This window comes from Bacillus sp. SRL543 (assembly GCF_984799205.1).
This window is the reverse complement of sequence record NZ_OZ481794.1, coordinates 3,631,710-3,689,380: the sequence shown is the minus strand read 5'-3', so window position 1 is coordinate 3,689,380 and position 57,671 is coordinate 3,631,710. Positions and strand designations below refer to the sequence as shown.

Below are 57,671 nucleotides of genomic sequence, written 5' to 3'. Positions count from 1 at the left end.
CATTTGCAGACAGCGCAAATCGAAAGATGCCCCCGGCACAGCCGTTATCTGAATGAAGCGAACAGCACCTTTTTTGAAAGGCAGCTGTTAATAAGGGTGGTACCGCGAATCCAAAACCTCGTCCCTTAACAGGGAGGGGTTTTTTATTTTGCCTAAAAATACCGCTGATAAGTAAAAAGGAGGAAAAAAGATGCAAGACCGTTTAAAAGAATTGCAGCAGGAAGCTTTAACTTCAGTTGAAAAAGCTGAGAACCTGAAAGAGCTCAATGATATCCGCGTATCTTATCTTGGCAAAAAAGGCCCGATTACTGAAGTCCTGAAAGGGATGGGCAAATTATCGGCCGAAGAGCGCCCGAAAATGGGGGCGCTGGCAAACGAAGTGCGCGACAGCATTTCTTCGGCCATTGAAGTAAAGCAGGAAAAACTTGAGATGGCAGCCGTTGAACAAAAGCTGGCTGAAGAGACCATTGATATCACCCTTCCGGGAAGTCCTGTCAAAACCGGGACTCATCATGCTCTGACAAAAATCGTGGAAGAAATTGAAGATCTGTTCATCGGGATGGGTTATACAGTAGCAGAGGGCTATGAAGTGGAAAGCGATTATTATAATTTTGAAGCGCTGAACCTGCCGAAGGGACATCCGGCCAGGGATATGCAGGATTCTTTCTATATAACGGAGGAAACACTTCTCCGCACTCATACTTCTCCTGTCCAGGCACGTACAATGGAGGCCAATGAAGGAAAAGGGCCCGTCAAGATCATCTGCCCGGGCAAAGTATACCGGCGCGATAACGATGATGCGACCCACTCCCATCAGTTCATGCAGATTGAAGGGCTGGTTGTGGCCGAGGGGATCAGCATGGCGGATCTAAAAGGCACACTTGAAGTCTTTGCTAAAAAGATGTTCGGCGATGAACGGGAAATCCGTCTCCGCCCGAGTTTCTTCCCGTTCACAGAGCCTTCAGTTGAAGTGGATATTTCCTGTAAAATCTGCGGCGGGAAAGGCTGCAGTGTCTGCAAGGGCACCGGCTGGATCGAAGTGCTTGGTGCAGGCATGGTCCACCCGCATGTGCTTGAGATGGCAGGCTATGATCCGAAGAAATATACCGGCTTTGCATTCGGCATGGGTGTGGAGCGGATTGCAATGCTGAAATATGGCATAGATGATATCCGCCATTTTTATACAAATGACATTCGTTTCTTGAAACAATTTTCAGTACAGGAATAGGAGGACTGCTTTATGTTGGTTTCATATAAATGGCTGCAGGAATATGTAGATCTATCCGGCATCTCCGCAGCAGAATTGGCAGAAAAGATTACTAAGAGCGGAATAGAAGTTGAAGGCATCGAAACATTGAACGAAGGCATTAAAGGGGTAGTTGTCGGCCACGTGCTGGAACGCGAGCAGCACCCGAATGCCGACAAGCTGAATAAATGCCTTGTAGATACAGGGGGAGAAGAGCCTGTACAAATCATCTGCGGTGCGCCGAATGTGGATAAAGGCCAGAAGGTTGCCGTTGCAACAGTAGGCGCTGTCCTGCCGGGCAACTTCAAGATCAAGCGGGCAAAGCTGCGCGGTGAAGAATCAAACGGCATGATCTGTTCTCTTCAGGAGCTTGGAATCGAGAGCAAGCTTGTGGCCAAGGAATTCTCTGAAGGCATCTTTGTTTTCCCGAATGATGCGGAAGTGGGCCGGGATGCGCTTGAAATGCTGAACAGGGACGACCATATCCTTGAACTTGGCCTCACACCGAACCGTGCAGACTGCCTGAGCATGCTCGGCGTTGCTTATGAGGTTGCAGCCATCCTGAGAAGAGAAGTGAAGCTTCCATCACCGCAGGCAGCAGAATCAGCTGAAAAAGCTTCTGACTATATTACTGTTAATGTTGAAGCCAAGGAAGACAATCCGCTTTATGTGGCAAAAGTCATTAAAAACGTGAAAGTCGGGCCTTCGCCGCTATGGATGCAGACGAGGCTGATGGCAGAGGGCATCAGACCGCATAATAATGTGGTTGATATCACGAACTACGTTCTGCTTGAATACGGCCAGCCGCTCCACGCTTTTGACTACGGACGCCTTGGCTCTAAAGAAATATTGGTACGCCGTGCGAATGAAGGTGAAACCATTGTCACACTGGATGATGCAGAAAGGAAGCTTTCCACAGATCATCTTGTCATTACAAATGGAAGTGAGCCTGTAGCGCTTGCAGGTGTAATGGGCGGCGCAAACTCCGAGGTGCAGTCAGATACAACGACAGTCCTTCTTGAATCTGCGTATTTCACAGCAGGGACGATCCGCAAAGCGTCAAAGGATCATGGCCTGAGAAGCGAAGCCAGCACCCGCTATGAGAAGGGAGTAGACCCTAACCGTGTCCGTGCTGCTGCAGAAAGAGCGGCTGAACTGATGGAGAAGTATGCATCAGGCGAAGTTCTTGAAGGAGCCGTTGAAGCTGATTATCTTACACTTGAGCCAGCTGTCATCTCCATCTCGCTGGAAAAGATCAACAGGGTCCTCGGAACTGAACTGGCAATGGGAGAAGTAGAAGATATCTTTGCCCGCCTTCAGTTTGAAGCATCTGCTGACAATGGTTCCATTACCGTAACAGTCCCAAGCCGCCGCGGTGATATTACGATCGGGGAAGACTTGGTTGAAGAAGTGGCAAGATTGTATGGCTATGATAACCTTCCTGTTACATTGCCTTCCGGCGAATCGACTCCTGGAAGCCTGACGGACTATCAGAAGAAACGCCGCATTGTCCGCCGCTACCTGGAAGGTGCCGGTTTATACCAGGCAGTGACCTATGCTTTGACCAGCGAAAAGAAAGCAGGCCAATATGCGATTGAAAGCCGCGAACCGATCAAGCTGGCAATGCCGATGAGTGAAGACCGCAGCATCCTGCGCCAAAGCATCGTTCCGCAGCTGCTGGAGGTATTGAAGTACAACACAGCCCGCCAGAATGACAGCCTCGCCGTATATGAGACAGGTTCCGTATTTCTATCCAATGGCAGTGAGAGTCTTCCAGAGGAGCGCGAGCATCTCGCAGCGGCCATCACTGGCCTTTGGCACTCCCACCCTTGGCAGGGAGAGAAAAAGCCGGTCGATTTCTTCGTGTTAAAAGGAATTGCGGAAGGCTTGTTTGCCCGCCTCGGCCTTGAAGGAAAAGTTGAATACCAGCGTGCCGCAATCGACGGCATGCACCCGGGCAGAACGGCTGAAATCGTCCTTTCCGGCAAGAAAATCGGTTTTATTGGGGGAGTCCATCCAACAGTCGAGAAGGATCTTGACCTGAAGGAAACCTATGTATTTGAGCTTTCCCTCAAGGATGTGCTTGAAGAAGAAACTGCGCCGCTTCAATATCAAGCGATTCCGCGCTACCCGTCCATTACAAGAGATATCGCCCTTGTGATTGATTCTGAAAAAGAAGCAGGAGAGCTGGATCGCATCATCAAGGAAGCTGGCGGAAGCCTTCTGAAGGAAGTCGCAGTGTTCGATCTGTATGAAGGAGACAGAATGGAGGCTGGCAAAAAGTCGCTTGCATTCTCTCTGAAATATTTTGATCCGGAGAAAACACTGACAGATGAAGATATTGCCAAAGCCCATGAAAAGGTGCTTGAAGCAGTTAAAGAAAAAGCCGGGGCAGTATTGCGCGGTTAATATGAAAGGCAGCCGCCAGGCTGCCTTTTGTATGGATAAATTGAATTTGCAGGAAGTTGCTAGTGTAAATGGGGCTTTTGATATCCGTTCCAGGCACTTCGCTTTCCGCGGGGCGACGCTGAGCCTCCTCCCGCTGCGCGCTGCGGGGTCTCAGCATTGCCGCTGCGATCCCGCAGGAGTCTGCGTGCCTTGCACTCCAATCAACAGGGTTCTTAAAATTAGTTGGGCAAGTTTGCAGGACTAATAAATGGGGCTGTTGATTTCCGTTCCAGGCACTTCGCTTTCCGCGGGGCGACGCTGAGCCTCCTCCCGCTGCGCGCTGCGGGGTCTCAGCATTGCCGCTGCAATCCCGCAGGAGTCCGCGTGCCTTGCACTCCAATCAACAGGGTTCTTAAAATTAATTGGGCAAGTTTGCAGGACCAATTAATGAGGCTGTTGATATTAATTACAGGCACTTCGCTTTCCGGGGCGATTTTGAGCTTCCTCATGCTTCGTGCTGAGGGGTCTTAGTATTGCCGCTGCAATCTTGCAGGAGTCTGCATACATTGCACTTAAAAGACGCAACGTTTAAAAGGGGCACGGAAGAATTTTTTCCGTACCCCTTTTGTTTGCAAATTGAATCAGCTATAGGCTTTCTTTTAGATCTATGTCTATATACCCGCAATCCGCGAAGCCTTCTCTGTATTAGCGAAATGCAATTTTACAAAATCAGGCAGAACTTGCCGGCCTTTAGCCTTGATCAGCCTTGCAGCTGCTTTATCGACCTGGGCCCCGGCCCCTTTTGGCAGGGTAAATCCGGCTTCTTCACTGAGCTTGTCGAAATACCGGAGGAAGGCATAGCGGGCCAGTATGGAAGCAGCAGCGACCGAAAGATGGATTCCCTCAGCCTTTGTGCTGAAAAAGACATCTTCCCTTTGGATCACAGACTGCCCTTTCAGGTAATTATAATACACATTTTCTTGGGCAAACTGGTCAATCAGAATGGCTTCAGGCTTTTCGGGGGCCATCTTTTTCAGTACGTTTCCGATTGCCTGATTATGCAGGAGGGCTTTAATTTTCCCCTGGGACATGCCAGACTGCTGAAGCTGGTTGTATTTGCTGTTTTTAAGGGTCAGCAGGCTGTACGGCACAACCTCTTTTATTTCCTTGGCAATTCTGATTATCTGTTCGTCTTTTAGATTTTTTGAGTCCTTTACGCCCAGCTCCTTCAGCAGGGGGAGGTTTTCTTTCTTGGCATAGGCGGCAACTACCGTAATCGGTCCGAAATAATCGCCTGTCCCGACTTCATCTGAGCCGATGACTGACAGTTTTTCAAAGAAAGGAGGAAGGTGGGAACCTTGAGGGCTTTTAGCTGGAGCATCCTTTTTTTCAGCGGGGGTCCCCCACTTTGCTGCTTCAGCGGTGCTGCCTGCTCCCTGGAAAAGTACCTTTCCGGATTTATATGCAGTTATGCTGCAGTTTGCCGTTTTGGCGGCAAAAATGCCTCCCTGGGGTGTTTTCCCAGTCAGATTCGGCTTATAGTAAGCTTTCATTTCTTCGATTTCCGAGGGACGTTTCTGAAGTACAACATGGCTCATCTCTACCACTCCTAAAAGAAATATATATATGTATAAACAAAACTATACAGATCAAAATTGAATCCGCAGATTAACCCGGCATCAGTCCTCCTGCAAATGGCTGTCCGGTCTTTAAAACAGCAGCATTCCCCTTGATGCGGCTTAATTTGACAGGCTTTGACTTCCCACTCTTTTACGTTCATGTTATCATATAGATTAGGATTTGGAAGGAATGGGGGCATTAGCGTTGTCAGATACGCAGAAAAACCGCACAAGTGTTGATATTTATGGACAGCAGTATGTCATCGTCGGCCAGGAAAGCTCAGGCCATATCCGGCTTGTCGCTTCGATGGTTGATGAAAAGATGCGCGAAATAAGCTCCATGAATCCTTCACTTGACAGCAGCAAGCTTGCCGTCCTGACGGCAGTCAATGCCGTTAATGATTATATTAAGATATTAGACCGCCTTGAACGGCTTGAAGATGAATTAAAAAGAGTAAAGGACTGAACAGGGTCATGTTGGATCTCGCTATTTTGGTAATACTTATATTTGGATTTTTTATGGGATTAAAAAGGGGTTTTATCCTTCAGCTCATCCATCTAGCAGGCTTCATCGTTGCTTTTATCGCAGCTAATATGTACTACGATGATCTCGCTCCAAAGCTGAACCTCTGGGTGCCCTACCCGAATTTTGGAAGCGATTCTTCCCTTCAGCTGTTTTTCGACAATGCCAATATGGAGGATGCCTATTATCGCGCCATTGCTTTTGTCGTGATTTTTTTTGCTGTGAGAATCATTCTGCAGATCATCGGCAGCATGCTGGATTTTGTATCTTCACTGCCAGTGCTGAAGCAGCTTAATGTCTGGGCAGGCGGACTGCTCGGTTTTGCTGAAGTCTATCTTATCATTTTTATCTTATTATACATAGGAGCACTGCTGCCTGTGGAAGCAGTCCAGCAGCCAATCAGTGATTCAGGCACGGCAAAGTTCATCATAAACCATACACCTGCACTTTCGCAGCAGCTTAAGGAAATGTGGATTGAATATAAGGCTGCATAACTTCTCTTAGCGCAGAGGAGTTTTCTTTTTATAAAGCTGCATGAGTGTTCACAGTTGATTTTGGGCTCATGTATGTCAAACTCTGTTTCACATGCCATTCAGCTGTGCTGAAAGAGCTCAAAACAGTAATGTTTAACACATGGTTTTAAAAAATCATGATAGAAGGCTATGTTTGCTATTATACTTATATGCTCTCCTGGATGTAATGGGAGAATAATCGCTGTTTCAGGGTAAGGATAAGCAGAGAGAATGTTCTAAAGGCAGGTGCAGAAAATGAACCCGAATAAAAAAGATGTGGTAAGACTATTGGAGACAATAGCAGTATATATGGAATTGAAGGGTGAAAACCCGTTCAAGGTTGCGGCATTCCGGAAGGCTGCAGGAGCCCTGGAAGCAAATGATGACAAGTTTTCAGAAATAAAGGATTTTACCAAGCTTTCCGGAATCGGCAAAGGGACGGCAGCGGTCATCGAGGAATATATCGAAGAAGGAACATCAGCCGTGCTGAAGGAGCTGCAGGAAGAAGTGCCTGCGGGCCTTATCCCGCTGCTCCAGCTCCCGGGCCTTGGCGGCAAGAAGATAGCAAAGCTCTATAAGGAGCTTGGGGTAGAGGATGCTGAAGACCTTGAGCAGGCGTGCAGGGACAGCAGAGTTCAGGCGCTTGCAGGCTTCGGAAAGAAAACAGAGGAAAAAATCCTTGAAGCGCTGGCCAATGCCGGCAAAAGGCCGGACCGCCTCCCTGCTGCCTTTATGCTTCCGATTGCAGAGGATATTGAAGCAAGGCTTGCAGGGGTGGAATCGATCATCAGGTTCTCCAGGGCAGGGAGCCTGCGCAGGATGCGGGAAACAGTCAAGGACCTGGATTTTATCATAGCTTCCGATGATCCTTCAGCAGTGAAAGAAGCCCTGCTCAATCTTCCAGGCATCAAGGATGTCATTGCTGCAGGCGATACAAAGGTCTCGCTGACATTTGATCATCAGTATGATGTGTCTGCTGATTTCCGGATCGTCTCACAGGATGAATTTGCGACAGCGCTTCATCATTTTACCGGCTCTAAGGACCATAATGTGCGGATGCGTCAGCTGGCAAAGGAACGCGGAGAAAAAATAAGCGAGTATGGTGTTGAGAATGCTGAAACGGGTGAAACTCTTACTTTTAAGGATGAAGAAGCCTTTTATGCGCATTTCGGCCTTCCTTTCATTCCTCCGGAAATCCGCGAGGACGGCCGTGAGGTAGAAGATTTTAAGGCAGGCATGGCGCTCATTTCCCTGGAAGATATAAAGGGAGATCTTCATATGCACTCCACCTGGAGCGACGGTGCCCACACCATTGAAGAAATGGCAGAGGCATGCCGCAAAAGAGGCTATCAATATTTGGCCATCACTGATCATTCCCAGTACCTGAAGGTGGCGAATGGCCTGACGCCGGAGAGATTGCGCAAGCAGATGGAAGAAATAAGGATCCTGAATGAAAAGTATGATGATATAACGATCCTATCAGGGATTGAGATGGATATCCTTCCGGATGGAACACTTGATTTCGATGATGAGCTGCTGGCAGAAGTGGATGTGGTCATCGCCTCGATCCATTCGTCTTTCAGCCAGCCTAAGGAAAAAATAATGGACCGTCTGAAGACGGCCCTGATGAACGGCCATGTGGATATCATCGCCCACCCGACCGGCAGGCTGATCGGCCGGAGGGAAGGCTATCAGGTGGACATGGAGATGCTGATCGAGCTTGCCAGGGAGACAAATACTGCCCTGGAGCTGAACGCCAACCCCAACCGGCTTGATCTGGCCGCAGAGCACCTAAGGAAGGCACAGGAGGCGGGAGTGAAGCTTGTCATCAATACAGATGCGCATAAGCTTGATACTCTCATCCATATGGAAATCGGTGCTGCAGCAGGGAGAAAGGCATGGCTGAGGAAGGAAAATGTGATAAATGCTTACAGTATGGAAGAACTTCTTTCCTTCCTTAAACGAAATGATTGAGTGATCCCTTTGGCGAAGGCGGAGAATCAATAGCCGTGCCTGGGGCTTATATAGAGAAGGATTAGGACTAGAAAGAAAAAGGGAGGAATTACTCCATGGATTCACGGGTGCTTAAAGTGCTTGAGTTTAATAAAGTCAGGGAGCAGCTGCTTGAGCATGTTTCATCTTCGCTGGGGCGGAGAAAAGCAGAAATGCTCCTTCCTTCTGCCGATTACGAAGAAGTGGTGCGGCTGCAGGAGGAAACAGATGAAGCGGTTAAAGTGCTGCGGATAAAAGGCAATATTCCGCTTGGGGGCATATTTGATATCCGTCCCCATGTGAAACGATCAGTGATAGGAGGCATGCTGAGCCCTCAGGAACTGGTGCAGATCGCAAGCACCATCCATGCAAGCAGACAGCTGAAGCGCTTTGTTGATGATTTTTCAAACGAAGAATCTGAGCTGCCGATCCTGACTGAGTATATGGACAGGGTGATTGTGCTGGCTGAGCTTGAAGAGGCCATCCGCATGGCAGTCGATGAAAACGGCGAAATGCTGGATAGTGCGAGCGATGCCCTCCGGTCCATCCGGACACAGCTCCGCACAAGGGAGTCCCGGGTGCGTGAGCGGCTGGAGAGCATGATCCGCTCTTCCAATGCGGCGAAAATGCTGTCAGATGCCATTATCACCATCCGGAATGACCGCTTTGTTATCCCGGTCAAACAGGAATACCGCGGCCATTACGGGGGAATCATCCACGACCAGAGCTCATCAGGGCAGACGCTGTTCATTGAGCCGCAGGCAATCGTGCAGCTGAACAATGAGCTGCAGAGCATCAGGGTGAAGGAACAGCAGGAAATTGAACGCATACTGGTCGAACTGTCCGGGCGTGCAGCGGCATTTCAGCCGGAGCTCGATATTATCGTTGAGGTCCTGGCAGAGGTTGACTTTATGTTTGCAAAGGGAAGGTACAGCAGGAGGCTGAAAGCATCCAAGCCGGAAGTGAATAATGAGCGCAGGATCAACCTGTTCAAGGCAAGGCATCCGCTTTTGCCGATAGATGAAGCGGTTGCTAACGATATTTCCCTTGGCAAGGATTACACGACCATTGTGATTACAGGACCGAATACCGGGGGAAAGACTGTAACGCTTAAGACTGTGGGATTGTGTACCCTCATGGCCCAGGCAGGCCTGCAGATTCCTGCTCTGGATGGATCAGAGGTGTCTGTATTCGGGGCTGTCTATGCCGATATCGGGGATGAGCAGTCCATTGAGCAGAGCTTGAGTACATTCTCTTCCCATATGGTCAATATTGTGGATATTTTAGCCAGGGCAGATTTCGAAAGCCTCGTCCTTTTCGATGAGCTCGGGGCAGGGACAGATCCGCAGGAAGGGGCAGCCCTTGCCATATCAATCCTTGATGAGGTATACAAAAGGGGCAGCCGTGTCATTGCGACCACCCATTATCCTGAATTGAAGGCATATGGCTATAACAGGGAAGGAGTTATCAATGCAAGTGTCGAATTCGATATTGAGACGCTCAGCCCTACTTATAAGCTCCTGATCGGGGTGCCGGGACGGAGCAACGCCTTTGAAATCTCAAGGCGCCTTGGCCTCGGCAATTCAGTCATCGAATCTGCACGCTCCCATGTGAGCGAGGACAGCAGCCAGATTGAGAATATGATTGCATCTCTTGAAGACAGCAGGCGCCAGGCGGAAAAAGAGCTGGAAGAGGCCCACGAGCTGCTGCGCGGTGCTGATATGCTCCATAAGGACATGCAGAAACAGATGATGGAGTATTATGAGCAGAAGGATGAAATGCAGGAAAAGGCTGCTGCCAAAGCGGCTGACATAATAGAGAAAGCTAAATCGGAAGCAGAAGAGATCATCCGGGATCTCAGAAAGATGCGCATCGAAAAGCATGCTGAAGTGAAAGAGCATGAGCTGATCGACGCCCGGAAGAAGCTGGATGATGCTGCGCCGAAAATTAGCAAAAGCAAAAAAGAGGCCAGGAAGGCTGACAAGCATGATTTTGCTGCAGGGGATGAAGTGAAGGTGCTTACCTTCGGCCAAAAAGGGCTGCTGCTTGAAAAAGCTTCAGATGATGAATGGCAGGTCCAGATCGGCATCCTGAAAATGAAGGTAAAAGAGCGGGATCTGGAATTCATTAAAAGTCCAAAGCCGAAGGAGACCAAGGCGATGGCAATTGTAAAAGGCAGGGATTCACAGGTGGGCCTTGAGCTGGACCTGCGCGGCGAGCGGTATGAGGATGCGCTGATCAGAGTAGAGAAATATATTGATGATGCGCTCTTGTCCAATTATCCCCGTGTCTCGATCATCCATGGAAAAGGGACAGGGGCCCTGCGCCAGGGCGTGCAGGAATACTTGAAGAACCACCGGTCTGTAAAGCGGATCCGCTTCGGGGAAGCGGGTGAGGGCGGATCAGGGGTAACCGTGGTGGAGTTCAAATGATGGGGAGAGTCTGAATGAACGGTTTTTGGGAAAATGAGTATATCCAGACAGCAGCTTATTACAGTGTCGTCATTTTGTGCATGATTGTGTTTTTAGCTATCTTTGAGCTTGTCACTAAATATAAAAACTGGGAAGAAATCAAAAATGGCAATATTGCTGTAGCCATGGCAACAGGGGGGAAGATATTCGGGATCGCCAACATCTTCAGGCATTCCATCTCCCAGCATGATTCACTTTTCACCATGGTCGGCTGGGGGGTCTTTGGCTTTTTCCTTTTGCTGACAGGCTATTTCATTTATGAATTCCTGACCCCGAAGTTCAGGATCGATGAAGAAATCGAAAAGAATAACAAGGCGGTCGGATTCATTTCCATGATCATCTCAATCGGATTGTCATACGTCATCGGGGCAGGCATCTAACAGGGAGCGGGAGTACTGTGGAAAAATTGGCGAAAATTCTGCTGGTGCTTTGCGGACTATTCATAGTCATCGGAGCCGTGTATATATTTTTCATCGCATAGATATAAAACCGCCGGGATATGGCGGGAGAAACTGCAGGCAAACCCGCACAGCCGGGTATGCCTGCAGTTTTTTTATTTTTTAAGAACGAAACAGCAGGTCCTTTGGCTCATACAGATTGTCATGATTATTCCCTTATACTATAATGAATGTGAACAGTTAGAATGTTCTAACAAATTATTTTGAAGGAGGGAAAAAAATGACAGAAGAAAGGCCTTGGCTTCAAAGCTATCCGGAAGATATCCCCCCGACTTTGACATACACAGACGAACCGGTACAGGAGTATTTAAAAAGAGCGGCAGAGGAATTCCCATCTAAAAGCGCCATTCACTTTATGGGCAGGGAGTTTAAGTTTAAGGAGGTGTATGAGCAGGCGCTCAAGCTTGCATCCTATCTCCAGGGGCTTGGCATCGAAAAAGGGGACAGAGTGGCCATCATGCTTCCCAACACTCCGCAGTCGGTCATCAGCTACTATGGCATCCTGATGGCGGGCGGGGTGGTAGTCCAGACCAATCCGCTTTATATGGAAAGAGAAATTGAGTACCAGATGAAGGATTCCGGAGCGAAAGCCATTATAACACTTGATATTCTGTTTCCGCGTGTTTCAAAGGCTGTCCCAAAAACAGGGATCGAACATATTATTGTAACCGCTGTCAAAGATGCGCTGCCATTCCCGAAGAACCTGGCCTACCCATACATCCAGAAAAAGCAATATGGCATCGTAGTCAATGTAAAGCATGAAGGAAATAATCATTTGCTGAAGGAAATATTGAAGCGTCCAATCGGCCGCCTTAAGGAGTACAGCTTCGACTACGAAGAGGATATCGCCCTTTTGCAATATACAGGCGGAACCACAGGATTTCCGAAAGGGGTCATGCTTACCCACAGGAATCTTGTCAGCAATGCTTCCATGTGCCAGGCCTGGCTCTACAAATGCCGCCGCGGGGAAGAAATTGTTCTCGGCCTGCTGCCGTTTTTTCATGTGTACGGGATGACCACCGTGATGATCCTTTCCATCATGCAGGCGTATAAAATGGTCCTTCTTCCGAAATTTGATGCCGAGACAACCTTGAAAACCATTCAAAAGCAAAAGCCAACCCTGTTTCCAGGAGCGCCAACCATCTATATAGGGCTTCTCAACCATCCGGATCTTCAGAAATATGACCTGTCATCGATTGATTCCTGCATCAGCGGCTCGGCTCCCCTGCCGGTTGAAGTACAGCAGCGTTTTGAGGAAGTGACGGGAGGCAAGCTTGTTGAAGGCTACGGGCTGACAGAATCTTCTCCGGTCACCCATTCAAACTATTTATGGGATCGTCCCCGCGTCAAAGGAAGCATAGGTGTTCCATGGCCTGATACAGATGCTGCCGTATTCTCCATGGAAAATGGCGAAAAGCTGCCTCCCGGGGAAGTGGGGGAAATAGCAGTAAAGGGCCCTCAGGTTATGAAAGGCTACTGGAACCGTCCGGAGGATACGGCCCAGACTTTAAAGGACGGCTGGCTCCTTACAGGGGATCTTGGGTATATGGATGAATCAGGCTATTTCTATGTTGTGGACCGCAAAAAAGATATGATCATTGCCGGCGGCTTCAATATTTACCCGCGTGAAATAGAAGAAGTCATCTATGAACATCCGGGCGTACAGGAAGTTGTCGCTGCAGGGATTCCTGACCCATACAGGGGGGAAACGGTCAAAGCCTATATAGTCATGAAAGAGGGGCATGAGGCAACCGAAGAGGAATTGAATGAGTTTGCCCGGAAGCATCTGGCTGCCTACAAGGTTCCAAGGATCTATGAATTCAGGAGTGAGCTTCCGAAAACAGCCGTCGGGAAAATACTGCGCCGGGCGCTTGTAGAAGAAGAGAAAAAGAAATTGGAAGAAGAACAGAAAAAGCAAGCCTGATTCTTTTCAAAATAGCGGATAATAGAGTAAAGTATAAACAAACAGATTCAGATCCTTCTTGAGGCCGGACCTCCATTCGGACTCTTTATTTTGAAAAATAGAGCTTGTCCGCCGCAGCGCCCATAAGAAAATTTATCATGACAAATTCTTGACAACTTTTGCTTGTAATACTATTATAAAATTATGAATGATGATTCATTCATTTTAGCACAAAGGAACAATCTGCATGACAGCATTATCCCTTTCTTTGCGCTTTTTGATAAATTGAACGGGGGAAAAATGTTGAAGAAGAATAAACCTAAATATATGCAAATCATTGAAGCTGCTGTAGTGGTTATAGCAGAAAACGGCTACCACCAGGCCCAGGTTTCGAAAATTGCGAGGCAGGCCGGGGTGGCTGACGGGACGATATACTTATATTTTAAGAATAAGGAAGATATCCTGATCTCCCTTTTTGAAGAAAAAATGGGATCTTTTGTTGAAAAAATCGAACAGAATATTGCAGGAAATGATTCAGCCACAGAGAAGTTATTAATGATGGTCGAAAATCACTTCAAGCTTTTATCTGAAGATCACCACCTGGCCATTGTCACCCAGCTTGAATTAAGGCAGTCCAATAAAGATCTGCGCTTAAAAATCAATGACGTGCTGAAAGGTTATTTGAAGGCGATCGATCAGATACTTGCATCAGGAATTGAAACAGGGGAATTTTCACCCTCGCTTGATATCAGGCTGGCCAGGCAGATGATTTTCGGCACAATAGACGAAACCGTAACAACCTGGGTCATGAATGACCAAAAGTACAGCCTGACTGATCTGGCCCCTGCTGTCCATAAACTGCTTGTGCACGGCTGTTCCAGCCGCTAGTGCAGGCAGACTCTGATATAAGAGTAAACCGACGATTATAGGAGGGTAAACATGGAGTATTTAACTTGGTCACACCAGGATATGGTTGCCGAAATTGCAATCAGCCGGCCTCCTGCAAATGCGCTTTCTTCCGGCCTGCTGAAAGAGCTTTCCAGTGTATTGGATGAAATCGAAGAAACAGACGGGGTCCGGGTGGTCCTCATCCACGGGGAAGGCCGCTTCTTCTCAGCGGGCGCTGACATCAAAGAATTTACAGAAATAGAGTCCAGCGGCGACTTTTCTAAACTGGGCAAGTCCGGCCAGGATCTGTTTGAAAGGATGGAATCATTTCCTAAGCCGATCATTGCAGCTATCCACGGAGCGGCGCTCGGAGGGGGGCTTGAGCTTGCCATGGGCTGTCATTTCAGGCTTGTTTCCGAAACAGCCAAGCTGGGCCTTCCAGAGCTGCAGCTTGGCCTTGTACCGGGCTTTGCCGGCACACAGCGGCTGCCAAGGCTGGTAGGGTCTGCGCTGGCAGCGGAAATGCTGTTCACAAGTGATCCGATCACAGGCATCCAGGCAGTCCAGTATGGCTTGGCCAACCACGCATTCCCGGAAGAAGAGCTGCTGGAGAATGCGTTTAAAATGGCAAAGAAAATTGCCAGGAAGAGCCCGGTCGCGCTGAAAGCGGCCATTGAGCTTCTCAGCTATTCCAAGCATGCTGAATTTTATAATGGGGTGGAAAAAGAAGCTGAACTCTTCGGAAAAGTATTTGCTTCTGAAGATGGGCAGGAAGGGATCTCTGCTTTCATTGAAAAAAGAGAGCCTGATTTCAAAGGAAAATAAGTGCTGTAAAAGAGTATTTCCCTCAGCTTCATGGCTGGGGATTTACTACACCCTGAATTTTCCCAATCTTTTAAACTCATTATCTTTTCAAAAATGTAAACGCACACAATTATTCAATTCATCTAACCTATCAATTTGGGAGGGAACATAATGAACATTTATGTATTATTGAAAAGAACCTTTGATACTGAGGAAAAAATCTCCATTTCAGGCGGCCAGATCAATGAAGACGGCGCAGAATTCATCATTAATCCGTACGATGAGTATGCCGTCGAGGAAGCCATCCAGGTAAGGGATGAGCATGGCGGTGAAGTCACGGTCATTTCCGTAGGAACGGAGGAAGCTGAAAAGCAGCTGCGCACTGCACTTGCGATGGGAGCTGATAAAGCGGTCCTGATCAATACGGAAGATGATGTGGAAGCAGGCGACCAGTTCACAACAGCCAAGATTCTGTCCGAATACTTAAAAGGCAAAGAAGCCGATTTGATCCTCGCAGGAAATGTGGCCATTGACGGGGGCTCAGGCCAGGTCGGGCCGCGTGTCGCAGAACTGCTGGACATCCCTTATATCACAACCATCACCAAACTGGACATCAGCGGAACAACAGCAACGATCGTCCGCGATGTTGAGGGTGATTCCGAAGTGATTGAAACGAGCCTGCCGCTTCTGGCTACAGCCCAGCAAGGCTTGAATGAACCTAGATATCCTTCTCTTCCGGGAATCATGAAGGCCAAGAAGAAGCCGCTTGAGGAGCTTGAACTGGATGATCTTGACCTTGAAGAAGACGATGTAGAGGCAAAGACAAAGACGATCGAAATATATCTTCCTCCGAAGAAGGAAGCCGGTAAAGTGCTGGAGGGTGACCTTGAAGACCAGGTCAAAGAGCTTGTCAGCCTTCTTCACACTGAAGCGAAAGTCATTTAATTCATTGATACAGAATAAATACTCAGGAGGTACACAAAATGGCTAGAAAAGTATTGGTATTGGGCGAAGTCAGGGACGGATCACTGCGAAATGTGTCGTTCGAAGCAATTGCAGCTGCCAAAACTGCATCTGAAGGAGGAGAGGTTGTCGGCGTTCTGATCGGGGATTCAGTCAGCTCATTGGGAGCAGAGCTGATCCAGTACGGAGCAGACAGGGTTGTCACTGTGGAGGATGAGAAGCTGAAGCAATATAGTTCAGACGGCTTTTCACAGGCGTTGCTGGCTGTCGTGGATTCGGAAAATCCGGAAGGGATTGTGTTCGGCCATACGGCGCTCGGGAAAGACCTGTCGCCGCGGATCGCAGCAAAGCTTGAATCCGGCCTTATCTCTGATGCAGTCAGCATCGAAGAAAGCGGCGGAAATATTGTATTCACACGCCCGATCTATTCAGGAAAGGCTTTTGAAAAGAAGATCATCACAGACGGGCTGATCTTTGCAACGATCAGGCCAAACAATATCGCGCCGCTTGAAAAGGATGAGTCACGCACTGGGGATACAGCTTCACTTTCTGTTGAAATCAAAGACCTGCGTACAATCATTAAAGAAGTGGTAAGAAAAGCATCAGAAGGGGTAGACCTTTCTGAAGCGAAAGTAATCGTAGCAGGAGGACGGGGAGTCAAGAGTGAGGACGGCTTCGGGCCGTTGAAGGAGCTTGCGGATCTTCTAGGAGGAGCGGTAGGAGCTTCCCGCGGTGCCTGTGATGCAGAGTATTGCGATTATTCCCTTCAAATCGGCCAGACCGGAAAAGTAGTTACGCCAGATCTTTATATCGCATGCGGCATCTCCGGAGCCATCCAGCATTTAGCCGGGATGTCCAACTCAAAAGTAATTGTAGCCATCAATAAAGACCCGGAAGCCAATATCTTCAAAGTGGCTGATTATGGTATCGTCGGAGACTTATTTGAAGTACTCCCGCTGCTGACAGAGGAATTCAGGAAAGTTGTTGTAAACGCATAATGAGGAGAGCGGCACCAGCCGCTCTTTCTCTTTTTGCACCTGGTTTGATTCAGGGGCAAAATCATGAATATATCAGCGTTAAAAGGGTATATTACGGACGAAACAGATAATTAGCTTCGGCAGGGAAACGGTGATATACTGTCATTAGAATTCGAGCTGGCGGTTTTGATCCGGGAGCCAGGCAAAGATAGGCTGCCCGGTAAAACTGTATTGTTCAATCTGAATCCAGACGGGACTTCCCGGCAAACTCTATACTTTTTAGGAGGCATATATTATGGCAATTACAAATGCGACTGATCAAACTTTTGCAACAGAAACTGGCTCAGGCCTGGTTCTTGCTGACTTCTGGGCACCATGGTGCGGACCATGCAAGATGATTGCGCCAGTGCTTGAAGAGCTTGACAGCGAAATGAGCGACAAAGTGAAAATCGTAAAGATCGATGTAGATGAAAACCAGGAAACAGCAGGCAAGTTCGGTGTAATGAGCATTCCTACACTGCTGGTTCTTAAAGACGGCGAAGTCGTTGACAAAGTTGTCGGCTTCCAGCCAAAAGAAGCTCTTTCCGAACTTCTTTCAAAACACGCGTAAGCCATACAGATGGCCCCGGTTCTAAGAGCCGGGGTTTTGTTATGTATCATCCTGCCTTATGTCTCTGTTGCCGGGGATCAGATGCCTTGAATGAATATGTTGACGTGATCCAATGGAGTTTCTATAATAGTAATCTTGCCCTCATTTCTTTTTTTTGCTTTTTTCCTTCAGTTTTTTTTATTAAAATGGAAGGGCAACATTTTAATAATACTGCAGCGCATTGCGTGTATATAGATTGACTTTGCCCCGGGGGTGAATACATGAATGAAAGAATTAAGAATAAGCTGATGCTGCTGCCGGATCAGCCTGGCTGCTACCTTATGAAGGACAGGCAGGAAACCGTGATCTATGTTGGGAAGGCGAAGGTGCTGAAAAATCGTGTCCGCTCCTACTTCACCGGTTCGCATGACGGCAAAACGCTCCGCCTTGTAAATGAAATAGAAGATTTTGAATATATTGTTACATCATCGGATATGGAAGCCCTTATCCTTGAAATGAACCTGATCAAAAAATATGACCCAAAATACAATGTCATGCTGAAGGATGACAAAAGCTACCCGTTCATCAAGCTGACAGCTGAACGCCATCCAAGGCTGATCACAACCCGGAATGTCAAGAAAGACAAAGGGAAGTACTTTGGGCCATATCCGAATGTCCAGGCGGCAAATGAAACGAAAAAGCTGCTTGACCGGATCTATCCGCTTAGAAAGTGTACCACCCTCCCTGACAGGGTGTGCCTTTACTATCATATGGGCCAGTGCCTGGCGCCATGCGTTAAGCCTGTCAGCGAAAAGCAGTACAAAGATATTGTCGATGAGATTGCACGGTTTTTGAACGGCGGCTACAAAGACATCAAGAAAGAGCTTACGGTGAAAATGACGGCTGCAGCAGAGGAACTGGATTTTGAGAGGGCGAAGGAACTGAGGGACCAGATTGCCCATATTGAAGCGACAATGGAAAAACAGAAAATGACATCGACCGATTTTACTGACCGTGATGTATTCGGCTTTGCCGTTGATAAAGGCTGGATGTGCGTCCAGGTCTTCTTTATCAGGCAGGGTAAGCTGATTGAAAGAGATGTTTCGCTGTTCCCGGTGTACGGAGAGCCGGAGGAAGAAATGCTCACATTCATGGGCCAGTTCTATACAAAGGCAAACCACTTCAAGCCGCGTGAAATCCTGGTGCCGGATTCTATCAACGAAGAAATGGCAGAAAAGCTCCTGGAAGTTAAGGTGCTCAAACCGCAGCGCGGCCAAAAGAAAGATCTTGTCAAGCTTGCTGGGAAAAATGCCGGGATCGCCCTTCAGGAGAAGTTCTCCCTCATAGAAAGGGATGAGGAAAGGACCATCAAAGCGGTTGAAAATCTTGGCCGGCAGCTGGGCATTTATACGCCGCACCGGATTGAAGCCTTTGATAATTCGAATATCCAGGGAACGGACCCGGTTTCCGCCATGATCGTATTCATTGACGGCAAGCCGGAAAAGCGTGAATACAGAAAATATAAGATCAAGACAGTCAAGGGACCGGATGATTATGAATCCATGCGCGAGGCTGTCAGGAGGCGGTACACCAGGGTGCTGAAAGAAGGTCTGCCCATTCCGGATCTTATTATTGTCGACGGCGGGAAAGGCCATATTGAATCCGTAAGGGATGTGCTTGAAAATGAGCTGGGGCTTGATATCCCGATATCCGGCCTTGCCAAGGATGAGAAGCACAAGACTTCCCAGCTTTTATATGGAAATCCGCTGGAGATCATTCCGCTTGAGCGGAACAGCCAGGAGTTTTATCTGCTGCAGCGGATCCAGGATGAGGTTCACCGATTTGCCATCACCTTCCACCGCCAGCTCCGGGGAAAAAGCGCCTTCCAATCACTATTGGATGACATTCCGGGAATTGGGGAAAAGAGGAAGAAGCTGCTATTGAAAACCTTCGGATCCGTGAAAAAAATGAAGGAAGCCGGATTGGATGAATTCACAGCTGTCGGAATTCCAGCGAATGTCGCTCAGGAATTAAAGAATAAATTATCTGAATAGCATTGATATCAAAAAAGGGCTATGTTATAATGGTCTCAACTTTATAGCAATATCACTTTATAGCATTAAAGTGAAGGTAGAGGTGCAAACTTCATCAGTAAAAGCTTAGAGAAAGATGAGTTTCTATGAAAAGCTTTGAAAGGGAATGTTTGCCGAAGAAAAGAAAGTCTCATTTCTTTCTTTTCTGGTCCTGTATTGAATAAATACCGGATTGTCAAGACAGTGCCGTCTTGGAGAGCTATCTCACTGTGTGGGCATATTATATATGTATTCTAAACACAGCAATGAGATGGTCATTCTCATTGCTTTTTTGTGTTCAAATAAGCAATGGATGGCCTCTCTTTTAAATGTCAGGCGGCCGGAAACACGATATCCAGATGAAAGAAGGAGAAACGATGGGATTAATTGTCCAGAAATTCGGAGGGACTTCTGTTGGCAGCACAGAAAGAATCTTGAATGCAGCAGAGCGCGCAATTGAAGAAAAAAATAGAGGCAACGATGTGGTTGTCGTTGTATCTGCAATGGGTAAAACGACTGACCAGCTTGTCGGCCTGGCCAGGGAAATTTCAGCTGCGCCAAGCAAGCGTGAAATGGATATGCTCCTGACTACAGGGGAGCAGGTGACAATCAGCCTTTTTAGCATGGCTTTGAATGAGAAGGGCTATGAAAGCATCTCCTTCACTGGCTGGCAGGCGGGGGTAGAGACGGAGGCTGTGCATGGGAACGCAAGGATTGTACATATCGATCCGGAGAAAATCCAGAACCAGCTTAATCAAGGCAGGATCGTCGTTGTTGCCGGCTTCCAGGGAGTAACTGAGGACGGGAGCATAAGCACGCTGGGACGCGGGGGATCGGATACAACTGCAGTGGCGCTGGCAGCAGCGCTTAAAGCGGATAAGTGCGATATTTATACAGATGTGACAGGAGTTTATACGACTGATCCGCGCTATGTAAAAGGAGCGAGGAAGCTGCAGTCCGTTTCCTATGATGAAATGCTGGAGCTTGCGAATCTCGGGGCAGGGGTGCTTCACCCGAGGGCAGTTGAATTTGCCAAAAACTATGAAGTGCCGCTTGAAGTAAGATCAAGCACTGAAAGGGAAAGAGGAACGATCATTGAGGAGGAGCCAACAATGGAAGAAAATTTAGTTGTACGGGGAGTAGCATTTGAAAATGCGATTACTAAGATAGCAATCCTTGGGCTGGAGGACACCCTGAAGGGCCTGTCGACTGTCTTCACGACGCTTGCTGCCCATCATATCAATGTAGATATCATCATTCAGAGCGTGGCCGAAGGGCAGACAGGAAGCCTGTCTTTCTCAATTAAAAATGATGATTTGGAAGAGACGCTAAAAGTGCTGGAAAATAATCGGGATACACTGAAATATGACCGGATCGAATCAGAATCAGGACTTGCAAAAGTGTCTATCGTCGGTTCGGGCATGGTGTCGAATCCTGGGGTGGCAGCAGAGATGTTTGAGGTGCTTTCTTCAAATGGGATTCAGGTCAAGATGGTCAGCACTTCTGAGATCAAGGTATCGACCGTCATCGGTGACAGCTTTATGGTTAAAGCGGTGGAAGCCCTCCACGAAGCGTTCGAACTGTCAGGCACCCCGGCGAGGAGCCTTTAAATCAAAAAGATGGCAGATGCGCAGGGCTGCATCCAAGAAGAATTCTCTTCCCGGGTGCGGGCCCCGCATCATGCCATCTCTTCTTTTGTGCTGCTTCAGCGGTCCTTCCCTTAGAGCGGGCTGATGCGGTCTCTTTTATCCCACTTTACTGTGAAAAGGACAAGGCCGCCCCTTTTTTTGGGATGTTCAAAGGCTTCTGACAGCAGTTCCTTTTGAGATTCCAGCTGCTGTGCAAGAAAACCGGCTTCGAGCTGGAAGGTGCAGTCCGGGTTTTCCTTAAAGCGCCTGGCAAAAAGCGGGCTGGAAAGCTGGAGCTCCACTTCGCTCCTTTTTTCTTCTTTTACAGCAAGATTTCCCCAGCCGGCGCTTTCAAAAAATTCAATGACTGCTTCCATTGTTTGGAGCGGGTATTTCCTGGCCAGCCTTTTGCCGGCCCAATATAGGATTTCGGCTGCATCCTTGCCCAGCATATCTGAAAGAACGTCTTCCCTTATCAATTCATAGCCGAAAGCAGGGACGGTTTCCGGCCCGTGCCCGGCCTTTGTTTCTGCGGATGTCATATTGCTCAATCGTCTCCCCTCTTTCTATGATTCTATTATATACAATCCGGATAAGAATAAAGCACAGATTCAAGAAAAAACAGCTCAAGACCTATAAGAAAAAAATGCTATTTCAATATATTCTCCTATACATGCGGAATCATAGCCAGAGAGTGGATTTTCGTTCTTTATATAATATCAATATATTTTAAAAATTTTATTTATATCATATATTTTATGTATCCGTTTTCTTGACGCTCTATTCCGATGGGAGTAAAATGGACATGTTACTTAATTGTAAGAAAATGAATAATTACATTTTCTCGATGGTGGAAAGGCCCTATTTTCCAGAAATAATATTTTCATAGAAAAAGCCTTTGCATCATTTCTTTAAAATTCAGGGGGGGTAAATCAATGGCAGGTAATCGGGAGTTTTTTAATCGCAGACTGCATTCATTACTTGGAGTCATTCCAGTTGGGCTGTTTCTTGTTCAGCATCTTGTAGTGAACCATTTTGCAACTGGAGGAGAAGAATCGTTTAACAAGGCAGCGCACTTTATGGAGCAGCTTCCATTCAGATATGTCTTAGAAACTGTAGTCATCTTCCTACCATTGCTGTTCCACGCGATCTATGGCCTTTATATTGCTTTTACTGCTAAGAATAATGCTAGCAGATTCGGATTCTTCCGTAACTGGATGTTCCTTCTCCAGCGCGTTTCCGGTGTAGTGACGCTTGTTTTCATTACGTGGCATGTGTGGGAGACCAGGGTTGCTGCCGCTTTCGGTGCAGATGTAAACTTCCAGATGATGGAGAATATCCTGTCGAATCCGTTTATGTTCTGGTTCTACATTGTCGGCGTTATTTCTACAATATTCCACTTTGCAAACGGTTTGTGGTCTTTTGCAGTAAGCTGGGGAATCACCGTTACTCCTCGCTCACAGCTGATTTCCACTTATGTTACAATCGCAATATTCATCGCCCTTTCCATTGTTGGGATCCGCGCGATCACGGCATTTGTTTAAGAGATTCAGAGTTTTCAGCTCCGCGGTCCAAAATGTTTATGTGCTTAAATAATATAATTTTCAGCGCAGCGCATGGGAAAATGCGCTCAGGCTTAGTTTGAAATAGAGCTGTACTAGTATTAAGGGAGTGAGCCATGATGAGTAAAGGAAAAGTAATCGTTGTCGGCGGCGGACTGGCCGGCTTGATGGCAACAATTAAAGTAGCAGAATCAGGGACTCCGGTTGAATTGTTTTCTCTGGTCCCGGTTAAACGTTCTCACTCTGTTTGTGCCCAGGGCGGTATTAATGGAGCGGTCAACACAAAGGGTGAAGGAGATTCACCTTGGGAGCATTTCGATGACACGGTTTACGGGGGAGATTTCCTTGCCAATCAGCCGCCTGTAAAGGCCATGACTGAAGCAGCGCCTGGAATCATCCATCTATTGGACCGTATGGGTGTCATGTTCAACCGTACACCGGAAGGACTGCTGGACTTCAGGCGTTTCGGCGGAACCCAGCATCACCGGACAGCATTTGCGGGGGCCACGACCGGCCAGCAGCTTTTGTATGCATTGGATGAGCAGGTGCGCCGCCATGAGGTAGCAGGCCTTGTAACAAAATATGAAGGCTGGGAGTTCCTCGGCTCTGTAGTCGATGATGAAGGCATCTGCCGCGGGGTAATTGCTCAAAATCTCACATCAATGGAGATTAAATCCTTCTCAGGGGATGCCGTTATCATGGCAACCGGAGGCCCTGGCATCATTTTCGGAAAATCAACCAACTCTGTCATTAACACAGGCTCTGCTGCATCAATCGTTTATCAGCAGGGAGCTTATTATGCAAACGGTGAATTCATCCAGATCCACCCGACAGCCATCCCAGGGGATGACAAGCTGCGCCTGATGAGCGAATCGGCGCGCGGTGAGGGCGGCCGTGTATGGACTTATAAAGATGGAAAGCCATGGTACTTCCTGGAGGAGAAATATCCTGCCTACGGAAACCTGGTGCCGCGTGATATTGCAACACGTGAAATCTTCGATGTCTGCGTGAATCAGAAGCTGGGCATCAACGGCGAGAACATGGTTTATCTTGACCTTTCCCATAAAGATCCTAAAGAGCTTGACATCAAGCTTGGCGGAATCATTGAAATCTATGAAAAGTTCATGGGGGATGACCCTCGCAAGGTCCCTATGAAAATCTTCCCTGCCGTACACTATTCTATGGGCGGACTGTGGGTCGATTATGATCAGATGACGAATATCCCAGGCTTATTTGCCGCAGGGGAATGCGATTATTCCCAGCATGGTGCAAACCGCCTCGGCGCCAACTCCCTTCTGTCTGCCATCTACGGCGGCATGGTTGCCGGACCGAAAGCGCTCGAGTATATCGCTGGCCTTGAAAAGAGTGCAGCCGATGTTTCCTCTTCCGTTTTCGACCGTTTTGTCAAACAGGAAGAAGAAAAATGGAGCAGCATCATGTCCCTTGATGGAACAGAGAATGCATATGTTCTCCATAAAGAGCTTGGCGAGTGGATGACAGATAATGTAACAGTTGTCCGCCATAATGATAAGCTGTTAAAAACAGATGAAAAAATCGTAGAATTGCTTGAACGCTATAAAAAAATCAATATCAATGATACGGCAAAATGGAGCAACCAGGGAGCTGTCTTCACACGCCAGCTTCAAAACATGCTTCAGCTTGCCAGGGTCATCACCATTGGTGCCTATAACCGGAATGAAAGCCGTGGAGCGCACTATAAGCCGGAATTCCCTGACCGCAATGATGATGAGTTCCTGAAAACGACTATGGCTAAATTCGCTGGTCCTGATTCAGCGCCTCAATTCCATTATGAGGAAGTTGATACAGGCCTGATCACGCCTCGTAAACGTGATTACACTAAGAAAAAAGGGGGAAAATAAACGATGTCTGAAAACAAAACAGTTACGTTTCAAATCACCCGGCAGGACTCGCCTGATTCAGCCCCTTATCAGGAAGAGTTCAAACTGGCCTACCGCCCTAATATGAACGTTATCTCAGCACTGATGGAAATCCGCCGCAATCCGGTCAATTCCAAAGGGGAAAGCACAACGCCGATCGCATGGGACATGAACTGTCTTGAAGAAGTATGCGGAGCCTGCTCAATGATCATCAACGGCAAGCCGCGCCAATCTTGTACAGCGCTTGTCGACAAGCTGGAGCAGCCGATCAGGCTTGAGCCGATGCGCACATTCCCTGTCGTCCGCGACCTCCAGGTGGATAGGAGCCGCATGTTCGACTCCCTGAAGAAGGTGAAAGCATGGATTCCGATTGACGGGACATATGACCTTGGACCTGGACCGCGCATGCCTGAGAAGAAGCGCCAATGGGCCTATGAGCTGTCCAAGTGCATGACTTGCGGCGTCTGCCTCGAAGCCTGCCCGAATGTGAACAGCAAAGCCGATTTCATCGGTCCTGCCCCGTTATCTCAGGTGCGCTTGTTCAACGCCCATCCGACTGGTGAAATGAATAAATCCGAGCGCCTGGAGCAGATCATGGGCGATGGCGGACTGGCGAACTGCGGAAATTCCCAGAACTGCGTTCAGTCCTGCCCGAAAGGCATCCCTTTGACAACTTCAATCGCAGCATTGAACCGGGATACCACAATCCAGTCATTCAGAAGCTTCTTCGGAAGCGACCAGGCTTAATAGAACAGGCCCCCTTTCACGCTGAAAGGGGGTTTTTGTGCATATAGTATTTTCAAATGCGTCTAAAGAAATTATAATGATATAAAACGACTGAATGTTCATTCATTATTGGAGGCAGCGTCATGAGTAAAATGAATTATGTTGATGATTTTGCGGCTTGGGAGGAAAGTTTTGCGTTTTCCCATCCAGTCAAAGTCCGTTTTTCGGAAACAGATATGTTTGGCCATTTGAATAACACCGTTCCCTTCACGTATTTTGAGGAAGCAAGGATAGAATTCTTCAAGAGCATCGGCTTCATGCAGGAATGGCTGAAGCCTGAGAACGGAACAATCCCTGTTGTGGCCGATCTGCAGTGCGATTTTCTGAAGCAGGTATTTTTCGATGAAAGCCTCAGCATATATGTAAAGGCAGAAAGCATTGGGCGGTCGTCCGCGGATCTGCATTATATGGCTAAACGGAAAGATGGCGCAGTCTGCTTTGCGGGCAGAGGGACAATCGTGCAGATATCCAGGAAAACAGGCAAAGGCATACCTTGGACAGAGGAAATGAGGAATCTTCTTTCAGCCGGAAAAACCATCCACGCTTAAGCTCTGGAACAGGTTCATTCACACCTGCTCCTTTGGCGCATATAATTTGGGGAGCAGGTGTATGGAGCATGAATCATGAATCATGTGGCTGTATGGCGCGGATATCCAATTAGACCAGGCAATAGCCCTTTTTAAAAAAATAATCACTCCTTCCAGGAAATGCAGTCACTCCGCCAGTACAGATTACATATGATATGGTGACTAAATATATACCCATCCCGCGGTTCATAGCTGGCGAAGGCAAGGAGGGTTACAATACTTGAAGGAGAACGAATATACTCACAAGCCGTTACTCACCAAACGTGAAAGAGAAGTATTCGAGTTATTAGTTCAAGACAAGACAACGAAAGAAATCGCTGGTGAACTATTTATCAGCGAGAAAACGGTTCGCAACCATATTTCAAATGCTATGCAAAAGCTTGGCGTTAAGGGGCGTTCTCAAGCCGTTGTAGAGCTCCTTCGAATGGGAGAGCTAGAACTTTGATTATGGCCGGCAATCTTGCATAAGGTTGCCGGTTATTATATTTAAGGGGACCGGTTTGCAGGACAGAGAGTGCCGGGCGGGGACGTGAAGCCTGCTGAATTGACGGATTTTCTTGCATTGCCTGGATTTCCATCTTGAAAATTAGATGAAAAAAGTAGACAATAAAGCAAAGAGCTGCAATCTTTCCGCCTGCATACAGACTGGAAATGCAAAAATGGGAGTTGTATGGGATGACGCATGGAAAAAATAAAGACATAAACGAAACGATTGATATTGTTGCAGATATCGAGAAAGATCTTCGATACATATCCGGCATCATTAAGCAAAAAGGCCGGGAAATCTTAAGCAATTATACAATTACGCCCCCTCAGTTTGTTGCCCTGCAGTGGCTGCATGAGGAAGGGGACATGACAATCGGCGAGCTTTCTAATAAAATGTATTTAGCCTTCAGTACAACGACAGATCTTGTGGACAGAATGGAAAAGAATGAGCTTGTCCAAAGAGTGAAGGACCCGAATGACAGGCGGGTCGTCCGCATCCATCTGCTGCCGGAGGGAGAGCGGATCATCGAAGAAGTTATCGTCAAGAGGCAGATTTACTTGCGTGAGGTTCTCAAGAATTTCTCCAAGGATGAGGTAACGGTACTGAAGGACAACTTAACGCAATTACACCAAGATATGCGCGAAAAATGAGGCGGTATGTTTGAAGCAACCAATAGGGATCATCGATTCTGGGGTCGGCGGCCTGACAGTGGCGAAAGAAGTCATGAGGCAGCTGCCTAATGAGAATATCGTTTATTTGGGAGATACTGCCCGCTGCCCCTACGGTCCGAGGACGGCTGAAGAAGTAAGGCGGTTTACATGGCAGATGACTGAGTTTTTATTGACCCGGGATATCAAAATGCTTGTGATTGCCTGCAATACGGCAACCGCGGTCGTGCTTGAGGAAATACAGGATAAGCTCCCTATCCCTGTCCTCGGGGTGATTTATCCTGGGGCAAGGACGGCTATAAAGGTATCCGAAAGCAATAAGATCGGAATCATCGGCACGGAAGGTACGGTTAACAGCAAAGCATATGAAAAGGCACTTAAGCAAATTAACCGGAAGGTATGTGTGAAACCTCTGGCCTGCCCGAAATTTGTACCGCTTGTGGAAAGCGGGGAATACGGGAGTGCGGTAGCCAAGAAAATTGTCGCTGAAACCTTAAAGCCTTTAAGGAACAAAGATCTTGATACACTGATCCTTGGGTGCACGCACTATCCGCTGCTTGAGCCTTTGATTAAGAATGTCATGGGGCCGGGTGTGAAAGTGATCAGCTCGGGTGAAGAAACCGCAAGGGAAGTCAGTACCATACTGGACTACAGGGGTTTGCTCAATAAAAGTGCGGACGAGCCTGTCCATAAATATTTTGCGACAGGATCCATAAGCATTTTTACAAAGATTGCGGGCCAATGGCTGCAAAAACCCATTGACCATATTGAAAAAATAAAGCTGGAAGCATAGCCTCCTTTTTGGGGGCTTTTGCTGTTCATGTTTTTTAAAAGTTAATAGCAGAAATAAAGCATAAGGCTTCCGATAATGGTACAATTCTAGTATCTCTAAAAGAAAAAGGTGATGATATTGATAGAACAAGCGGAAAAGCTGTTAAAGCAATATTTCGGCTATTCCACCTTCCGTAATGGCCAAAAGGAAATCATCCAGAATGTAATGGATGGCCGCCATACCCTTGGCATCCTCCCGACAGGAGGAGGAAAATCCCTCTCATTTCAAATTCCCGCACTCGCGATGCCTGGCACCGCCATCGTCATTTCCCCGCTCATTTCTTTAATGAAGGACCAAGTAGACGCATTGCTTGCAGCAGGCGTGTCCGCCACTTTCATAAACAGCAGCCTCACACAGCAGGAGCTGATGGAAAGGACCTCAGGGATTCGGAATGGAGAATATAAGCTGGTTTATGCTGCGCCGGAACGGTTTGATTCCACTGGATTCATCCATCTGCTGAATTCTATCGATATTTCTATGATAGTTTTCGATGAAGCGCACTGTATCTCCCAATGGGGCCATGATTTCCGGCCGAGCTACCGCAGCATCATATCTGCGCTCGGACAGCTGAACGGCAGGCCGACCCTTGTCGGACTGACCGCCACTGCGACCGAGGATGTAGCCAATGATATCTGCGGGCTGCTGAAGATAAGGGACGAAGATATCTTCATTACCGGGTTTGCCAGGGAAAATCTGGCTTTTAAAGTGGCCAAAGGTGTCAATAAGAGAGAATTCATTGCGGGCTATATCCGTAAGCATCCAGGGCAGCCGGGTATTATCTATACATCCAGCCGCAAGGAAACGGACCAGCTGCAGCAATTTTTACAAGGGAAAAACATCCCTGCTTCACGCTACCATGCCGGCATGAATGAGGAAGACAGAAAAACGGCCCAGAACGATTTCGTTCATGACCAGACAGACATCATGTTGGCCACCAATGCGTTTGGCATGGGGATTGATAAATCAAATGTCCGGTTTGTCATCCATTACAGCCTGCCGAAGAATATTGAAGCTTATTATCAGGAAGCCGGCAGGGCCGGGCGTGACGGGGAGGAGAGCGAATGCATCCTTCTTTTCGCCCAGCAGGATATCCAGCTGCAGAAGTTCCTGATAGAGGAAACCGGGCTGGACAGCCGGAACAGGGAGCTTGAATTCAGCAAGCTGAACCGGATGGTGAACTACTGCCATACAGAGCAATGCCTTCAATCATACATCATTGAGTACTTCGACCATGGAAGCGATGAAAGCCGCTGCGGAAAATGCAGCAATTGCATCGATGACAGAGAGAAGATTGATATTACACTTGAAGCCCAGATGATTTTTTCCTGCATAAAACGTATGGGTGAGCGCTTTGGAGTGAGTCTTACAGCCCAGGTACTGAAAGGTTCCAATAATAAAAGAATCCGCGATATGAGATTCAATGAATTGTCTACCTATGGATTGATGCGAAATCGTGCGGAAAAAGAAATTGCTGCTGTGATTAACTATCTGCTTGCTGAAGGATTTCTCAGCCTGACAGACGGAAAATATCCGGTGATCATGCTGACATCAAGGGTCCAGGGGATTCTTAAGGGGCAGGAAACAATCATGATGCGCAAAACAAAGGCGATCGAACAGAAGCCCGAAGCTGAAGGGGACCATGACCTGTTTGAGCGGCTGCGTGCATTGCGTAAGCAGGTGGCTGAACAGGGGAAAATCCCGCCATATGTTGTTTTCCCTGATAGCACATTGCGTGAAATGAGCAAGTATTACCCTGCTGATGGGGAGTCTATGCTGCAGATCAAAGGCGTCGGGCAGATGAAGTATGATAAATACGGCAGCATGTTCGCTGAGGAAATCAAATTATATATGCAGGAAAACAATATTGAACCGCCGTCTGCATTTCCGCCGAAAGTGGAAAAACAGGCTGACAGGCTCAAGGCAGATGAGGAGCCAAGCTATATGGTTTCCTATAATCACTATATGGAAGGGATGGGCATAAAAGAGATTGCCAAGCAGCGCGGCTTTTCTTTAGTGACGGTCCAAAACCATGTCCTCCGGGCAGTGGCTGAGGGCAGTCCGTTCAACTGGTCTGATTTGTTCGATGAAGAAACAGAGCAGAAGATCCTGTCGGCAGCTGGTGAAAGCGGAGATACAAAACTCAAGCCCATCAAAGATCTCCTCGGGGATGAAATCGACTATTTCACAATCAAAGCAGTACTGGTGAAGAATGAAGCAGCCGTCACATCTTGAACAGCAGGCAGCGAACATATTAAACAAGCAGGCCCTTAAAGGGTCTGCTTGTTTTTTGTGCAGAAAGCGGGGGATGTGCATGGCGCTGGATTAGGAGTCCTTAGTCTGCGTTCCTTAATTGAGCAAGCGCCCTTCACATTTCGTTTTGTCCAGTTCCGGGCGCTAGCCCCTCGAGTCATAAGCCACTTAGGAATTAAAGGCAAAGAACGCCTTTTATTCCTAAGCGTCTTATGCTTGTCGGGGCTAAGCAAGCGCCCTTCACATTTCGTTTGTCCCAATTATTTTTCTCTCAGGGGTCTATTTTTCCGGAAGGCTCGTATATATGTAGTACAAACTGTTCTGGGAGGGATTTAATATGTCTATAAATAAAAAGGCAACAATGGTTTCAGCAGTACTGGCTTCTTCTGTGCTTTTATCCGGATGCGGGCTGTTCGGGATCGGGGAAAAAGAAAAGATCGATCCTCCGAAAGAGGTCAGCTATACAGAAGATGGTGAAACGGCTGTTGAGGAAACGGCTGGGACTGAGGCAGAGCAGGCTGGTGAAGAGGCAGAGGTAGAGGGGTCTGTCCAGACCGAATTATATCTGGTTGATAAAAATGGCTATGTAGTGCCGCAGACGCTGACTCTGCCGAAAACAGAGTCCGTTGCTACACAGGCGCTGGAGTATCTCGTGCAGAACGGGCCAGTTACCGATATGCTGCCGAATGACTTCAGGGCAGTCCTTCCTGCAGATACGAAAATAAGCGTAAACGTGAAGGATAAGGTGGCAACCGTTGATTTTTCGAAAGAGTTCGGAGAATACCAGGCCGAGGATGAAGAAAAAATCCTTGAGTCTGTGACCTGGACGCTCACACAATTCGATTCGATCGAGAAAGTGAAGCTCCAGATGAATGGCCATGCACTGACAGAAATGCCTGTAAATGGGACGCCGATCAGCGAAACCCTGTCCAGGTCAAAGGGCATCAATATGGACACTTCTGATGCAGTGGATATTTCTAATACAAAATCCCTGACGGTTTATTACCTTGGCGGTGAAGAAGGCGCCTATTATTATGTACCGGTGACCAAGCGCATCAGCGCCCAGGAAGACAATCAGGTGGAAGCGGTAGTGAAGGAGCTCGTCAAGGGCCCAAGCTTCACATCCAATCTGTTTACAGACTTTATGCCGGAGGTTGAGCTTACTGGCGATCCTAAGATTGAAAATGGCCTGGCAACAGTGGATTTCAACGAATCTGTCTATGGCAGCTTTGAGGAAAAAATCATTTCCCAGCACCTTCTTAATTCGCTTGTACTGTCTCTGACAGAACAAAAAGGCATTGAAAGTGTTGCGGTCACTGTAAACGGGAAGGCAGAGCTTGTAGATGAGAATGGCGAAAAACTGACAGAACCGGTTACACGGCCTGAAAATGTGAATACAGGTAGTTTTTAAAAAAACTTTTTTGATATACTATATAATGACAAGGATAGAGGTAGGCAATTATTTGCCGCCTCTTCTTTATTGGATTCCGGATACAGACAGCCGGAACAGGTTCAAAGGAGGAATGAATATGCGGAAAGACGGGCGTGAACAGCTGCAGTTAAGGCCGATACATATTGAAACGAATTATTTGATGCATCCAGAGGGTTCTGTGCTGATCAGCGTGGGCAATACAAAGGTGATTTGTACAGCCAGCATTGATGAGCGGGTGCCCCCATTTATGAGAGGCGAAGGAAAAGGGTGGATTACTGCTGAATACAGCATGCTGCCCCGTGCAACAGAGCAAAGGAATATCCGTGAAGCTGCAAAAGGGAAAATCACCGGGCGCACGATGGAAATACAGCGTTTGATCGGACGTGCATTAAGAGCTGTCGTAGACCTCGAGGCACTGGGTGAAAGAACGATCTGGCTGGATTGCGATGTGATCCAGGCTGATGGCGGGACAAGGACAGCTTCCATCACAGGTGCATTTGTCGCAATGGCAATTGCTGTTGAAAAGCTGTATGCCAGCAAGAAGTTATCAAAATATCCGATTACGCAATTCCTTGCAGCTACAAGTGTGGGAATCCTCGAAAACAAGCAGGTGGTCCTTGACCTGAATTATGCAGAAGATTCCAAGGCCGAAGTGGATATGAATGTGGTCATGACTGGCAATGGCGAATTTGTGGAGCTTCAGGGTACAGGAGAAGAAGCAACATTTTCAGCGAGCCAGCTGACGGAGCTGTTAAAAGCAGCGGAAGAAGGCGTAGGCAGGCTGTTTGATATCCAAAAGCAAGTGCTCGGCGAAAAAATCAGCTCACAGATCGAAAAGTAAATCCAGGGAGATGAAAACTGTGCAGGAAGTTATTATTGCAACGAAAAATGCAGGGAAAGCGAAGGAATTCAGCCGGATGTTCAAGCCTCTGGGCTATGAAGTGAAAACCCTTCTCGACTTCCCTGAATTTGAGGATATTGAAGAGACTGGCAGCACATTTGAGGAAAATGCAGTCCTAAAAGCAGAGGCTGTCTCTAAAGCTTTGGGAAAAATCGTCATTGCCGATGATTCGGGCCTTATGATCGATGCCCTTGAGGGCAGGCCTGGCATCTATTCAGCGAGGTATGCCGGAGAAGAGAAAAGTGATGAAGCGAATATGGAGAAGGTGCTCGCAGAGCTTGAAGGTGTTCCGGAAGAAAAGAGGACAGCCAGATTTTATTGCGCCTTGGCTGTTTCCGTGCCAGGCAAGGATGCTTATACCGTCTCCGGCGCGTGTGAGGGCAGGATCCTGACTGAAAAAAGGGGCAGCCATGGGTTTGGCTATGATCCGATCTTCTTTGTGACTGAAAAAAATAAAAGCATGGCAGAGCTCCCTCCTGAAGAGAAAAGCCAGATCAGCCACAGGGCCAAGGCCCTGGAAAAGCTTGAAAACAGTTTGGGGACCCTTTTTAAAGGGGATGGTGCCAATGGCTAAAATTCTGCTCGTAAGCGACAGCCATGGACTGGAGGAGGAAGTTGCACAGCTCGCTGAGAAGCATGGAAAAGATGCTGATCTCATGATCCACTGCGGAGATTCCGAGCTGCCTGCCGGACATCCGGCTATGTCGGGTTTTGCTGGAGTAAGGGGAAATTGCGATTATGATCCTGCCTACCCTGACCGTTTTGCCAAAATTCTTGGAGGCTTGACGATTTTTGTTACGCATGGGCATCTGTACGGGGTGAAGAGCAGCCTTATGAAGCTGAAGTATAAAGGCGAAGAGGAAGGTGCGGATATCATCTGTTTCGGGCATTCCCATGAGCTTGGGGCAGAAATGATTGATGGAAGGCTGTTTTTGAACCCGGGGAGCATACGGCTGCCGCGGGGACGCTATGAAAGGACCTATCTGCTGCTGGAAACGGCAGGGAGGGAAGTCCGTGTGGATGTATATGACCTGGATGCCGGGAAGCTTGAACAGTTGTCACAGAGTTTTCAGCTGCCTGAAAGAGAATAAATCCTTTATTGTGTGAGGGGGCAACCCCTCTTTCAATAGCGGAGCTTTATCAGCTTTAAAAAAGAAGATGCCAGGTTTATTATATTTTTCCTGAAAAGTTGTTGACTTTCATTTATTTGTCTACTATAATAAAAAATGTCCTCGCGATAACTTATTGAAAATTATTGTCCCAGTAGCTCAGCAGGATAGAGCAACGGCCTTCTAAGCCGTCGGTCGGGAGTTCGAATCTCTCCTGGGACGCCATTACTACATACACCTATATTACCGCTGTTTGACACATGTCAAATAGCGGTTTTTTTATTATATGGGAAATTAGTTTCTGGATGAATTTAATTCTTTATATACGTCCAGCTCCACTGCCTGGCCCTTCTAGGTCATAAGCTGGATTGCTTATGCTTGCCGTTGCTCATCAAGGCGCTTGCATTTTTGGTCTGCCTCTGAAAGATCTCCTCTTTTTTAAATTCATACCCAAAGATTGTTTAATCGGGAATTGCAGCAAGTAAATATTATATCTCTCACAAAATGAAAGCGCTTCTTTGTATGTCAGTATTCCTAACATGATTAACCGGTTTCTTCTATATTATATGTTCATGAAAATTACAGCTGAAAATCCTTGGGGCAGCATCTCTATACTGAAAAAGCATTGGGAAAGACTTTAATCACCTCAAAATTTTGAGAGCCTGTTAAGTGGAGAGGAAGGCACGCAGACTCCTCTGGATTGCAGCGCCGCCCCGCGGAAAGCGAAGTGCCTGGAACGGAAATCCACAAACCCATACAAAACTCAAAAAATTATCAGCAAACCCCTTTCCAGACAATATGTATACAGGAATTAGAATTGATAATCCGGGGGCAGGGGGAGAAAAGATTTTTTTGATTTTTTTTCCTCTTACTAAAATCACATATACAAGCAATGTAAGCGCATTCAATAAGTCTGATTAATCTAAATTATCAAATAATTCTTGAAAATGGTGTTGACTCCAAAAAAAAATGAGCGTAAGATAGTCCTCAAATAATAAAACAAACCGCTTCACACCAGAAGCGAAAGAATGGAACCCATATTTTTTTAACCTGTCATTTCAACCGTTTAAAGCGTGTATACATTAAATTGAAGAGGTGTTTTTCGTGTCTGAGCAATTGATATTTTTAAACGGGGAGTTTGTGACGAAAGAAAATGCGAAAATATCCGTTTATGACCATGGTTTCCTATATGGCGACGGAATCTTTGAAGGGATCCGGGTATACAGCGGAAACATCTTCAGGATGAAGGAGCATATGGACCGGCTTTATCGTTCAGCCAAATCCATTTTGCTGACAATGCCATATACAGAGGAAGAACTGACAGATATCATTGTTGCCACTGTAGAAAAAAATCCTTATGAAGATGCTTACATCCGGATTGTTGTTTCCAGGGGAGTCGGCGACCTGGGGCTGGATCCTTACAATTGCAAAAAAGCAAATGTTGTAGTGATTGTCGAGCCGCTCAGCATCTTTCCGAAAGAATTGTATGAGACAGGGCTTGAGATAGTCACAGTAGCGACCAGAAGGAACAGGCCGGATGTATTGAGCCCGAAAGTTAAGTCTTTGAATTATTTGAACAATGTGCTGGTAAGGATTGAGGCCCGCCTCGCAAATGTGAGCGAAGCACTTATGCTGAATGATCAGGGCTATGTGGCGGAAGGATCGGCTGATAATGTATTCATCATCAAAGATAATTGCTTTTATACACCTCCAGGATACGTTGGGGCGCTTGAAGGGATTACCCGCAATGCGGTCATGGAAATCGCCAGGGAGCTTGGCTATGAAGTGAAGGAGGAGCCTTTCACAAGGCATGATGTTTATACGGCGGATGAAGTATTCCTTACAGGGACGGCCGCCGAGGTCATTGCAGTTGTAAAGGTGGACGGCCGGATAATCGGTGAAGGGCATCCGGGGGCGCATACTAAAGAGCTCCTGGTGAAATTCAGGGAGAGAGTGGTTTCAGAAGGTGTTAAAGTGGCTCCAAAGCATTTTGAATCCCATGTAAGCTGACAGAATATCACTATATTTGAAAAGCGCAGATGAGGATAAGTAGGTTTGCGGACCAGGATTTACAGAGAGCCGGGCAGGCTGAGAGCCGGCAATCCTGCCGCAAAATGAACTCCCCTCAGAGCGCCAGCCTGAAAGTTGAACGAGTAGGGCCGGCCGGGTGTGAAAGCACCCGTTACCAAAAAGGGCAGCAGCTGCTGTCCATAAGTGCACGCAAATTGCGTGAATCAGGGTGGTACCGTGGAACAGGCTGACAAAGCCTTTTCATCCCTTCGTCTGCTGAAGCAGGCATTATTGGGGATGGGAAGGCTTTTTATATTGTTTTTTTCTTTCAGAAAAAAGGAGGTTTTATCAGGATGCTGCAGGAAGCTGCCTTTGCAGAAGATCAAACCGGCACAAAGCCGGCAACCGGTGCTGAATTGTTATTGCAGGCACTGGAGAAGGAACAGGTGGAAGTGATTTTTGGCTATCCGGGAGGGGCGGTCCTTCCGATTTATGACAAAATCTATGATTCTGGCATACTTCATGTGCTCCCCAGGCATGAACAGGGAGGCATCCATGCTGCAGAAGGATACGCACGGATCTCCGGCAAGCCTGGAGTTGTCATCGCCACTTCGGGACCGGGGGCAACCAATATTGTTACAGGCCTTGCCGACGCCATGATGGATTCTTTGCCGCTCGTTGTCATTACGGGGCAGGTGGCAACAGGCGTCATCGGATCGGATGCTTTCCAGGAGGCTGATATCCTCGGGATCACTACCCCTATTACAAAATATAACTATCAGGCTAGGAATATAGGTGATATCCCGAGGATTGTGAAGGAGGCCTTTCATATCGCTTCTACAGGAAGGCCGGGGCCGGTCTTGATCGATATTCCCAAGGATATCGCAGCGGGCGCCGAACAGCCGCCCGAGGAAGCAGAAATCAGCCTCCCGGGTTATCAGCCGACCTTGCAGCCCAATTTTCTCCAGATCCGCAAGCTGACAGAGGCGGTAAGCCGGGCAAAAAAACCTGTCATCCTGGCAGGTGCCGGCGTCCTCCATGCAAAGGCATCAGGTCTCCTTAAGGAATATGCCGAACAGCAGCAGCTTCCGGTAGTGCATACCCTTCTGGGGCTCGGGGGCTTTCCGGCCGACCATAGCCTGTTTATCGGGATGGCCGGGATGCATGGGTGCTATGCGGCCAACATGGCCTTGCATGAATGCGATCTGCTGATCAATATCGGCGCGAGATTTGATGACAGGCTCACCGGCAATCTTGCCTATTTTGCACCTGGCGCACAAGTTGCACATGTCGATATCGATCCTGCTGAGATCGGCAAAAATGTCCCAACCCAAATTCCGGTTGTGGCTGATGCAAAAGAAGCTCTCAGCCAGCTTGCCGGCCAGAAGGGAAGGCCGCCCGAACATGGCGAATGGATGGCAAAGCTTAAAAGCTGGAAAGATGAATTCCCTTACCATTTCCAAAAGTCTGCTGAATTAAAGCCTCAGCGGGTCATGGAGCTTTTGTTTGAAAAGACGGCGGGAGATGCGATTGTTACGACGGATGTCGGCCAGCATCAAATGTGGGCGGCCCAATATTACCGCTTTAAGGAAGCAGGAAAATGGGTCACTTCAGGCGGGCTCGGCACGATGGGATTTGGGATGCCGGCGGCCATCGGGGCGCAGCTCGCTGCCCCGGATTCCCTGGTCATATCGGTTGTTGGCGACGGCGGCTTCCAGATGTCTGCGCAGGAGCTCGGCCTCATCCGTGAGCTTAATCTCCCGGTGAAAATAGCCATCTTCAATAACAGGGCGCTTGGGATGGTAAGGCAGTGGCAGGAAATCTTTTATGATTCCCGCTTTTCGCACAGCAAAGCCCAGTATCAGCCTTCCTTTGTCAAACTGGCGGAAGCTTACGACATCAAAGCTTATGAAATCCGCACAGAAGAAGAGGCCGTAAAGGTGCTGGATGAAGCACTCAAAAGCGATGAGCCGGTGTTATTCGACTTCAGGATAGCTCCCGATGAAAATGTATTTCCGATGATCGCCCCGGGCAGAGGGCACCATGAGATGGAAGGTGTAAAACCATGAAACGAATCATCTGTTTAACCGTGATGAACAGGCCTGGGGTCCTCAATAGAATCACCAATCTGTTCTCAAAGCGGAACTTCAATATTGAAAGCATCTCGGTCGGGCATTCCGAGCAGGAGGGTATTTCCCGGATCACCTGTACGGTTCATGTGGACAATGAATCAGCCGCAGAGCAGATTGCAAAACAGCTCAATAAACAGATTGATATTTTAAAAGTGAATGATATCAGCGGCCAACAGATTGTCGCCAGGGAGCTTGCATTGATAAAGGTGCTGTCGCTGCCTCAGACAAGAAGTGAATTATATTCGCTGATTGAGCCATTCCGGGCCTCTGTGATCGATATCGGCAAAGACAGCCTGGTCATCCAGATCACGGGAGAATCGGAAAAAATAGAAGCCTTCATTGAACTCGTAAAGCCTTATGGAATAAAGGAAATCGCCCGGACAGGGACAACAGCGTTTACCAGGGGCAGCCAGAGGAACCAGGGACAGCCGAAAAATTATTCAATTGTATAAAAACATTTCTATATAAAATAATCCAAACACGAGAGGGAGAATGAAACATGGCGAAAATGTATTATAACGGAGACGCAAATCCAGCTTATTTGAACGGAAAGAAGGTAGCGGTGATCGGATATGGATCGCAGGGCCATGCACATGCCCAAAATCTTAGGGAGAGCGGTGCTGATGTCGTAATCGGGCTGAGAAAAGGAAAGTCATGGGATAAAGCTGCAGAAGACGGGTTCCCGGTATTCGCTGTCGGAGAGTCTGTTGCACAAAGCGATATTGTCATGGTCCTCCTGCCGGATGAGCTTCAGCCTAAAGTCTACAAGGAAGAAATTGAGCCGAATCTTACAAATCAGGCCCTGCTGTTTGCCCACGGATTCAATATCCACTTCCATCAGATTGTTGCGCCAAAGACTTGTGATGTCCTGCTGGTGGCTCCGAAAGGCCCTGGCCATCTGGTGAGAAGGACATATCAGGAAGGAGCAGGGGTGCCGGCATTATTTGCTGTCCATCAGGATGTAACGGGAGAAGCCCAGGAGCTTGCGCTTGCTTATGCCAGAGCGATTGGGGCTCTGAGGGCAGGGGCGCTGGAAACCACATTCAAGGAAGAAACAGAAACCGATTTATTCGGCGAACAGGCTGTACTGTGCGGAGGGCTCACGTCACTTGTGAAAGCAGGCTTTGAAACATTGACCGAGGCAGGCTATCAGCCGGAGCTTGCATACTTTGAATGTCTCCACGAGCTGAAGCTGATTGTCGACCTGATGTACGAAGGCGGTCTTGAAGGAATGAGATACAGCATTTCCGATACGGCGCAATGGGGCGATTTTGTCAGCGGGCCGAGGGTAGTCGACGATAGAGTGAAGCAGGAGATGAAGGCAGTCCTGAAGGATATCCAGGAAGGCAAGTTTGCGAAAGGGTGGATCCTTGAAAACCAGGCAAACAGGCCGGTCTTCAACAGCATCAATGCCAGCGAAAATGAGCATCCGATTGAACAGGTCGGCAGGGAGCTGAGAAAAATGATGCCATTTGTAAATAAAGAGAAAAAGGAAGAAGTGGCTGTCAGTGCGAACCATTAATATCTTTGACACGACTTTGCGTGACGGGGAACAGTCTGCGGGAGTCAATTTGAATCTTTCTGAAAAGCTGGAAATTGCGAAACAGCTTGAAAGGCTCAATGTCGATATTATAGAAGCCGGTTTTCCGGCAGCTTCAAAAGGCGATTTTACTTCAGTCCGGGAGATAGCCGGCCTCATCAGGAACTGCTCGGTTACAGGGCTTGCAAGATCGGTGATGTCAGATATCGATGCAGCCTGGGAAGCATTGAGGGAGGGGGAGGATCCGAGGCTGCATGTCTTCCTCGCAACCTCCCCTATCCACCGGCAGTATAAATTGAAGCAGTCAAAGGAAGAAGTCGTGGAGACGGCGGTTTCTGCTGTAAAATATGCAGCCGGGAAATTCCCGCTCATTCAATGGTCGGCAGAGGATGCCTGCCGGACGGAGCTGCCTTTTCTGGCCCGCATCGTTGAGGAAGTCATCCAGGCCGGGGCGCGGGTCATCAATATACCTGATACGGTCGGCTATATTTCCCCTGGTGAATATGGGAAGATTTTTCAATACTTAATAGAAAATGTTCCTTCCATTGATAAAGTCATATTATCGGCGCACTGCCATGATGATCTCGGCATGGCGATTGCCAATTCCCTCGCCGCCATCGAAAATGGTGCAGGGCAGATTGAAGGGACCATCAATGGCATCGGTGAACGGGCCGGGAATGCTGCGCTGGAAGAGCTTGCCGTCGCCCTGCACATACGGCAGGACCATTATCAGGCAGGGACCCGCCTTAAGCTTGAGGAAATCAGCAGAACAAGCAGCCTGGTCAGCAAGCTGACCGGCATGGCTGTCCCGGCGAATAAGGCAATTGTCGGCAGGAATGCTTTTGCCCATGAGTCAGGCATTCACCAGGATGGCGTGCTCAAAGAGAAGACGACTTACGAAATCATATCGCCTGAAATTGTCGGCTTCCACTCCAATTCTATGGTTCTCGGCAAGCATTCTGGCAGGCATGCGTTCAAATCCCGCCTGGAAGAGCTGGGACTCACTGTTCCGGAAGATGAAATCAAGCCGCTGTTTGCTATTTTTAAAGATTTGGCAGACAGGAAGAAAGAGATGACAGATGATGATCTAGCCGCGATCGTCCTGGAGGAAAGGCTGTCAAAAGACCAGCAATTCTATGAGCTGCTGCAGATTCAGGTCCAATACGGGACCAATCAAGTGCCGACTGCCACAGTTACACTGTCAGGCAGGCAAAATGAAGTGATCCAGGAGGCGGCAACCGGGGCGGGCAGCATTGAAGCTCTGTACAACACGCTGGAAAAATCAGTGAACGGTACAGTGAACCTGCTTGATTACCGGATCCAGTCGGTCGGAGCTGGCCGGGATGCCCTTGCGCAGGTATTCGTCAAAATGAAATACAACGGCAGGGAAACGAGCGGGAGGGGGCTTGCGCAGGATGTTCTGGAAGCTTCTGCAAAAGCTTATCTGAACGCTGTGAACCGGGTCATTTATCTAGAAGAAAAAACGCAAGTGGCTTTATAAAATCTAAGGCGGAGGGATAGGCATGAAAAAGCGGATCGCAGTGCTGCCGGGTGACGGCATCGGAAAAGAAGTGGCAGCAGGGGCAGTTGAAGTGCTGCAGGCTGCAGGAGAACGATTTGGGCATACATTTGAATTCGTCTATGGGAAAATTGGCGGAACAGCAATTGATTCCACCGGGGTGCCGCTGCCGGATGAAACGGTCGGACTCTGTAAAAGCAGCGATGCCATTTTGCTTGGGGCTGTCGGCGGGCCGCGCTGGGAGAGGCTTCATCCAAGCCTTAGGCCGGAACGCGGCCTCCTTAAAATCCGCAAAGATCTTAATTTATATGCCAATCTCCGGCCTACCAGCTATTTTGCGAGTCTGGCAGAATCCTCTCCTTTGAAGAAGGAAGTCATTGAAGGCACTGATTTTTTAATGGTAAGAGAGCTGACCGGCGGACTTTACTTTGGAAAGCCGAGCGAAAGGACCAGGGACGGCGGGGAAGAATCTGCCGTGGACACTTTATTTTATAAAAAGGAAGAAATCCAGAGAGTTGTAAGGCTGGCCTTTGACCTGGCGCGCGGAAGGAACGGGAAGGTAACGAGCGTGGATAAAGCAAATGTTCTTGAATCAAGCAGGATGTGGAGGGAAACGGCAGAGGAAATTGCTTCCCAATATCCAGATGTACAGCTTGAGCATCTGCTTGTCGACAATGCGGCCATGCAGATCATCAAAAATCCCAGACAGTTTGATGTAATTGTCACCGAAAATATGTTTGGCGATATTTTAAGTGACGAAGCTTCTGTCCTGACCGGGTCGCTCGGCATGCTTCCATCTGCCAGCCTGTCTGAGAGCGGGCCATATCTTTATGAGCCCATCCATGGATCTGCCCCGGACATCGAGGGCAAAGGCATCGCCAATCCGGTTGGGATGATCCTTTCCGCGGCCATGATGCTTCGCCTCTCCTTCGGTATGGAAGAAGAGGCGGCTGCAATCGAGAAGGCTGTCGGGGAAGTTCTTGAGTCAGGCGTCCGTACAGCCGATGTTGCTTCAGGGGGGAAGGCAGTTTCGACACAAATGATGATCGACGAAATCAAAGCTGTCCTGCTCGATAATGAAGCAATCGTGCAGATCATGGGGGCATACGCCTGATCGTTCAGGATATCACGGCTGGTGTTCCAGCCGTGATTGTTTATATCATGATTCCGGGAGAGGGCCCGAAGAAGATGGAGGGATTAAATAGATGGGCAAATCAATCGTGGAGAAAATTTGGGATCAGCATATCGTCCATACAGAAAGTGAAAAGCCTGATCTGCTTTATATCGATCTGCATTTAGTGCATGAAGTAACATCCCCTCAGGCATTTTCCGGCCTGCGGATGAAAAACAGGAAGGTCAGGCGCCCGGACAAAACCTTTGCTACTATGGACCATAACGTCCCGACAATCAACCGCTATCAAATTGATGATCCGATCGCAAAAAACCAGATGACTGCCCTGGAAAAGAACTGCGCAGAATTCGGTATACCGCTTGCGGGGATGGACAGCCCTGATCAAGGAATTGTCCATGTCATCGGCCCGGAGCTTGGCCTGACACGTCCGGGGATGACCATTGTATGCGGGGACAGCCACACATCCACCCATGGTGCATTCGGTTCGCTGGCTTTCGGCATCGGCACAAGCGAGGTGGAGCATGTGCTTGCAACCCAGACCCTATGGCAGTCCAGGCCGAAAACGATGAAGCTGCAGATTGACGGCCAGCTTGAGAACGGGGTTACGGCCAAGGATGTCATCCTGTACATCATAGGAAAATTCGGCATCGGGTTTGGAACAGGGCATGTCATTGAATACTGCGGGGAAGCTGTAAGGTGCATGTCCATGGAAGAAAGGATGACTATTTGCAATATGTCGATAGAGGGAGGAGCCAGGGCCGGGCTTGTCAGTCCTGATGAGACGACTTTTTCCTATATAAAAGGACGGAAATATGCCCCGAAAGGCGAGGAGTGGGATTTGTCCATAGATCATTGGAGGGCTCTCGCGTCAGATGCAGATGCAGTATATGACAAGACAATCACATTGGATGCCGGAAAAATTCCTCCGATGGTCAGCTGGGGGACCAATCCTTCCATGGCTGCAGGAGTTGACGGCAGGATACCTTCTGCGGCTGATTGCAGGAACGAAACAGAGCGGGTATCCCTTGAGCGGGCGCTTCTGTATATGGGGCTTTCTGAGGGGCAGGAGATCAGTGATATTGGCATTCAGCATGTGTTTATCGGGTCATGCACAAACTCGCGCATCGAGGATCTAAGGCAGGCGGCAGAGTTTGCCGCAGGCAAAAAAGTCCATGCGGGCGTCAGGGCCCTTGTAGTACCGGGATCGCAGGGAGTAAAGGAACAGGCGGAAAAAGAGGGGCTTCATCAGACCTTTATCGAAGCCGGCTTTGAATGGCGGGAATCCGGATGCAGCATGTGCCTCAGCATGAATAATGATATCGTGCCGCCGGGAGAGCATTGCGCCTCCACCTCCAACCGCAATTTCGAAGGGCGGCAGGGATCCGGTGCAAGGACCCACCTTGTCAGCCCGCTCATGGCAGCAGCGGCTGCAGTGCATGGAAGATTTGTCGATGTCCGGAAATTACTGATGGAAGAATCAATCATCATATAGGAGGAGATAGAATGGGCGGTTTCAAAAAGCTGTCAGGCAAAGCAGCCGCGCTCGACAGGGCAAATGTCGATACAGATCAGATCATACCGAAGCAATTTTTGAAAAGAATCGAGAAAACCGGGTTTGGAAAATACTTATTCTATGACTGGCGCTTTAAAGGTGGGCAGCCGGATCCTGCTTTTGAATTGAATAAGCCTGAAAACCTTGGTGCTGAAATTCTGATCTCAAATGAAAACTTCGGCTGCGGCTCTTCGAGGGAGCATGCTCCCTGGGCTCTTCAGGACTATGGATTCAAAGCGGTGATTGCCCCCTCTTTCGCTGACATCTTCCATCAGAACTGCCTGAAAAACGGGCTCCTGCCGATCCGCCTGAGCCAGGGGGAGGCAGAACAGCTTCTTTCTAAGGCAGCAGAAACAGAACTCGTATTGACAGTGGACCTTGAAACGCAGTCTGTCTATAGTGAGGATGGCTTTTCTGCAGCCTTTCCAATACAGACATATTGGAAAACGATGCTCCTCAATGGCTGGGATGAAATTGAAATCACGCTTCAGCTGGAGGAAAAAATAGAAGCATATGAAAAAACAAGCTAGATCCACTCTTATGTGGATCTCTTTATTTTCCTCCATGAAAGCATACCGGCATCCCTTTTTAAGACTCTTCCCTCCGAATTTCTTTTTTCTTTCCATGCATGCTATACTATCTTCAATATTAACAGGGAAGGCGGTTTTTCATGACTAAGCGGAGCCAGAACGACAGCAGCAACATCATCCCCTTTCCCGGTCTGGAAAAGCGTTTGCTGGAAAAAGGACTTGAGAGTCTGCAGGGAAAGAATTTTTCAGATGCAATCAAGCTGTTTGAGGATGCCAAAGAGCTTGATCCCGAGAGCAGTGACATACATATTGGGCTTGTCCTGGCCTATTTTGAGGCCGGAGCGCTTAAAAAAGCCAAGAATCTTGCCAAAGCCATGCTTCAGGAGGGGATTGGAGACTATTTTGAAATCGCAGACCTTTATCTGATGATCATGGTCCAGCTCCATGAATATGGGGAAATAGCCGCCACCATCGAAGCCCTTCTCCAGGAAAGGGAGATCCCGAAGGATAAGCTGGAGCACTTCTCAAAGATGCTGCACTTCAGCAGGCGCATGGCAGAGGGAAGCCCGGATCCCGATGCAGAAGAAAAGCTCCATGAAGAATACAGGGATAAGGAGCTGAACCTCCTGTCCTATCAGGATCCGAAAGAGCAGATCCTGCTTCTGGCCAATCTTGCAAACATCAACATCAGGCCTTATCTCGACGAGCTGAAGTCTTATCTGGTTTCAGAGGAAGGGCATCCTTTCCTGAAAACGATGATTATGAACATACTGAAAGAGCAGGAATATGATAAGCCGGTGAGTGTAAAAAAGCTCGGGATGAATGAGGAGTTCATCCCATCCGCCCTTCACGATGTCCATGACCATAAGCAGCTAAGGGCGATTGAAGCATCGGTAAAAGATAAGCTTGAACACGAAGATCCGGTCCTGGCGGAAAATATCATCGCTTTGCTCGAGAGGCAGTTCTTCCTGCTGTATCCGTTCAAGCTGGATCCTTATCAGCCGGAGCTTTGGGCGGCTGCCTACCATCTTGTCGGCTGTTCATTTTACGGGATGGACGGAGATCCCGGGGAAATGGCCCTCCAGTATGGGGTGGCAGAAAAGGATCTTCTTGCATCCAGGATTTTTATAGGGAAGATAGAAGAAATTTCTTATCCCAATATTTGAGTATCTCTGTTGAAACAGAGAGAACGTATGTTATAATATAGTGGCTGTTATGTGTAAAAATAGTTATTTTACATATCAAAAAGATGAATATGCTATGATATTAAAGCCATATTCATACAAAGTCCGCTAAAATGGTAATGACAATAGATTGTTGGAGGGAATTATAGTATGTCTGCTAAGTTTGAAAAGCTAGAAGGGAACCAAGGGGTTCTCACAATTGAAGTAGATGCAGAGAAAGTCAAAGAAGGTTTGGACGCTGCATTCAAAAAAGTGGTTGCTAATGTAAACGTGCCGGGATTCCGTAAAGGAAAAATGCCGCGCGGAATGTTCGAAAAGCGCTTTGGCGTTGAATCTTTATACCAGGATGCAGTTGACTTCCTTCTTCCGGAAGCATATGCAAGTGCAATCGACGAGACAGGGATCGAGCCTGTTGACCGTCCGGAAATCGATGTTGAGCAGATCGAAAAAGGCAAGAGCCTGATCTTCAAGGCGACTGTTACAGTCAAGCCTGAAGTAAAGCTTGGCGAATATAAAGGCCTTGAAGTTGAAAAGCTTGAAACTGAAGTGACTGAAGAAGATGTTAACAACGAAATCACTTCCCTTCAGGAGCGCCAGGCTGAACTGGTCGTTAAAGAAGAAGGCAAAGCTGAAAACGGCGATACAGTCGTAATGGATTTCGAAGGTTTTGTTGACGGCGAAGCTTTTGAAGGCGGAAAAGCTGAGAACTATTCCCTTGAGCTTGGTTCAGGCCAATTCATCCCTGGTTTCGAAGAGCAGCTTGCAGGAACAGCTGCAGGCGAATCCAAGGATGTTGAAGTAACATTCCCGGAGGAATACCATGCTGCTGAGCTTGCCGGCAAAAAGGCAGTCTTCAAAGTAACTGTTCACGAAATCAAAGGCAAAGAGCTTCCTGCGCTTGATGACGAGTTTGCAAAGGATGTTGACGAAGAGGTTGAAACTCTTGATGCCCTTAAGGAAAAAATCAGGACCCGCCTTGAAGAAAGCAAGAAGCAGGAATCTGAAAACAACCTTCGCGACACTGTAGTCGAAAAAGCTGCTGATAATGCTGAGATCGACCTTCCTGCAGTAATGATCGACAATGAAGTCGACAGAATGATGCAGGAATTCGAACAGCGTCTTCAGATGCAGGGCATGAACCTTGAGCTTTACTTCCAGTTCTCCGGCCAGGACGAAAGCGCCCTGCGCGAGCAGATGAAAGAAGAAGGCGAAAAGCGCGTGCGCATTAACCTGACTCTTGAAGAAATCGCTAAAGCTGAAAACATTGAAGTAACAGACGAAGAGGTTACTGCTGAGCTTGATAAAATGGCTGAAATGTACAACATGACTGCCGATGCGATCAAGCAGGCGCTTGGAAGTCTTGAAAGCGTAAAAGCTGATCTTAAAGTGAAAAAAGCAGTTGATTTCCTTATCGAAAACAGCAAAACTGCTTAATAGAAAAATTTAACTATCGTAATAGCAGCGCTGGCTGCATAAACTTTTTAATAAAACAAGGCGCGATTTGATCGTGCCTTGTTTTATACAATAAAAAGCAGCATATAGTATATAAGAGTTAAAAACGGACAGGAAAAACTCTATACATAACCGCCGTAATTAAATATCCCTTAATCGGGATTTAACTCTCTGTTTTATGGATAAGCTTATTGGGTACATATTTTTAAATGCGGATCAGCAGACAGAAATTGAAACATACTTTTCTAAGAGTTATCATTTCCTGTCCAGTTGTTAAATGTGTTACAATGCAATACATAACTGTTAAAGTTTTCTCCTGTGCAGCTGTTCCCAACGATCGATTGATAAGATGCAATCAAAAAGGACATAAAGGCACAGGGATGTTTTATGGGTTCTCCCAGCCGTTTTTCCATAAGCTGAAAAAGCTGAATAGTAAAAATTGTTTGCAGTGATCCGCAAGCTTTATATAAGGCACAGAAGTAATTCAAGGGGTGAAGGCATTGTTTAAATTTAATGATGAAAAAGGGCAATTAAAATGTTCCTTCTGTGGGAAGACACAGGATCAAGTACGTAAATTAGTTGCCGGACCAGGTGTATATATATGTGACGAGTGCATCGAGCTTTGCACGGAGATCGTAGAAGAAGAGCTTGGCACAGAAGAAGAAGTGGAATTCAAGGATGTGCCTAAGCCGGCTGAAATCCGTGATATTCTTGATGAGTATGTCATCGGTCAGGAACAGGCTAAGAAATCTCTGTCAGTGGCTGTTTACAACCACTATAAGAGAATCAACTCGAACAGCAAGATCGATGATGTCGAGCTTTCAAAAAGCAATATCAGCATGATTGGGCCGACAGGAAGCGGTAAAACCCTCCTTGCCCAGACACTTGCCCGCATCCTTAACGTTCCGTTTGCGATCGCTGATGCAACATCGCTTACGGAAGCAGGCTATGTAGGGGAAGATGTGGAGAATATTCTCCTTAAATTGATCCAGGCTGCAGACTATGATGTGGAAAAGGCCGAGAAAGGCATCATCTATATCGATGAAATTGATAAAGTAGCCCGTAAATCTGAGAATCCATCCATTACAAGGGATGTATCAGGTGAAGGTGTTCAGCAGGCTTTGCTTAAAATCCTGGAAGGGACTGTAGCAAGTGTTCCTCCACAGGGCGGCAGGAAGCATCCGCACCAGGAATTCATCCAGATCGATACAACGAATATCCTATTTATCTGCGGCGGTGCGTTCGATGGCATCGAGCAGATCATCAAGCGCCGACTTGGCCAGAAAGTGATCGGTTTCGGTTCTGACCAGAAACAGCAGGAGCTTGACCAGAAGGAATTGCTTTCCAAAGTCCTTCCGGAAGATTTGCTGAAATTCGGCCTGATTCCGGAATTCATTGGGCGTCTTCCGGTTATTGCCAGCCTTTCTCAGCTGGATGAGGATGCTCTTATCGAGATCCTTACAAAACCGAAGAATGCTCTTGTAAAGCAGTACCAAAAAATGCTTGAGCTGGATAATGTTGAGCTTGAATTTGAAGAAGGCGCGCTGATTGAGATTGCGAAAAAAGCAATCGAACGCAAAACAGGTGCCCGCGGACTCCGTTCAATTATTGAAGGCATTATGCTGGACGTCATGTTCGATCTCCCGTCCCGTGATGATATTTCTAAATGCATCATCACAAAAGAGACAGTTACAGACAACAGCGTTCCAAAGCTAGTGCTGAATGACGGTACTGTTGTGGAAGAAGAGCGTAAAACATCTGCATGATAATGTAATAAAAAAAGCCGGGCCGGAGTTTTCTCTGCCCGGCTTTTTTTGCATTCGTGGGCTGGATGATGATCCTGATTATGTTTTATGGAGGAAGTTTTTTACAGTGTATTCTTGTTTATTCCAACCTGTACAAGGAGATACTACCAAGTATCAGCTTGAACAAAAGTGCAGGAGGGATACTATGAGTTGGACCGGGATAGCTTTATTCATCCAGCTGTTTTTCGGGATCATTATTGGGCTTTATTTCTGGAATCTGCTAAAAAGCCAGCGTACACAAAAGGTATCGATTGACAGGGAGTCCAAAAAAGAAATGGATCAGCTGAAAAAGATGCGTTCCATCAAACTTACTGAACCGCTTTCGGAAAGAGTCCGTCCGGCAAGCTTTGAAGACATCGTCGGCCAGGGAGATGGGATTAAATCATTAAAAGCGGCGCTCTGCGGGCCGAATCCCCAGCATGTCATTATTTATGGGCCTCCGGGAGTCGGTAAAACCGCTGCGGCAAGGCTGGTGCTGGAAGAAGCAAAGAAACAGGATAAGTCGCCGTTTCGGAAATCATCCGTTTTCGTCGAGCTTGATGCAACAACGGCCCGCTTTGATGAAAGGGGAATTGCAGATCCGTTAATCGGCTCTGTCCATGATCCGATTTATCAAGGGGCAGGGGCAATGGGGCAGGCTGGCATTCCGCAGCCGAAGCAAGGGGCTGTCACAAATGCGCACGGAGGCGTTCTTTTCATAGATGAAATCGGGGAACTGCATCCTATACAAATGAATAAGCTGCTCAAAGTTCTGGAGGATCGGAAGGTCTTTTTGGAAAGCGCCTATTATAATGAAGAAAATACGCAGATCCCTCAGCATATCCATGATATTTTCAAGAATGGGCTTCCTGCCGATTTCAGGCTTGTGGGGGCGACTACAAGGACTCCGAGTGAGATTCCGCCTGCTATTAGATCCCGCTGCATGGAAGTATTTTTTAAGGAGCTGACTGAAGATGAAGTAGAAACGATCAGCAGCAAGGCAGCGGATAAGGTCAAAATGCCAATCAGCGGCAAAAGCTTAAAGACGCTGGCCTCATATGCCCGAAACGGACGCGAAGCGGTTAATCTGGTGCAAATATCCGCCGGGGTTGCCATCACCGAAGACCGGGATTACATAAAAGATGAGGATATCGAATGGGTCATCAACTCGAGCCAGCTGTCTCCGAGAATGGAAAGAAAAATCCACGGAGAGTCGGCGGTCGGCCTCGTGAACGGCCTTGCTGTATATGGGCCCAACACAGGCGCCCTCTTGGAGATTGAAGTGACAGTCATTCCTGCAAAAGAAAAAGGCTCCATTAATATAACCGGGATAGTTGAAGAAGAAAGCATCGGGGACCGCGGAAAATCGATCCGCAGGAAAAGTATGGCAAAGGGATCGATTGAAAATGTCCTGACTGTTTTGAAAACGATGGGAGTCCCTGCTGAAGATTACGATATTCATGTAAATTTCCCTGGCGGAGTGCCGATTGACGGGCCGTCTGCGGGTATCGCCATGGCGACGGGCATCTATTCTGCTATATATAAAAGGCCGGTGGACAGGGAAGTGGCCATGACCGGCGAAATCAGCATCCACGGCCATGTAAAGCCGATCGGCGGAGTATACGCCAAAGTAAAAGCTGCCCAGAAGGCCGGAGTCCGGACCGTGATCATCCCTGAGGAAAATATGCAAAACATATTGAACGAGATAGAGGGAATTGATATTGTTCCTGTCAGCCATCTCAGCCAGGTGTTCACTGCAGCTCTGCTGAAGGATTATGCAAGAGACCAGTCCATCACAGCGCCCATTGAGCTCACTAAGAAAGAAAGTATGTAAAGGAGCTCCGGTTTGCAGCAGATGCTTCAAACCGGAGTTTTATTTTTTTATGGCAGGATAAAGGAGAAATAAGCTGTCTAACAGGAAACCATCCGTCATATAATCAATGAAGCCGGATGTGAAGTGGGAGAGGCTAAGCATAAGGTTAAAGAACAACCTTTCGTCCTGCTCGTCTTATGCTTGTCGGCTCTGGGCAAGCGCCCTCCGCATTTCTATTAATAGACACCCACAAATAAATAAGTTAGAATTGTACAAAGGCTTGACCTGTGATATGATGCGGGTTTGGAATGATTGTTTGGTTTCCCTTTCTCATTTTTTGCGGGCTTAGTGCAAAGAATAAGGAAGAGGCAGATAATATATTTGATTTGCATTTGGAGGTGCAAACTATGGCGAATAAGAAAGACATCATCGTCCCCCTCCTGCCGCTTCGGGGCTTGCTCGTCTATCCTACAATGGTCCTTCATCTGGACGTTGGGCGGGAAAGATCCGTGCAGGCGCTTGAAAAAGCAATGGTAGATGACCATCTTATTTTTTTGACGACTCAAAAGGATATTTCAATAGATGAGCCGGCGGAAGATGACTTATACAAAATGGGTACTCTTACCCGCGTAAAGCAGATGCTGAAGCTTCCGAACGGCACAATCCGTGTGCTGGTGGAAGGCTTGAAAAGGGCAGAAATTGCCCAGCTCAACGATGAGGGCGATCATTATACAGTCAGTGTCGATACTTTTGATGACAGAGAAGAAAAAGATGCCGAAGACCAGGCGCTGATGAGGACGATGCTTGAGTACTTTGAACAGTACATAAAGGTATCCAAGAAGATTTCTGCGGAAACCTATTCCTCTGTATCCGATATTGAGGAACCGGGGCGCATGGCAGATATCGTCGCTTCCCATTTGCCGCTGAAGCTGAAGGAAAAGCAGGACATTCTTGAAATGATCGATGTCAAAAAAAGGCTGAACCAGGTCATTGAGATCATCCACAATGAAAAAGAGGTCCTGAACCTTGAGAAGAAGATCGGGCAGCGCGTCAAAAAAAGCATGGAAAGAACGCAGAAGGAGTACTATCTCCGCGAGCAGATGAAGGCGATACAGAAGGAATTGGGCGATAAAGAAGGCAAAACAGGCGAAATCGCTGAGCTTAATGACAGAATCGAACAATCCGGTATGCCTGACCATGTGAAGCTTGCTGCCTTAAAAGAGCTTGACCGTTATGAAAAGGTGCCTTCAAGCTCTGCTGAAAGCGCCGTGATCCGCAATTATATCGACTGGCTTGTTTCTCTGCCATGGACAGAGGCGACTGTTGATGACCTGAATATCCATAATGCCGAGCGAATCCTGAATAGAGACCATTACGGCCTTGAAAAGGTCAAGGAGCGGGTGCTGGAATATCTGGCTGTACAAAAGCTCACCAATTCGCTGAAAGGTCCCATCCTTTGCCTGGCCGGGCCTCCGGGAGTTGGTAAGACGAGCCTTGCCAAATCGATTGCTGCATCGCTGAACCGCAACTTTGTCCGCGTTTCCCTTGGAGGGGTGCGGGACGAATCTGAGATCCGCGGACACAGAAGGACCTATGTCGGCGCCATGCCGGGCAGGATCATCCAGGGCATGAAAAAGGCAGAGACCATCAATCCGGTGTTCCTGCTTGATGAGATCGATAAAATGTCCAATGATTTCAGGGGAGACCCTTCTTCAGCCATGCTGGAAGTCCTGGATCCTGAGCAGAACCACAATTTCAGTGACCATTATATTGAAGAAACATATGACCTTTCGAAGGTTATGTTTATTGCAACAGCGAATAATCTGGCAACAATACCGGGGCCTCTCCGCGACCGGATGGAAATCATCACGATTGCGGGCTATACGGAGCTCGAAAAGATCCATATAGCAAAGGACCACCTCCTGCCAAAGCAGATCAGCGAGCATGGGCTTTCTAAATCCCAGCTGCAGATCAGGGAGGACGCCGTCCAGAAAATCGTCCGTTATTATACAAGAGAAGCAGGCGTCCGCGGGCTTGAGCGCCAGCTGGCTTCCATCTGCCGGAAGACTGCGAAAATTATCGTTTCAGGCGAGAAAAAGAAAGTCATCATTTCTGAAAGAAATGTAGAAGACTTTCTTGGCAAGACGAAGTTCAGATACGGCCAGGCCGAGATCGAGGATCAGATCGGCGTTGCGACCGGCCTTGCTTATACAACGGTAGGCGGAGATACACTGCAGATTGAGGTATCCTTATCTCCAGGCAAAGGCAAATTGGTGCTGACCGGCAAGCTTGGGGACGTCATGAAGGAATCTGCACAGACTGCATTCAGCTATGTCCGTTCAAAAGCGAAGGAGCTGGGCATAGAGGAAGATTTTCATGAAAAGTACGATATCCACATCCATGTGCCTGAAGGTGCCGTTCCGAAAGACGGTCCATCTGCAGGGATTACGATCACTACTGCCCTTGTTTCGGCGCTTTCGGGGAATCCGATTCGCAAAGAAGTGGGGATGACAGGAGAAATAACGCTTCGCGGCCGGGTATTGCCGATCGGCGGAGTGAAAGAAAAAACTTTAAGTGCCCATAGAGCGGGATTGACTAAAATTATCCTTCCTAAAGATAATGAAAAAGATATTGATGATATTCCAGAGAGTGTCCGCGACGAATTGGATTTTGTTCTCGTATCACATGTTGACGAAGTTCTCAAGCACGCCCTGAATGGAGTGCACAGCAATGAAAGTAAATAGTGCTGAAATCGTTATAAGTGCGGTTAAGCCGGCGCAATATCCAGAAGAGTCCCTGCCCGAGTTCGCCCTGGCAGGGAGATCCAATGTCGGCAAATCCTCATTTATCAACAAAATGCTTAACCGCAAGAACCTGGCGAGAACATCCTCAAAGCCGGGCAAAACCCAGACATTGAATTTTTATCTGATCAATGAAATGATGCATTTTGTCGATGTGCCGGGATATGGCTATGCCAAGGTTTCCAAAAAGGAGCGCGAAGCATGGGGAAGAATGATTGAAACATACTTTACCTCCAGGGAGCAGCTGAAGGCTGCTGTCCTGATCGTCGATTTGCGTCATCCGCCGACAAAAGATGATATCATGATGTATGATTTCCTGAAGCATCATGGAATCCGATGCATCATCATTGCAACGAAAGCTGATAAAATTCCTAAAACGAAAAGGCAGAAGCACTTCAAAATCACCAAAGAGGCTCTTGACCTTGAATCTGGGGATGAAATTGTTTTGTTCTCGTCCGAGACCGGAGAAGGCAAGGACGAGGCTTGGGGAATCCTCAAGAAATATATGCAAAGTTAAAAAACGCCGCTTGGCGTTTTTTTTTTATGCGAATAATCAGCTCTTCCGCAGCCACATGGCTGTTTTCCATGAGGAAACGGGAGAAGAAGGCAGTATTTTCCTCTATTTAATAGAATGGCTCTGCTGAGTGTCTCTCAGGGCGGTATCAGCATCATTAACTGAAAATATAGCTAAATTTGAATTTTGTGGTAAAAGTAAGTGTAATGTTATGGTAATAAGGGTAATAAGTTTGAAATGAAATCCAGAAAACATTGAGGGGGAAAACAGTTGAAAAAATGGATCATAGCTATTGTTATTTTATGCTGTGCCGCCGTTCTCGGAGCATGCGGGACAAAGGAAGCTTCCTCCGGCGGGGCGGAGCTTGCGGACGAAGGGAAATTTACATATGCTGCATCAGGTGAATTCAAGCCCTTCAGCGTGACAGAAGCAGATGGGACAATGACCGGATTTGATATTGAAGTCGGAGATGCAGTGGCCAAGGAGCTGGGCCTTGAACCGGTCCAGAAAAAATTCAAGTTTGGCGGCATTGTGGAAGGCGTCAAATCAGGGCGGTTCGATGCTGCGGTAGCGAGCCACACCATCAATGAAGACAGACTGAAGGCGGTTAATTTCTCTATTCCTTACTATTACTCAGGGCCGCAGATCTTTGTCCGCCCGGACAGTTCAGCGAAGGTTCTGGATGATTTGAAGGATTTGGAAATAGCTGTTTCCAAGGGTTCTACCTATGCTGATTCTGCTGAAGAAGTGACAGATAACATCATTTTTTACGATAGTGATGTAACTGCGCTTGAAGCATTGAGCAGAGGGAAGCATGATGCAGTGATCACGGACTTCATCACAGGCAAAGAGGCCATCGGTTCCGGGATGGAAATCGAAGGCAGGGAGCTGCTTGGACGCAGCGAACAGGCGATTGCCGTAGCCAAGGAAAATGAAGAGCTGCTTGAGAAAATCAATGAAGCGCTCGAAAAGCTCCATGAAGATGGAACTTTGACAGAAATCAGCAAGAAGTACATCGGTGAGGATATTACAGTAGACCCTGAAAAGGAATAAAGGGGCAGGCGAATGCACCGAAACTTGCATTCGCCTCTTCCTGTACATAAAAAGACGCTCAATATTACGTTTAAAGAGAGGAAAAGCCTATGGAACTTGCCGGAAAGTTTTTAGAAACCTATCCCGTTTTTTTAAGAGGCATGCTTCTTACCTTTGAATTGACGATTGTTTCTGTTTTTATAGCCATCTTCATCGGGCTGTTTTTTGCCTTTTTGAAAATCTCGCGAATCAAGGTACTTGAATGGATTGCAGATATATATATCTTCCTTGTAAGGGGAACGCCCTTAGTCGTCCAGATTTTTATTTTTTACTTTGGACTGACGTCGCTGAATATCTCGCAATTCCTTGCCGTCGTTCTCGGGCTCGCTTTTCATAATGGAGCCTATATTGCAGAAATCTTCCGGGGCTCTATCCAGTCTATTGAAAAAGGCCAGATGGAGGCAGGCAGGTCGCTCGGCATGTCAGCAGGGCTGGCAATGAGGCGGATCATCCTTCCGCAGGCAGTGCGCAGGGCCCTGCCGCCGCTAGGTAATCAATTCATCATTGCGCTGAAGGATTCATCCCTGGCCTCGTTCATCGGGATGTACGAGCTCTTCAACGTAGCGACCACTTATGGATCAAATGAGTATGATTATATGAGCTATCTTCTGATTGTTGCAGTCTATTACCTCATACTGGTGCTCGTATTCTCATTCCTGGTCAGCATAATTGAAAAGCGGATGGCGATCAGCGATTAAAGAGGGAGGCTTTGGCAAATGGAAGAAGCAGTCATGATAAAAGTGGAGAAAATGAATAAGTCCTTTGGGGATCTTCATGTCTTGAAGGATATTGATATGACAGTGAAAGAAAGTGATGTAGTCTGTTTGATCGGGGCAAGCGGGTCAGGAAAGAGCACGCTGCTGCGATGCCTTAACTTCCTTGAAATGAAGGACAGCGGAAGCATTTTCATTGAAGGAGAGAAAGTCGAAAAAGAAACGCATGACCTGAACAGGATCCGGTCAAAAGTGGGGATGGTGTTCCAGCATTTCTATTTGTTCCCCCACCGTACGGTCCTCGAGAATGTAATGGAGGCCCCGGTCCATGTGAAAAAGGTGCCAAAAGAGCAGGCCAGGAAAGAAGCAAAAGAGCTCCTGAAAAAAGTCGGATTATCGGATAAAGAGGACGTATATCCCTCCAAGCTGTCAGGGGGGCAGAAGCAAAGGGTGGCCATCGCAAGGGCATTGGCCATGAAACCTGATATCATGCTGTTTGATGAGCCGACATCAGCACTTGACCCGGAGCTGGTCGGTGAAGTGCTTGCCACCATGAAGGACCTTGCCAGGGAAGGGATGACCATGATCGTCGTGACGCATGAAATGGGCTTTGCGAGGGAAGTCGCCGATTTTGCGGTATATATGCATGAAGGAAGGATTGTCGAGGTGGGGCATCCGGAGCAGCTGTTCCTGAATCCGAAGGAAGAGAGGACAAAAAGCTTCCTCGACTCTGTGCTGTAGGACAGAGAAAATTTTGCATAACAAAGATAAAACACCCGGGTGGGTGTTTTATCTTTGTACAAGTGTGGAATGATAGGCAGTATAAGCCTACTTTTTCTTTGAGATGAGCAGGTACAGCCCTATAAGCACGAGCGCAGCCGGCCAGAACTTCAAGAGAGAAGAAAGGCCCGGCCCCACAGGTCCCAATAGCCCTTCTGCTTTGCTGTAGAACAGGAGCAGGATGCTGATGGCCAGAAAAAGGAGCCCCTGGAAAAAGCCGGCCCCCGTCTTCTGGGCCCTGAGCAGGAATCCGAGGGCAATGATCAGGATGAAGGTGCCAATATGGTCCGGCCACACTTCGAGGCGGCTGACGATGTGGAAATGGAATCCAAACCCTGTTAGTATGATGCCGGGGAGGATAGCTTCGTAATCTTTGGCTCCGTAGCCCTGGAATAAAAAAGCGATTCCGACAATCATCAAAAGTGTGGGCCAGGAGTAAAATTCCTGGAATACTTGTACATTGGAACGCTGCATCAGGAAAAAGGCACCGAAGCCTATGAGGATGATTCCTGGGAATATCCGCTGATTTTTCATTTTTACACCACTTCCAGTAAGGTTCACTTGAATCCCGTCTTTATTTTTGGTACTGTACATAAGTAAGCCTTTTTGTCGATATATGTAATTTCGGCTGGGGCTTTGTGCTCCTGCAGGCTTTTATAGAGCCTTGGCGGGAAAGTTTTTCAACCTTTTATATAATCATTTATATTACCATATGTGTTCATCATCTGTTCACAATTTCACACGAAAAAAATGTTATAATTATTATATTGAACTACGTACTTAGCTGGGGGTGCAAACACTTTATGCATATTATTGTAGCAGGCTTAAACTATAAAACTGCCCCTGTCGAAATCCGCGAGCGTTTGACATTCAATCCGGATTCTCTGGGGGATGCCATGATGGCATTGAACAGCAAAAAGAGCATCCTGGAAAATGTCATCCTATCTACTTGCAACCGCACTGAAATATACGCAGTGGTCGATCAGCTTCACACCGGCCGCTATTATATAAAAGAATTTTTGTCTGAGTGGTTTGATATGGCCCATGAAGAATTTTCTCCGTATCTGTTTGTTTACGAACAGGACGGTGCTGTAGAGCATCTGTTTAAAGTTGCCTGCGGATTGGATTCCATGGTGCTTGGCGAAACGCAGATTCTTGGACAAGTGCGTTCAAGCTTCCTGGCTTCACAGGAAAAGCAGGCGACAGGCACTGTATTTAACCAGCTCTTCAAGCAGGCTGTTACATTGGCGAAGAAAGCCCATTCTGAAACTGAAATCGGCGCAAATGCGGTTTCAGTCAGTTATGCTGCCGTTGAGCTGGCCAAGAAGATATTCGGCTCCCTTGACCGGAAGCATGTCCTTGTCCTTGGTGCAGGGAAGATGGGAGAATTGGCCATTCAGAATCTGCATGCCAACGGGGCAAGCAAGGTTACTGTCATCAACCGAACGTTTGAAAAGGCTCAGGATCTGGCGAGCCGATTCCACGGTGAAGCCAAGACCCTCCAGGAGCTGCAGTGCGCTTTAATGGAAGCTGATATCCTCATCAGCTCTACAGGTGCAAAGGAATTCGTCATTACGA

At 47.7% G+C, this 57,671-nt stretch carries 48 protein-coding genes, 1 tRNA gene, 1 riboswitch and 2 other annotated features (2 of these 52 cut by a window edge); of the genes, 46 read left to right on the top strand and 3 right to left on the bottom strand.

Annotation, left to right across the window (positions count from 1 at the left end; all coding sequences use genetic code 11):
* Positions 1-129 (top strand) — a binding site (T-box leader); it begins 119 nt to the left of the window's first position.
* A gap of 61 nt (positions 130-190) precedes the next feature.
* Positions 191-1,228, top strand: coding sequence for a phenylalanine--tRNA ligase subunit alpha (gene pheS / locus AC4E8B_RS18850; RefSeq protein WP_490214853.1), 1,038 nt, complete (start codon positions 191-193; stop codon positions 1,226-1,228).
* A gap of 12 nt (positions 1,229-1,240) precedes the next feature.
* A complete protein-coding gene (gene pheT, locus AC4E8B_RS18845; protein WP_490214852.1) occupies positions 1,241-3,655 on the top strand; it encodes a phenylalanine--tRNA ligase subunit beta in 2,415 nt (804 codons plus the stop codon).
* Between the two features lie 650 nt (positions 3,656-4,305).
* Here the strand turns inward: pheT and rnhC are convergent.
* Positions 4,306-5,232, bottom strand: coding sequence for a ribonuclease HIII (gene rnhC, locus AC4E8B_RS18840; RefSeq protein ID WP_490214851.1), 927 nt, complete (start codon positions 5,230-5,232; stop codon positions 4,306-4,308).
* A gap of 226 nt (positions 5,233-5,458) precedes the next feature.
* Between rnhC and zapA the strand changes: the two genes are divergently transcribed.
* From zapA to AC4E8B_RS18775, 13 genes are all read left to right on the top strand, one after another.
* On the top strand, positions 5,459-5,719 hold the full coding sequence (gene zapA, locus AC4E8B_RS18835) for a cell division protein ZapA (protein ID WP_022544258.1): 261 nt from the start codon (positions 5,459-5,461) through the stop codon (positions 5,717-5,719).
* Positions 5,720-5,727: 8 nt separating this feature from the next.
* On the top strand, positions 5,728-6,270 hold the full coding sequence (locus AC4E8B_RS18830; RefSeq protein WP_490214850.1) for a CvpA family protein: 543 nt from the start codon (positions 5,728-5,730) through the stop codon (positions 6,268-6,270).
* Between the two features lie 273 nt (positions 6,271-6,543).
* The gene (polX, locus tag AC4E8B_RS18825; RefSeq protein ID WP_490214849.1) at positions 6,544-8,262 is read left to right on the top strand and encodes a DNA polymerase/3'-5' exonuclease PolX; all 1,719 of its coding nucleotides are present in this window, start codon (positions 6,544-6,546) and stop codon (positions 8,260-8,262) included.
* Between the two features lie 95 nt (positions 8,263-8,357).
* Positions 8,358-10,712 (top strand): endonuclease MutS2, encoded by a 2,355-nt coding sequence (locus AC4E8B_RS18820; protein ID WP_490214848.1) that lies wholly within the window; start codon positions 8,358-8,360, stop codon positions 10,710-10,712.
* Between the two features lie 14 nt (positions 10,713-10,726).
* Positions 10,727-11,131, top strand: coding sequence for a DUF350 domain-containing protein (locus AC4E8B_RS18815; RefSeq protein ID WP_490214846.1), 405 nt, complete (start codon positions 10,727-10,729; stop codon positions 11,129-11,131).
* A gap of 298 nt (positions 11,132-11,429) precedes the next feature.
* Positions 11,430-13,133, top strand: a complete 1,704-nt coding sequence (locus AC4E8B_RS18810) for a long-chain-fatty-acid--CoA ligase (protein WP_490214844.1) — start codon at positions 11,430-11,432, stop codon at positions 13,131-13,133.
* Between the two features lie 282 nt (positions 13,134-13,415).
* Positions 13,416-14,000: a fatty acid metabolism transcriptional regulator FadR gene (gene fadR, locus AC4E8B_RS18805; RefSeq protein ID WP_009796016.1), complete on the top strand. Its 585-nt coding sequence runs from the start codon at positions 13,416-13,418 to the stop codon at positions 13,998-14,000.
* A 51-nt stretch (positions 14,001-14,051) separates the two neighbouring features.
* Positions 14,052-14,825 carry an enoyl-CoA hydratase gene (locus AC4E8B_RS18800; protein WP_490214842.1) on the top strand — a complete coding sequence of 258 codons (774 nt, stop codon included), beginning with the start codon at positions 14,052-14,054 and terminating at the stop codon, positions 14,823-14,825.
* A 150-nt stretch (positions 14,826-14,975) separates the two neighbouring features.
* Entirely contained in the window at positions 14,976-15,749 is a 774-nt protein-coding gene (locus tag AC4E8B_RS18795) for an electron transfer flavoprotein subunit beta/FixA family protein (RefSeq protein ID WP_490214841.1), read from the top strand.
* A gap of 38 nt (positions 15,750-15,787) precedes the next feature.
* A complete protein-coding gene (locus AC4E8B_RS18790; protein ID WP_490214840.1) occupies positions 15,788-16,765 on the top strand; it encodes an electron transfer flavoprotein subunit alpha/FixB family protein in 978 nt (325 codons plus the stop codon).
* Positions 16,766-17,039: 274 nt separating this feature from the next.
* Complete coding sequence (trxA, locus tag AC4E8B_RS18785; protein WP_009796020.1) at positions 17,040-17,354, top strand: thioredoxin; 315 nt, start codon at positions 17,040-17,042, stop codon at positions 17,352-17,354.
* A gap of 260 nt (positions 17,355-17,614) precedes the next feature.
* Positions 17,615-19,387, top strand: coding sequence for an excinuclease ABC subunit UvrC (gene uvrC, locus AC4E8B_RS18780; RefSeq protein ID WP_490214838.1), 1,773 nt, complete (start codon positions 17,615-17,617; stop codon positions 19,385-19,387).
* 69 nt (positions 19,388-19,456) lie between these two features.
* Positions 19,457-19,636: riboswitch (Lysine riboswitch) on the top strand.
* Between the two features lie 146 nt (positions 19,637-19,782).
* Entirely contained in the window at positions 19,783-21,015 is a 1,233-nt protein-coding gene (locus tag AC4E8B_RS18775; protein ID WP_490214836.1) for an aspartate kinase, read from the top strand.
* Positions 21,016-21,125: 110 nt separating this feature from the next.
* Here AC4E8B_RS18775 and AC4E8B_RS18770 read toward each other — a convergent pair whose 3' ends face one another.
* Complete coding sequence (locus tag AC4E8B_RS18770) at positions 21,126-21,575, bottom strand: YslB family protein (RefSeq protein ID WP_490219781.1); 450 nt, start codon at positions 21,573-21,575, stop codon at positions 21,126-21,128.
* Positions 21,576-21,968: 393 nt separating this feature from the next.
* On the opposite strand from AC4E8B_RS18770, the gene AC4E8B_RS18765 reads away from it, so the two are divergent.
* The 30 genes from AC4E8B_RS18765 to AC4E8B_RS18620 all read left to right on the top strand — a co-directional run bounded on the left by AC4E8B_RS18765 (position 21,969) and on the right by AC4E8B_RS18620 (position 56,054).
* Positions 21,969-22,577, top strand: coding sequence for a succinate dehydrogenase cytochrome b558 subunit (locus tag AC4E8B_RS18765; protein WP_490214834.1), 609 nt, complete (start codon positions 21,969-21,971; stop codon positions 22,575-22,577).
* Between the two features lie 137 nt (positions 22,578-22,714).
* Positions 22,715-24,475 (top strand): succinate dehydrogenase flavoprotein subunit, encoded by a 1,761-nt coding sequence (gene sdhA, locus AC4E8B_RS18760; protein WP_490219779.1) that lies wholly within the window; start codon positions 22,715-22,717, stop codon positions 24,473-24,475.
* 3 nt (positions 24,476-24,478) lie between these two features.
* Complete coding sequence (sdhB, locus tag AC4E8B_RS18755) at positions 24,479-25,240, top strand: succinate dehydrogenase iron-sulfur subunit (protein ID WP_009796030.1); 762 nt, start codon at positions 24,479-24,481, stop codon at positions 25,238-25,240.
* 122 nt (positions 25,241-25,362) lie between these two features.
* A complete protein-coding gene (locus AC4E8B_RS18750; protein WP_490214832.1) occupies positions 25,363-25,827 on the top strand; it encodes an acyl-CoA thioesterase in 465 nt (154 codons plus the stop codon).
* Positions 25,828-26,086: 259 nt separating this feature from the next.
* Positions 26,087-26,311: a spore germination transcription factor GerE gene (gene gerE, locus AC4E8B_RS18745; protein WP_009796032.1), complete on the top strand. Its 225-nt coding sequence runs from the start codon at positions 26,087-26,089 to the stop codon at positions 26,309-26,311.
* Positions 26,312-26,541: 230 nt separating this feature from the next.
* Positions 26,542-27,003: a MarR family winged helix-turn-helix transcriptional regulator gene (locus AC4E8B_RS18740; protein WP_490214830.1), complete on the top strand. Its 462-nt coding sequence runs from the start codon at positions 26,542-26,544 to the stop codon at positions 27,001-27,003.
* 10 nt (positions 27,004-27,013) lie between these two features.
* Positions 27,014-27,814, top strand: a complete 801-nt coding sequence (racE, locus tag AC4E8B_RS18735; protein WP_490214829.1) for a glutamate racemase — start codon at positions 27,014-27,016, stop codon at positions 27,812-27,814.
* Between the two features lie 111 nt (positions 27,815-27,925).
* Positions 27,926-30,085, top strand: coding sequence for a DNA helicase RecQ (gene recQ / locus AC4E8B_RS18730; protein WP_490219778.1), 2,160 nt, complete (start codon positions 27,926-27,928; stop codon positions 30,083-30,085).
* 355 nt (positions 30,086-30,440) lie between these two features.
* Positions 30,441-31,514, top strand: a complete 1,074-nt coding sequence (locus AC4E8B_RS18725) for a GerMN domain-containing protein (RefSeq protein ID WP_490214828.1) — start codon at positions 30,441-30,443, stop codon at positions 31,512-31,514.
* A 118-nt stretch (positions 31,515-31,632) separates the two neighbouring features.
* Positions 31,633-32,376, top strand: coding sequence for a ribonuclease PH (rph, locus tag AC4E8B_RS18720; RefSeq protein ID WP_490219777.1), 744 nt, complete (start codon positions 31,633-31,635; stop codon positions 32,374-32,376).
* A 19-nt stretch (positions 32,377-32,395) separates the two neighbouring features.
* Complete coding sequence (locus AC4E8B_RS18715) at positions 32,396-33,010, top strand: XTP/dITP diphosphatase (RefSeq protein ID WP_490214826.1); 615 nt, start codon at positions 32,396-32,398, stop codon at positions 33,008-33,010.
* Positions 33,003-33,527 (top strand): metallophosphoesterase, encoded by a 525-nt coding sequence (locus tag AC4E8B_RS18710; RefSeq protein ID WP_490214825.1) that lies wholly within the window; start codon positions 33,003-33,005, stop codon positions 33,525-33,527. Before AC4E8B_RS18715 ends, AC4E8B_RS18710 begins: the two co-directional genes overlap by 8 nt.
* A gap of 166 nt (positions 33,528-33,693) precedes the next feature.
* Positions 33,694-33,770 (top strand) — tRNA-Arg (locus AC4E8B_RS18705).
* 879 nt (positions 33,771-34,649) lie between these two features.
* The gene (ilvE, locus tag AC4E8B_RS18700) at positions 34,650-35,555 is read left to right on the top strand and encodes a branched-chain-amino-acid transaminase (RefSeq protein WP_490214824.1); all 906 of its coding nucleotides are present in this window, start codon (positions 34,650-34,652) and stop codon (positions 35,553-35,555) included.
* A gap of 17 nt (positions 35,556-35,572) precedes the next feature.
* Positions 35,573-35,827, top strand: a binding site (T-box leader).
* A gap of 81 nt (positions 35,828-35,908) precedes the next feature.
* On the top strand, positions 35,909-37,624 hold the full coding sequence (ilvB, locus tag AC4E8B_RS18695) for an acetolactate synthase large subunit (RefSeq protein ID WP_490214822.1): 1,716 nt from the start codon (positions 35,909-35,911) through the stop codon (positions 37,622-37,624).
* Positions 37,621-38,139: an acetolactate synthase small subunit gene (gene ilvN / locus AC4E8B_RS18690; protein WP_490214821.1), complete on the top strand. Its 519-nt coding sequence runs from the start codon at positions 37,621-37,623 to the stop codon at positions 38,137-38,139. The genes ilvB and ilvN overlap by 4 nt, the downstream gene beginning before the upstream one ends.
* Before the next feature lie 47 nt (positions 38,140-38,186).
* On the top strand, positions 38,187-39,209 hold the full coding sequence (ilvC, locus tag AC4E8B_RS18685; protein WP_490214820.1) for a ketol-acid reductoisomerase: 1,023 nt from the start codon (positions 38,187-38,189) through the stop codon (positions 39,207-39,209).
* Positions 39,196-40,728: a 2-isopropylmalate synthase gene (locus AC4E8B_RS18680; RefSeq protein WP_490214819.1), complete on the top strand. Its 1,533-nt coding sequence runs from the start codon at positions 39,196-39,198 to the stop codon at positions 40,726-40,728. The genes ilvC and AC4E8B_RS18680 overlap by 14 nt, the downstream gene beginning before the upstream one ends.
* A gap of 22 nt (positions 40,729-40,750) precedes the next feature.
* Positions 40,751-41,860: a 3-isopropylmalate dehydrogenase gene (leuB, locus tag AC4E8B_RS18675; RefSeq protein ID WP_490214817.1), complete on the top strand. Its 1,110-nt coding sequence runs from the start codon at positions 40,751-40,753 to the stop codon at positions 41,858-41,860.
* A 91-nt stretch (positions 41,861-41,951) separates the two neighbouring features.
* Entirely contained in the window at positions 41,952-43,370 is a 1,419-nt protein-coding gene (gene leuC, locus AC4E8B_RS18670; RefSeq protein ID WP_490214815.1) for a 3-isopropylmalate dehydratase large subunit, read from the top strand.
* Positions 43,371-43,381: 11 nt separating this feature from the next.
* Positions 43,382-43,960 carry a 3-isopropylmalate dehydratase small subunit gene (gene leuD, locus AC4E8B_RS18665; protein WP_490214813.1) on the top strand — a complete coding sequence of 193 codons (579 nt, stop codon included), beginning with the start codon at positions 43,382-43,384 and terminating at the stop codon, positions 43,958-43,960.
* Between the two features lie 140 nt (positions 43,961-44,100).
* On the top strand, positions 44,101-45,126 hold the full coding sequence (locus tag AC4E8B_RS18660; protein ID WP_490214811.1) for a tetratricopeptide repeat protein: 1,026 nt from the start codon (positions 44,101-44,103) through the stop codon (positions 45,124-45,126).
* A 168-nt stretch (positions 45,127-45,294) separates the two neighbouring features.
* Positions 45,295-46,578 carry a trigger factor gene (tig, locus tag AC4E8B_RS18655; RefSeq protein ID WP_490214810.1) on the top strand — a complete coding sequence of 428 codons (1,284 nt, stop codon included), beginning with the start codon at positions 45,295-45,297 and terminating at the stop codon, positions 46,576-46,578.
* 518 nt (positions 46,579-47,096) lie between these two features.
* Positions 47,097-48,362, top strand: a complete 1,266-nt coding sequence (gene clpX, locus AC4E8B_RS18650) for an ATP-dependent protease ATP-binding subunit ClpX (RefSeq protein WP_490214809.1) — start codon at positions 47,097-47,099, stop codon at positions 48,360-48,362.
* Between the two features lie 184 nt (positions 48,363-48,546).
* A complete protein-coding gene (gene lonB / locus AC4E8B_RS18645) occupies positions 48,547-50,214 on the top strand; it encodes an ATP-dependent protease LonB (protein ID WP_490214807.1) in 1,668 nt (555 codons plus the stop codon).
* 386 nt (positions 50,215-50,600) lie between these two features.
* Positions 50,601-52,937 (top strand): endopeptidase La, encoded by a 2,337-nt coding sequence (gene lon / locus AC4E8B_RS18640; RefSeq protein ID WP_490214806.1) that lies wholly within the window; start codon positions 50,601-50,603, stop codon positions 52,935-52,937.
* A complete protein-coding gene (yihA, locus tag AC4E8B_RS18635) occupies positions 52,924-53,511 on the top strand; it encodes a ribosome biogenesis GTP-binding protein YihA/YsxC (RefSeq protein WP_490214805.1) in 588 nt (195 codons plus the stop codon). The genes lon and yihA overlap by 14 nt, the downstream gene beginning before the upstream one ends.
* A gap of 267 nt (positions 53,512-53,778) precedes the next feature.
* On the top strand, positions 53,779-54,561 hold the full coding sequence (locus tag AC4E8B_RS18630) for a transporter substrate-binding domain-containing protein (protein ID WP_490214803.1): 783 nt from the start codon (positions 53,779-53,781) through the stop codon (positions 54,559-54,561).
* A gap of 89 nt (positions 54,562-54,650) precedes the next feature.
* A complete protein-coding gene (locus AC4E8B_RS18625; protein WP_490214802.1) occupies positions 54,651-55,298 on the top strand; it encodes an amino acid ABC transporter permease in 648 nt (215 codons plus the stop codon).
* Positions 55,299-55,316: 18 nt separating this feature from the next.
* On the top strand, positions 55,317-56,054 hold the full coding sequence (locus tag AC4E8B_RS18620; RefSeq protein WP_490214801.1) for an amino acid ABC transporter ATP-binding protein: 738 nt from the start codon (positions 55,317-55,319) through the stop codon (positions 56,052-56,054).
* An 87-nt stretch (positions 56,055-56,141) separates the two neighbouring features.
* Here AC4E8B_RS18620 and AC4E8B_RS18615 read toward each other — a convergent pair whose 3' ends face one another.
* Positions 56,142-56,627: a LiaI-LiaF-like domain-containing protein gene (locus AC4E8B_RS18615; RefSeq protein WP_490214800.1), complete on the bottom strand. Its 486-nt coding sequence runs from the start codon at positions 56,625-56,627 to the stop codon at positions 56,142-56,144.
* 269 nt (positions 56,628-56,896) lie between these two features.
* On the opposite strand from AC4E8B_RS18615, the gene hemA reads away from it, so the two are divergent.
* A protein-coding gene (hemA, locus tag AC4E8B_RS18610; protein WP_490214799.1) for a glutamyl-tRNA reductase crosses the window boundary here: on the top strand, positions 56,897-57,671 show its 5' portion. Its footprint extends 575 nt past the window's final position; the window shows 775 of its 1,350 coding nt (coding positions 1-775); its start codon is at positions 56,897-56,899; its stop codon lies off the right edge, out of view.

Coding starts and splice junctions, on each gene's coding strand:
- AC4E8B_RS18615 (WP_490214800.1), bottom strand. CDS start 56,627: ATGAAAAATCAGCGGATATTCCCAGGAATCATCCTCATAGGCTTCGGT.
- ilvN (WP_490214821.1), top strand. CDS start 37,621: ATGAAACGAATCATCTGTTTAACCGTGATGAACAGGCCTGGGGTCCTC.
- lonB (WP_490214807.1), top strand. CDS start 48,547: ATGAGTTGGACCGGGATAGCTTTATTCATCCAGCTGTTTTTCGGGATC.
- sdhA (WP_490219779.1), top strand. CDS start 22,715: ATGAGTAAAGGAAAAGTAATCGTTGTCGGCGGCGGACTGGCCGGCTTG.
- AC4E8B_RS18725 (WP_490214828.1), top strand. CDS start 30,441: ATGTCTATAAATAAAAAGGCAACAATGGTTTCAGCAGTACTGGCTTCT.
- AC4E8B_RS18710 (WP_490214825.1), top strand. CDS start 33,003: ATGGCTAAAATTCTGCTCGTAAGCGACAGCCATGGACTGGAGGAGGAA.
- AC4E8B_RS18830 (WP_490214850.1), top strand. CDS start 5,728: ATGTTGGATCTCGCTATTTTGGTAATACTTATATTTGGATTTTTTATG.
- tig (WP_490214810.1), top strand. CDS start 45,295: ATGTCTGCTAAGTTTGAAAAGCTAGAAGGGAACCAAGGGGTTCTCACA.
- AC4E8B_RS18790 (WP_490214840.1), top strand. CDS start 15,788: ATGGCTAGAAAAGTATTGGTATTGGGCGAAGTCAGGGACGGATCACTG.
- sdhB (WP_009796030.1), top strand. CDS start 24,479: ATGTCTGAAAACAAAACAGTTACGTTTCAAATCACCCGGCAGGACTCG.
- AC4E8B_RS18620 (WP_490214801.1), top strand. CDS start 55,317: ATGGAAGAAGCAGTCATGATAAAAGTGGAGAAAATGAATAAGTCCTTT.
- AC4E8B_RS18800 (WP_490214842.1), top strand. CDS start 14,052: ATGGAGTATTTAACTTGGTCACACCAGGATATGGTTGCCGAAATTGCA.
- AC4E8B_RS18820 (WP_490214848.1), top strand. CDS start 8,358: ATGGATTCACGGGTGCTTAAAGTGCTTGAGTTTAATAAAGTCAGGGAG.
- AC4E8B_RS18815 (WP_490214846.1), top strand. CDS start 10,727: ATGAACGGTTTTTGGGAAAATGAGTATATCCAGACAGCAGCTTATTAC.
- AC4E8B_RS18775 (WP_490214836.1), top strand. CDS start 19,783: ATGGGATTAATTGTCCAGAAATTCGGAGGGACTTCTGTTGGCAGCACA.
- pheT (WP_490214852.1), top strand. CDS start 1,241: ATGTTGGTTTCATATAAATGGCTGCAGGAATATGTAGATCTATCCGGC.
- AC4E8B_RS18660 (WP_490214811.1), top strand. CDS start 44,101: ATGACTAAGCGGAGCCAGAACGACAGCAGCAACATCATCCCCTTTCCC.
- polX (WP_490214849.1), top strand. CDS start 6,544: ATGAACCCGAATAAAAAAGATGTGGTAAGACTATTGGAGACAATAGCA.
- uvrC (WP_490214838.1), top strand. CDS start 17,615: ATGAATGAAAGAATTAAGAATAAGCTGATGCTGCTGCCGGATCAGCCT.
- AC4E8B_RS18770 (WP_490219781.1), bottom strand. CDS start 21,575: ATGACATCCGCAGAAACAAAGGCCGGGCACGGGCCGGAAACCGTCCCT.
- AC4E8B_RS18765 (WP_490214834.1), top strand. CDS start 21,969: ATGGCAGGTAATCGGGAGTTTTTTAATCGCAGACTGCATTCATTACTT.
- AC4E8B_RS18750 (WP_490214832.1), top strand. CDS start 25,363: ATGAGTAAAATGAATTATGTTGATGATTTTGCGGCTTGGGAGGAAAGT.
- recQ (WP_490219778.1), top strand. CDS start 27,926: ATGATATTGATAGAACAAGCGGAAAAGCTGTTAAAGCAATATTTCGGC.
- rnhC (WP_490214851.1), bottom strand. CDS start 5,232: ATGAGCCATGTTGTACTTCAGAAACGTCCCTCGGAAATCGAAGAAATG.
- ilvB (WP_490214822.1), top strand. CDS start 35,909: ATGCTGCAGGAAGCTGCCTTTGCAGAAGATCAAACCGGCACAAAGCCG.
- yihA (WP_490214805.1), top strand. CDS start 52,924: ATGAAAGTAAATAGTGCTGAAATCGTTATAAGTGCGGTTAAGCCGGCG.
- ilvC (WP_490214820.1), top strand. CDS start 38,187: ATGGCGAAAATGTATTATAACGGAGACGCAAATCCAGCTTATTTGAAC.
- AC4E8B_RS18810 (WP_490214844.1), top strand. CDS start 11,430: ATGACAGAAGAAAGGCCTTGGCTTCAAAGCTATCCGGAAGATATCCCC.
- AC4E8B_RS18625 (WP_490214802.1), top strand. CDS start 54,651: ATGGAACTTGCCGGAAAGTTTTTAGAAACCTATCCCGTTTTTTTAAGA.
- leuB (WP_490214817.1), top strand. CDS start 40,751: ATGAAAAAGCGGATCGCAGTGCTGCCGGGTGACGGCATCGGAAAAGAA.
- leuC (WP_490214815.1), top strand. CDS start 41,952: ATGGGCAAATCAATCGTGGAGAAAATTTGGGATCAGCATATCGTCCAT.
- rph (WP_490219777.1), top strand. CDS start 31,633: ATGCGGAAAGACGGGCGTGAACAGCTGCAGTTAAGGCCGATACATATT.
- lon (WP_490214806.1), top strand. CDS start 50,601: ATGGCGAATAAGAAAGACATCATCGTCCCCCTCCTGCCGCTTCGGGGC.
- AC4E8B_RS18795 (WP_490214841.1), top strand. CDS start 14,976: ATGAACATTTATGTATTATTGAAAAGAACCTTTGATACTGAGGAAAAA.
- leuD (WP_490214813.1), top strand. CDS start 43,382: ATGGGCGGTTTCAAAAAGCTGTCAGGCAAAGCAGCCGCGCTCGACAGG.
- pheS (WP_490214853.1), top strand. CDS start 191: ATGCAAGACCGTTTAAAAGAATTGCAGCAGGAAGCTTTAACTTCAGTT.
- trxA (WP_009796020.1), top strand. CDS start 17,040: ATGGCAATTACAAATGCGACTGATCAAACTTTTGCAACAGAAACTGGC.
- AC4E8B_RS18740 (WP_490214830.1), top strand. CDS start 26,542: ATGACGCATGGAAAAAATAAAGACATAAACGAAACGATTGATATTGTT.